Source organism: Pectobacterium parmentieri, assembly GCF_001742145.1.
GTDB lineage: Bacteria > Pseudomonadota > Gammaproteobacteria > Enterobacterales > Enterobacteriaceae > Pectobacterium > Pectobacterium parmentieri.
This window is the reverse complement of sequence record NZ_CP015749.1, coordinates 1,557,127-1,614,797: the sequence shown is the minus strand read 5'-3', so window position 1 is coordinate 1,614,797 and position 57,671 is coordinate 1,557,127. Positions and strand designations below refer to the sequence as shown.

The 57,671-nt window shown below is 50.8% G+C and carries 48 protein-coding genes, 1 pseudogene and 1 other annotated feature (2 of these 50 only partly in view); of the genes and pseudogenes, 20 read left to right on the top strand and 29 right to left on the bottom strand.

Translation table 11 applies throughout. From position 1 onward, the window contains the following. The 5 genes and pseudogenes from trpB to A8F97_RS07100 form a co-directional block, all read right to left on the bottom strand. Positions 1-1,161: the 5' portion of a tryptophan synthase subunit beta gene (trpB, locus tag A8F97_RS07125; RefSeq protein WP_183042277.1), read on the bottom strand. The gene continues 33 nt to the left of window position 1, outside the view; only the first 1,161 of its 1,194 coding nucleotides appear in the window; it begins with the start codon at positions 1,159-1,161; the stop codon falls past the left edge of the window. Between the two features lie 13 nt (positions 1,162-1,174). Beyond that, the gene (trpCF, locus tag A8F97_RS07120; protein WP_033071494.1) at positions 1,175-2,542 is read right to left on the bottom strand and encodes a bifunctional indole-3-glycerol-phosphate synthase TrpC/phosphoribosylanthranilate isomerase TrpF; all 1,368 of its coding nucleotides are present in this window, start codon (positions 2,540-2,542) and stop codon (positions 1,175-1,177) included. Positions 2,543-2,549: 7 nt separating this feature from the next. Next, positions 2,550-4,195 (bottom strand): annotated as a pseudogene (gene trpD / locus A8F97_RS24575) (bifunctional anthranilate synthase glutamate amidotransferase component TrpG/anthranilate phosphoribosyltransferase TrpD). Further along, positions 4,195-5,757, bottom strand: a complete 1,563-nt coding sequence (locus tag A8F97_RS07105; protein WP_015730466.1) for an anthranilate synthase component 1 — start codon at positions 5,755-5,757, stop codon at positions 4,195-4,197. The pseudogene trpD and the gene A8F97_RS07105 overlap by 1 nt, the downstream one beginning before the upstream one ends. 31 nt (positions 5,758-5,788) lie before the next feature. Continuing rightward, positions 5,789-5,893, bottom strand: a sequence feature (Trp leader region). Between the two features lie 165 nt (positions 5,894-6,058). Then, on the bottom strand, positions 6,059-7,096 hold the full coding sequence (locus A8F97_RS07100; RefSeq protein WP_015730467.1) for an AraC family transcriptional regulator: 1,038 nt from the start codon (positions 7,094-7,096) through the stop codon (positions 6,059-6,061). Between the two features lie 426 nt (positions 7,097-7,522). Here A8F97_RS07100 and A8F97_RS07095 point away from each other — a divergent pair, with 426 nt between their 5' ends. The 4 genes from A8F97_RS07095 (at position 7,523) to rluB (ending at position 12,153) form a co-directional block, all read left to right on the top strand. Beyond that, entirely contained in the window at positions 7,523-9,355 is a 1,833-nt protein-coding gene (locus tag A8F97_RS07095; RefSeq protein ID WP_033071495.1) for a glycosyltransferase, read from the top strand. A 105-nt stretch (positions 9,356-9,460) separates the two neighbouring features. Further along, a complete protein-coding gene (rnm, locus tag A8F97_RS07090) occupies positions 9,461-10,345 on the top strand; it encodes an RNase RNM (RefSeq protein WP_162939885.1) in 885 nt (294 codons plus the stop codon). Positions 10,346-10,486: 141 nt separating this feature from the next. Beyond that, the gene (locus tag A8F97_RS07085) at positions 10,487-11,107 is read left to right on the top strand and encodes an L-threonylcarbamoyladenylate synthase (protein ID WP_033071497.1); all 621 of its coding nucleotides are present in this window, start codon (positions 10,487-10,489) and stop codon (positions 11,105-11,107) included. Positions 11,108-11,268: 161 nt separating this feature from the next. After that, positions 11,269-12,153 (top strand): 23S rRNA pseudouridine(2605) synthase RluB, encoded by an 885-nt coding sequence (gene rluB / locus A8F97_RS07080; protein WP_014699931.1) that lies wholly within the window; start codon positions 11,269-11,271, stop codon positions 12,151-12,153. 82 nt (positions 12,154-12,235) lie between these two features. Here the strand turns inward: rluB and cobO are convergent, their stop codons facing one another. Beyond that, positions 12,236-12,826, bottom strand: coding sequence for a cob(I)yrinic acid a,c-diamide adenosyltransferase (gene cobO, locus A8F97_RS07075; RefSeq protein WP_014699932.1), 591 nt, complete (start codon positions 12,824-12,826; stop codon positions 12,236-12,238). A gap of 17 nt (positions 12,827-12,843) precedes the next feature. Beyond that, positions 12,844-13,605: a YciK family oxidoreductase gene (locus A8F97_RS07070; protein WP_014699933.1), complete on the bottom strand. Its 762-nt coding sequence runs from the start codon at positions 13,603-13,605 to the stop codon at positions 12,844-12,846. Positions 13,606-13,963: 358 nt separating this feature from the next. On the opposite strand from A8F97_RS07070, the gene sohB reads away from it, so the two are divergent. Then, entirely contained in the window at positions 13,964-15,010 is a 1,047-nt protein-coding gene (gene sohB, locus A8F97_RS07065) for a protease SohB (protein ID WP_014699934.1), read from the top strand. Positions 15,011-15,065: 55 nt separating this feature from the next. On the opposite strand, the gene A8F97_RS07060 is transcribed toward sohB, so the two are convergent. Continuing rightward, a complete protein-coding gene (locus A8F97_RS07060) occupies positions 15,066-15,335 on the bottom strand; it encodes a YciN family protein (protein ID WP_033071498.1) in 270 nt (89 codons plus the stop codon). Positions 15,336-15,660: 325 nt separating this feature from the next. Here A8F97_RS07060 and topA point away from each other — a divergent pair, with 325 nt between their 5' ends. Both topA and cysB read left to right on the top strand, forming a co-directional pair. Then, positions 15,661-18,261: a type I DNA topoisomerase gene (topA, locus tag A8F97_RS07055; protein ID WP_033071499.1), complete on the top strand. Its 2,601-nt coding sequence runs from the start codon at positions 15,661-15,663 to the stop codon at positions 18,259-18,261. Between the two features lie 440 nt (positions 18,262-18,701). Then, positions 18,702-19,676 carry an HTH-type transcriptional regulator CysB gene (cysB, locus tag A8F97_RS07050; RefSeq protein ID WP_014699937.1) on the top strand — a complete coding sequence of 325 codons (975 nt, stop codon included), beginning with the start codon at positions 18,702-18,704 and terminating at the stop codon, positions 19,674-19,676. A 114-nt stretch (positions 19,677-19,790) separates the two neighbouring features. Here the strand turns inward: cysB and dtpA are convergent, their stop codons facing one another. The 11 genes from dtpA to A8F97_RS06995 form a co-directional block, all read right to left on the bottom strand. Then, a complete protein-coding gene (dtpA, locus tag A8F97_RS07045) occupies positions 19,791-21,311 on the bottom strand; it encodes a dipeptide/tripeptide permease DtpA (protein WP_025919081.1) in 1,521 nt (506 codons plus the stop codon). A 660-nt stretch (positions 21,312-21,971) separates the two neighbouring features. Next, the gene (gene nth, locus A8F97_RS07040) at positions 21,972-22,607 is read right to left on the bottom strand and encodes an endonuclease III (protein ID WP_014699939.1); all 636 of its coding nucleotides are present in this window, start codon (positions 22,605-22,607) and stop codon (positions 21,972-21,974) included. Further along, complete coding sequence (locus tag A8F97_RS07035; protein WP_014699940.1) at positions 22,604-23,311, bottom strand: electron transport complex subunit E; 708 nt, start codon at positions 23,309-23,311, stop codon at positions 22,604-22,606. Before A8F97_RS07035 ends, nth begins: the two co-directional genes overlap by 4 nt. Next, entirely contained in the window at positions 23,308-23,937 is a 630-nt protein-coding gene (gene rsxG, locus A8F97_RS07030) for an electron transport complex subunit RsxG (protein WP_033071500.1), read from the bottom strand. Before rsxG ends, A8F97_RS07035 begins: the two co-directional genes overlap by 4 nt. Positions 23,938-23,947: 10 nt before the next feature. Continuing rightward, positions 23,948-25,003, bottom strand: coding sequence for an electron transport complex subunit RsxD (gene rsxD / locus A8F97_RS07025; RefSeq protein WP_014699942.1), 1,056 nt, complete (start codon positions 25,001-25,003; stop codon positions 23,948-23,950). Next, positions 25,004-27,217 (bottom strand): electron transport complex subunit RsxC, encoded by a 2,214-nt coding sequence (gene rsxC / locus A8F97_RS07020; protein WP_033071501.1) that lies wholly within the window; start codon positions 27,215-27,217, stop codon positions 25,004-25,006. Continuing rightward, positions 27,210-27,788: an electron transport complex subunit RsxB gene (gene rsxB, locus A8F97_RS07015; protein WP_014699944.1), complete on the bottom strand. Its 579-nt coding sequence runs from the start codon at positions 27,786-27,788 to the stop codon at positions 27,210-27,212. Before rsxB ends, rsxC begins: the two co-directional genes overlap by 8 nt. Next, the gene (gene rsxA / locus A8F97_RS07010; RefSeq protein ID WP_010296121.1) at positions 27,788-28,369 is read right to left on the bottom strand and encodes an electron transport complex subunit RsxA; all 582 of its coding nucleotides are present in this window, start codon (positions 28,367-28,369) and stop codon (positions 27,788-27,790) included. Before rsxA ends, rsxB begins: the two co-directional genes overlap by 1 nt. 227 nt (positions 28,370-28,596) lie before the next feature. Further along, the gene (gene ydgT / locus A8F97_RS07005) at positions 28,597-28,812 is read right to left on the bottom strand and encodes a transcription modulator YdgT (protein ID WP_014699945.1); all 216 of its coding nucleotides are present in this window, start codon (positions 28,810-28,812) and stop codon (positions 28,597-28,599) included. Positions 28,813-29,075: 263 nt separating this feature from the next. Beyond that, positions 29,076-30,581 (bottom strand): L-arabinose isomerase, encoded by a 1,506-nt coding sequence (gene araA, locus A8F97_RS07000; protein WP_033071502.1) that lies wholly within the window; start codon positions 30,579-30,581, stop codon positions 29,076-29,078. A gap of 37 nt (positions 30,582-30,618) precedes the next feature. Beyond that, a complete protein-coding gene (locus tag A8F97_RS06995) occupies positions 30,619-32,304 on the bottom strand; it encodes a ribulokinase (RefSeq protein ID WP_025919085.1) in 1,686 nt (561 codons plus the stop codon). Positions 32,305-32,678: 374 nt separating this feature from the next. Here A8F97_RS06995 and A8F97_RS06990 point away from each other — a divergent pair, with 374 nt between their 5' ends. The 8 genes from A8F97_RS06990 (at position 32,679) to A8F97_RS06955 (ending at position 41,782) form a co-directional block, all read left to right on the top strand. After that, the gene (locus tag A8F97_RS06990) at positions 32,679-33,662 is read left to right on the top strand and encodes an arabinose ABC transporter substrate-binding protein (RefSeq protein ID WP_005968631.1); all 984 of its coding nucleotides are present in this window, start codon (positions 32,679-32,681) and stop codon (positions 33,660-33,662) included. Positions 33,663-33,758: 96 nt separating this feature from the next. Next, the gene (gene araG, locus A8F97_RS06985; RefSeq protein WP_014699947.1) at positions 33,759-35,282 is read left to right on the top strand and encodes an L-arabinose ABC transporter ATP-binding protein AraG; all 1,524 of its coding nucleotides are present in this window, start codon (positions 33,759-33,761) and stop codon (positions 35,280-35,282) included. A gap of 18 nt (positions 35,283-35,300) precedes the next feature. Then, on the top strand, positions 35,301-36,287 hold the full coding sequence (gene araH / locus A8F97_RS06980; protein WP_005968627.1) for an L-arabinose ABC transporter permease AraH: 987 nt from the start codon (positions 35,301-35,303) through the stop codon (positions 36,285-36,287). A 212-nt stretch (positions 36,288-36,499) separates the two neighbouring features. Further along, positions 36,500-37,432 (top strand): arabinose operon transcriptional regulator AraC, encoded by a 933-nt coding sequence (gene araC / locus A8F97_RS06975; protein WP_014699948.1) that lies wholly within the window; start codon positions 36,500-36,502, stop codon positions 37,430-37,432. Positions 37,433-37,548: 116 nt separating this feature from the next. Beyond that, complete coding sequence (locus A8F97_RS06970; protein WP_014699949.1) at positions 37,549-38,595, top strand: oxidoreductase; 1,047 nt, start codon at positions 37,549-37,551, stop codon at positions 38,593-38,595. Between the two features lie 117 nt (positions 38,596-38,712). After that, positions 38,713-39,702 (top strand): bile acid:sodium symporter family protein, encoded by a 990-nt coding sequence (locus tag A8F97_RS06965; protein ID WP_015730477.1) that lies wholly within the window; start codon positions 38,713-38,715, stop codon positions 39,700-39,702. A 277-nt stretch (positions 39,703-39,979) separates the two neighbouring features. Continuing rightward, entirely contained in the window at positions 39,980-41,041 is a 1,062-nt protein-coding gene (locus A8F97_RS06960) for a DUF1176 domain-containing protein (RefSeq protein WP_082218623.1), read from the top strand. A 282-nt stretch (positions 41,042-41,323) separates the two neighbouring features. Next, positions 41,324-41,782 (top strand): SgcJ/EcaC family oxidoreductase, encoded by a 459-nt coding sequence (locus A8F97_RS06955; RefSeq protein WP_014699952.1) that lies wholly within the window; start codon positions 41,324-41,326, stop codon positions 41,780-41,782. A gap of 96 nt (positions 41,783-41,878) precedes the next feature. Here A8F97_RS06955 and add read toward each other — a convergent pair whose 3' ends face one another. The 4 genes from add to manA all read right to left on the bottom strand — a co-directional run bounded on the left by add (position 41,879) and on the right by manA (position 46,935). Then, the gene (gene add, locus A8F97_RS06950) at positions 41,879-42,892 is read right to left on the bottom strand and encodes an adenosine deaminase (RefSeq protein ID WP_014699953.1); all 1,014 of its coding nucleotides are present in this window, start codon (positions 42,890-42,892) and stop codon (positions 41,879-41,881) included. A gap of 121 nt (positions 42,893-43,013) precedes the next feature. After that, a complete protein-coding gene (locus A8F97_RS06945; protein ID WP_015730480.1) occupies positions 43,014-43,991 on the bottom strand; it encodes an arsenic resistance protein in 978 nt (325 codons plus the stop codon). Positions 43,992-44,092: 101 nt separating this feature from the next. Further along, entirely contained in the window at positions 44,093-45,643 is a 1,551-nt protein-coding gene (locus A8F97_RS06940) for a YdgA family protein (protein WP_033071504.1), read from the bottom strand. A 119-nt stretch (positions 45,644-45,762) separates the two neighbouring features. Then, positions 45,763-46,935: a mannose-6-phosphate isomerase gene (gene manA, locus A8F97_RS06935; RefSeq protein ID WP_033071505.1), complete on the bottom strand. Its 1,173-nt coding sequence runs from the start codon at positions 46,933-46,935 to the stop codon at positions 45,763-45,765. Positions 46,936-47,174: 239 nt separating this feature from the next. Here manA and fumC point away from each other — a divergent pair, with 239 nt between their 5' ends. Continuing rightward, entirely contained in the window at positions 47,175-48,572 is a 1,398-nt protein-coding gene (gene fumC, locus A8F97_RS06930; protein WP_033071506.1) for a class II fumarate hydratase, read from the top strand. Positions 48,573-48,635: 63 nt separating this feature from the next. Here the strand turns inward: fumC and tus are convergent, their stop codons facing one another. Both tus and A8F97_RS06920 read right to left on the bottom strand, forming a co-directional pair. Further along, the gene (tus, locus tag A8F97_RS06925) at positions 48,636-49,571 is read right to left on the bottom strand and encodes a DNA replication terminus site-binding protein (protein WP_025919092.1); all 936 of its coding nucleotides are present in this window, start codon (positions 49,569-49,571) and stop codon (positions 48,636-48,638) included. A 169-nt stretch (positions 49,572-49,740) separates the two neighbouring features. Continuing rightward, on the bottom strand, positions 49,741-51,009 hold the full coding sequence (locus tag A8F97_RS06920; protein ID WP_015730485.1) for an MFS transporter: 1,269 nt from the start codon (positions 51,007-51,009) through the stop codon (positions 49,741-49,743). A gap of 113 nt (positions 51,010-51,122) precedes the next feature. Here A8F97_RS06920 and A8F97_RS06915 point away from each other — a divergent pair, with 113 nt between their 5' ends. From A8F97_RS06915 to A8F97_RS06900, 4 genes are all read left to right on the top strand, one after another. Beyond that, on the top strand, positions 51,123-52,019 hold the full coding sequence (locus tag A8F97_RS06915; RefSeq protein WP_014699960.1) for a LysR family transcriptional regulator: 897 nt from the start codon (positions 51,123-51,125) through the stop codon (positions 52,017-52,019). 181 nt (positions 52,020-52,200) lie between these two features. After that, on the top strand, positions 52,201-53,418 hold the full coding sequence (gene mlc, locus A8F97_RS06910; RefSeq protein ID WP_015730486.1) for a sugar metabolism global transcriptional regulator Mlc: 1,218 nt from the start codon (positions 52,201-52,203) through the stop codon (positions 53,416-53,418). A gap of 132 nt (positions 53,419-53,550) precedes the next feature. Then, positions 53,551-54,216, top strand: a complete 666-nt coding sequence (bioD, locus tag A8F97_RS06905) for a dethiobiotin synthase (RefSeq protein WP_014699962.1) — start codon at positions 53,551-53,553, stop codon at positions 54,214-54,216. 101 nt (positions 54,217-54,317) lie between these two features. Next, positions 54,318-55,805, top strand: a complete 1,488-nt coding sequence (locus A8F97_RS06900; protein WP_025919094.1) for an MDR family MFS transporter — start codon at positions 54,318-54,320, stop codon at positions 55,803-55,805. Positions 55,806-55,854: 49 nt separating this feature from the next. Here the strand turns inward: A8F97_RS06900 and A8F97_RS06895 are convergent, their stop codons facing one another. The 4 genes from A8F97_RS06895 to ydfG all read right to left on the bottom strand — a co-directional run. Beyond that, a complete protein-coding gene (locus A8F97_RS06895; RefSeq protein WP_014699964.1) occupies positions 55,855-56,154 on the bottom strand; it encodes a DUF1161 domain-containing protein in 300 nt (99 codons plus the stop codon). 93 nt (positions 56,155-56,247) lie between these two features. Next, complete coding sequence (locus A8F97_RS06890; protein ID WP_227001593.1) at positions 56,248-56,859, bottom strand: hypothetical protein; 612 nt, start codon at positions 56,857-56,859, stop codon at positions 56,248-56,250. Positions 56,860-57,017: 158 nt separating this feature from the next. After that, on the bottom strand, positions 57,018-57,368 hold the full coding sequence (locus A8F97_RS06885) for a DUF1283 family protein (RefSeq protein WP_005968590.1): 351 nt from the start codon (positions 57,366-57,368) through the stop codon (positions 57,018-57,020). Positions 57,369-57,633: 265 nt separating this feature from the next. Next, positions 57,634-57,671 carry the end of a bifunctional NADP-dependent 3-hydroxy acid dehydrogenase/3-hydroxypropionate dehydrogenase YdfG gene (gene ydfG, locus A8F97_RS06880; protein ID WP_015730489.1) on the bottom strand. The gene runs 712 nt beyond the window's last position, so the window shows 38 of its 750 coding nt (coding positions 713-750); the start codon falls outside the window, past its right edge — the gene reads right to left on this strand; the stop codon is at positions 57,634-57,636.

Here is a 57,671-nt window from a genome sequence, read left to right as displayed (position 1 = left end):
CACGGTAAAGATGTCTTTATCACCACGGCCTGACAGATTGACCACCAGCAGTTGCTCTTTCTCCGGCTCTGCTTTGATCATCTTCAAGGCGTGTGCCAGCGCGTGGGAGGACTCCAGCGCAGGAATAATGCCTTCACCGCGACAGAGCACTTTGAAGGCATCCAGCGCTTCATCATCGGTAATCGAGACATAGTCGGCACGACCGATGCTGTTCAGGTAGGCGTGCTGCGGGCCGACGGACGGGAAATCCAGCCCGGCGGAAATAGAGTAGGACTCTTCAATTTGTCCGTCAGACGTTTGCATCATCGGGGACTTCATGCCGAAATAGATACCAACGCGGCCATGTTTTAACGGTGCACCGTGCTGCCCGGATTCAATGCCTAAGCCGCCAGGTTCAATGCCGATCAGACGGACGTCAGTATCGTCGATGAAATCAGCGAACATCCCAATCGCGTTAGAGCCGCCGCCGACGCAGGCCAGTACCGCATCCGGCAGGCGACCTTCTTTTTCCAGGATTTGCGCTTTCGTTTCTTCGCCAATCATGCGTTGGAATTCGCGCACGATCGTTGGATAAGGGTGCGGGCCTGCCGCCGTTCCCAGCAGATAGTGTGCTGTTTCATAGCTGCCGGACCAGTCACGCAGCGCTTCGTTACAGGCATCTTTCAGCGTGGAAGAACCGCTATGAACCGGAATCACTTCGGCCCCCATCAGACGCATACGGAAAACGTTCGGCGACTGGCGCTCGACGTCTTTTGCACCCATATAAACGCGGCATTTCAGGCCAAGCAGGGCGCAAGCCAGCGCTGTCGCGACACCGTGTTGTCCCGCGCCGGTTTCCGCGATGATTTCGCTTTTACCCATGCGTTTAGCCAGCAAGGCTTGCCCAAGTACTTGATTCGTTTTGTGCGCGCCGCCGTGCAGCAAATCTTCGCGCTTCAGGTACAGCTTGGTTTTCGTTCCGGCTGTCAGGTTTTGACACAGGGTTAGCGCCGTTGGACGACCCGCATAGTTTTTCAGCAGATCGGTAAACTCGGCCTGAAATTCAGGATCTTTTTGTGCGCTGACGAAAGCCTCTTCTAACTGGCGTAATGCCGGGATGAGGATCTGCGGAACAAACTGTCCACCGAATTCACCGAAGTAAGGGTTGAGTAATGTCATGATTTTCCCGTCTGTTTTAGTGCTGCGGCTGACGTAATGTCGCAAAAACCGCAGCAATTTTATGTGAGTCTTTTTTTCCCGGTTCGCTTTCTACCCCGGAATTGAAATCCAGCCCTGCGCAACCTTGCTGTGCCGCGAGGGCGCAGTTATCGCTGTTTAGGCCACCGGCTAACAGCACGTTATCCAGTGACTGATTGTCCAACAGCGACCAGTTGAAGGATTGACCGCTGCCACCCTGACCGTTGTCAAACACGTAACGATCGATGTGGGTGAGATTACGCTCTGGCAGCACGTCTGCGATGCTCAGCGCTTTCCAAATCTGGCATGCCGCAGGTAATTGCTGGCGTAGCTGGTCGATAGTCTGTTGATCTTCATCGCCGTGTAGCTGAACGGCCGCTAATCCCAACTGTGTCGTGATAGCAACGATGTGTTCCACGGGCGCGTTGCGGAAAACACCGACATAGCGCAGTGGTGCTCCGGTGATGATGTCGGCGGCTTGTTTGGCGGCAACATAGCGTGGAGAGCTGGCGACGAAGATTAACCCGCCGTAGAGCGCACCAGCCTGATAGGCGGCCTGTGCATCTTCTGTGCGCGTCAGACCACAAACTTTGTTCTCGCCCAGAATAACGCGGCGTACCGCACCGTTCAGATCTGGCTCGGACATCAGCGAGCTGCCGATCAAGAATCCCTGAGCAAAGGCGCTGAGTTCACGAATCTGCGCATGGCGGTTGATACCAGATTCACTGATCACGGTTACGCCAGCCGGCAGACGTGGTGCAAGCGTCCGGGTACGGTTGAGGTCAATGGAGAGATCGCGCAGGTCGCGGTTGTTGATCCCGACAACGCGAGCTTCAAGCTGAATGGCTCGCTGTAGCTCCTCTTCATTACTGACTTCCGTCAACACGCCTAGCTTCAGACTGTGTGCTACCTCGGCCAGTTGCTGATATTGCTCGTCGTCCAGCACCGACAACATCAGCAGAATGGCATCGGCTTGATAGTAGCGCGCCAGATAAATCTGGTAGGGTGAAATAATGAAGTCTTTGCACAACACCGGCTGGTGTACTGCCGCACTGACCTGCGGCAGAAAGGCGAAGTCGCCCTGAAAATACTTCTCGTCGGTCAAAACGGAAATGGCAGACGCATAATCTTTATAGACCTGAGCAATGGCCACTGGGTCAAAATCGTCGCGGATCAACCCTTTTGACGGCGACGCCTTTTTGCATTCCAGAATAAAAGCGGGCTTATCCTGTTTCAGTGCCTGATAAAAGTCACGTTGGCTGGGGACGATTTCATGCTGAAAAGAGGCCAGCGGCTGTGCTTTCTCACGTTCAGCAACCCAGAGTGCTTTATCACGCACAATTTTATGTAATACGGTTTCCTGCATGGTTCCATTATCCTCTGGCGGACAGGGCGATAACACGCTGATAAGCCTGCCCGCTATGAATGACTTCAAGTGCCTGTTGCGCATTCTGGCGCAGATCTTCTTGTCCGAATAATCTCAGGAGCAAAGCAACGTTGGCGGCAACTGCAGCGGCGTGTGCGCGTTCACCTTTGCCTTGTAGCAGCGACGCGAGAATGTCACGATTTTCTTCCGGTGTACCGCCTTGTAATGCCGACAGTGGATGCGTATCCAGACCGAAATCGCGGTGCGTCAGTTCGTAGGTTTCGATCTCGCCGTTATTTAACTCGGCAACCTGCGTGGGGGCATGAATCGCGACTTCATCCATCCCGCCGCCGTGTACAACGGCGGCACGTTGATAGCCCAGTACTTTCAGCGTTTCGGCGATAGGACGAACCAATTCGGGGCTATATACGCCAATCAGCGCCAGTGGCGGGCGTGCCGGGTTAACCAGCGGCCCCAGTACGTTGAAAACGGTGCGGGTTTTGAGCTGCTGGCGCACCGGCATGGCATGGCGGAAACCCAAATGATATTGCGGAGCAAACAGGAAACACACGCCCAGATCGTCCAGCGCCTGACGTGAATCCTGTGCGCTCATATCCAACTTAATGCCAAAAGCGGAGAGCAAATCGGATGAGCCAGAACGGCTGGACACACTGCGGTTGCCGTGCTTGGCAATTTTCAGGCCACAACTGGCGGCAACGAAGGCACTGGCGGTTGAGATGTTGATGCTGTTCGTGCCGTCACCGCCGGTGCCGACGATATCGGCAAATAAATAGTCGGGGCGAGGAAACGGCTGTGCATCTGCCAGTAATGCCGTAGCGGCACCAGCAATTTCATCGGGATGCTCACCGCGCACTTTCATGCTAATCAACGCTGCTGCTAGTTGGCTGGCATCCAGTTCACCGCGGATAATGGCGCCAAACAGCGCATGACTTTCCTGACGGCTGATATTTTCCGCGCGGTATAATTTTTCCAGTATGTTTTGCATGATAAATACACCCTGAGCAGTAGACGGTTCTAAAGTCGCAGAAGACAGTTGCATAATCGTATCCCTCGTTAAGCTAGCGCCCAGTCCAGCGTTTGTTCCAGCAGTCGAGCGCCGTGTGTGGTCAGGATCGACTCAGGATGGAATTGAAAACCGCAGACGCGATCCGCGTCGTTACGCACCGCCATCACCATCGTGTTGAAGTGTGCGTTGACGGTTAGCGTAGAAGGAATGCTGCTGCCAACCAGCGAATGGTAGCGGGCAACGGGTAACGGGTGCGGTAAACCGCTAAACATGCCGCTGGCATCGTGGTCAATGGCAGACGCTTTGCCATGCAGGATCTCTCCCGCTTGACCGACATGACCGCCGTAGGCTTCCACGATAGCCTGATGGCCGAGGCAAATGCCGATAATCGGTAACTGACCGCGTAAGCGTTGTAGCAACTCCGGCATACAACCTGCTTCGGCCGGTGTGCCGGGGCCGGGGGAGAGCATCAGAATCGGTTTTTCCATCTGCTGTAACCGTGCAATGATGACGTCGGCAGGCAGATGGTTACGGTAAATCACGACCTGATGGCCGCTGGCACGTAGTTGATCCACCAGGTTGTAGGTGAATGAGTCGATATTATCGAGCAGCAGGATGTCAGCCATCAGAAGATCTCCTTTGCATGGTGCGCACTGGCAATGGCTCGCAGTACGGCGCGTGCTTTATTGCGTGTTTCATCGGCTTCGGCCTGCGGATCAGAATCCAGAACCACGCCAGCCCCCGCCTGAACGGTGGCAATACCGTCTTCAACATAGGCGGAGCGAATGACGATGCAGGTATCCAGATCGCCGTGAGCGGTGAAGTAGCCCACCGCACCGCCGTAGCTACCGCGTCGGGTTTTCTCGCTTTCGGCAATGAGCTGCATCGCCCGGACTTTTGGTGCGCCGCTCAGCGTGCCCATGTTCATGCAAGCGCGATAGGCGTGCAGCACATCCAAATCTTCACGCAGTGTGCCAACCACGCGCGACACCAGATGCATCACAAAGGAATAGCGGTCAACTTTGGTCAAATCAGCAACATAACGGCTACCCGGCTGACAGATGCGTGCCAGATCGTTACGGGCTAAATCCACCAACATGAGATGTTCAGCCAGTTCTTTATGGTCTGTACGCATTTCCAGCTCAATGCGGCTATCGAGATCGCGATCCAGCGAACCATCGGCACGGCGGCCGCGCGGACGGGTGCCTGCAATCGGATAGATTTCGATTTGGCGGCTGTCGGCATCGTACTTCAGTGAGCTTTCCGGCGAGGCACCGAACAGCGTGAAATCCTGATCTTGCATGTAAAACATGTAAGGGCTGGGATTGTTATCTTTCAGTGTTTGGTAAGCGGCCAGCGGTGAAGGGCAGGGTAAAGAGAAACGGCGTGATGGCACGACCTGAAAGATTTCACCGATGCGGATAGCTTCCTGCATCTGGCTGACAACTTCACCAAAGGCCTCATCGCTCTGGTTGCAACTCAGCGACATGTCTTCGATAGACTGACGCGGCAGGGCGGGAGCAGGCTGGGTGAGCTGAGATTGTAATTGCTCCAGACGCTGTTGCAGACGCTGCTTTTCGCTGTGGCTTGGTGTAAACAGGCTGGCTTGCAGGGCGGTTACGCGTTTTTGGTGGTCAAGCACCAGTAAGGTTTCTGCCAGATAGAAGCAAAAATCTGGGCAACGCTGCTGCTGGCTCAGCGCAGGCAATGCTTCAAACCCCGCGACCAGATCGTAAGCGAACAGGCCGCCAAGGAACATGGCTTCACGCTCGTCTGCCGGGCTGGTAACCAGCGTCAGAATCTGGCGTAAGGCATCAAATACAGAGAGCGAACGCAGGCGTGCATCTTCATCCTGCATGGCGTCTGCCAGTGGAAAGGTGAGTTCACGACCGTTCGGACGCGGCTGATTGAGAATTTCTGCAGGCAGTGCGGCATCCAGAAGCGGTAGCAGGCTGGCGCCGTTTGCGGTTAATGCCTGGATAGAAACCTGCTGGCCGAGTGCGGTGATGCGCAGTGCGCTATCAATGATTAACAGGCTTTTCAGATTTTCCTTGCTATCGATTTCAGCAGACTCTAACAGCAACGTGGCAGGCCTGGCACCGCAGAGCTGATGGAAGATGGCGCTGGGGTCGTTACGGTAAACGGCCTCGATACGCAGCAGTTCCAGTTTAGGTTGTGTTGTTTGCATTCTTGCTACCCGTTTAATGTTGTGCCCATCAAATAAAAAACCCGCTTAGTTAAGCGGGTCTGGGAATATCTGCATGTGTGATAACAGCGATGCGTGATTAGTCCACCCGCGATAGGGAAGAACGCCACCAACCATGTTTCATCGTTTTCTGCATTGCCATGATCATCATCTCGCTGTTTGTGTACCGATTAATATCTGCGCGCTGAGCTTGTGTACTAGTTAACTGGTTCGTCGATAAAATGTCAACACCTTCAATAGGATTATTTTATCCATGCTTTAAACGATAGAGGGCATCGGTATGTCATTTCATGGGCAGATCTACGTTCTTGCCACCGGTGTCACGAAAGAGCCGAGGGGATGACCTGAACCAGCGAAGGCATGCGCGATGGAAGCTACTGGGTTCTTTATACCCAACCAACTCAGCAATGTGAGACAAAGAATATTGACTGTAGATGAGATAATATTCTGCAAGATTCATTTTGACTTCCTCAAGAATATCCTTGAAATAGGTGCCTTCCTCATCCAGACGCCTCTGCAACGTCCGTGGTGTCATAAAAAGGTCAGAGGCTACAGAATGAATATTGCATGAACCGGCTTCCAGTTTTTTACTTATACTGTCTCTTACTCGGCTCTTTATTGTTTTATTAAACAGCATATCTATTAAGTAGGTTGCATGTTTTTCATGCAACTTAAAAAGTGACGAATTTGAAGTGGCCAATGGTATTAACAATGTCTCTGCATTCAGATAAACACAATTTTTATGTGTACCAAAGGTCATTGGACAAGCGAATAGTGTTTCATATTTGTTTATTCTACAGGGTTCCGGATAACTAAACTCCATGGAAGAAAAGTGAGTGAAATTATCACTCGCGAGCCATTGTAAATAAGCCAGTAAACTGGCAGTCGATAACTCGTGAAATTGACGTACAAGTTCCGTGTTTTTATCTTTTGGATATAGATAATTAAACTCTATACAGTATGTGTTTGTATTTTTCTTATCTAATTTTAACTGACAACCGCTGTACAATAGTCGAGAAAAACGGCAAAGGCACTCAAGTGCATGCAATAGATTTTTACTACTCATCATTATATAATTAACGACATCATAATCACTTGGGTGAAAGTATTCATAAAGAAGTAAGCCAAAACTTTCTCTTTCTCGTTCGGTATAGGCAATGTTAAGCAATTTTTGAATGTGATAAACACTGGTGAATTCGTTGTTACTTTCTTCGTTTTTGCTATGTGTTGTTGTGCTTCTTGATAGTGAATCTAGGTTTACCCCTTCTTTCTTTAACATGCCTTCTAATTTTTCTATATGTTTTACTCTTATTAAATACATATCACCACACTCCTTGTTTTATTGTCTTATATACTTTTTACGCTTCAATGCGCATGTTTGTTAGATCTAAGTTGATAATGCTTCGAGTTGTTAAAAATGCTAACGGTTTGTGCTGAAACTCGAATTGCTTGCGGCGTGTCTCATGTGCCAAATGAAGTCATGATATGAAGTTTAATGTAGCAAAAATGTCATTTAATGACAAAATGATGTCACCATTAAACATGGCTATCTGTGGAAGGTTTTTTTGACATAGATAGTCAAATTAATGTCACTGTTTGCTATTTATAATAAATTTAATAATAAGATACTAATTTTTCATTAACCATGGTGGTTATCCGTATTCAGGTGGCGCAGTGATATCATCACATTATGGTGTAAATCATCTCCTTCCTGGATATTGCAACGGTTTTTTAATGGATTTTATTTATGATTGAATTTATCTCTATTGATAGAAACGAGATTTTGTATGTTTCTTCTTTTTTAGTGATTCTGAGGTCTGTATTACTTTATGTTTTTTCAAAAAGAAGTAGTAATGTAAAAATCAGCGTGTTGATGTTAACCTTTTTTCTATTATTTATGACGGCATCAATCCTGTCATCGTGGTCGATTATTTATTTTGTAGGGCTATTTTTTATTGGAGGTGTTATCTCTTTCGCGTGGTCGATATACTCAGGTCTGCTAACGTCGCTTGGTACAGGGCTTGCCGCGATTAATGTCACGTTATTTCTATGTATGCTTAGCTATGCTCTTTCTTTTTATGAGATATTTGTAGGACATGGTTTTCAAAATATTTTTATTGCTCTGGTTTTATTTTCAACAGTAACTTCTGTTTATTCATTTTATTACTCTCCATTTTCTCAAAACGCGTTATTTTACCTTGATTTTAAAATAAACAAAAAACTGACACATGTCCAGACTGTTAGTCGTGTCTGCTCACCCAAAGTCACCATTCATCTACCTTGCTATTCAGAACCGCCTGAAATAGTGATTACTACACTGAATAGTATCCTAGAATTAGATTACGATAACTATGAGGTTATCGTCATAGATAATAATACTCAGGATGAAGCGTTGTGGAGGCCAGTGGAAAAACACTGTGACATGTTGGGAGGTAAATTTAAATTTCATCATGTTCCTGTGCTGAGCGGAGCAAAGGCTGGAGCGCTGAATTATGCATTAAATATTACATCATCCGATACTGAATTGATCGCTGTGATTGATGCGGATTATATCATTGAACCGGATTTCATTCGGCGATATGTCGAAATTTTTAAAGATGAAAATGTCGGTTTTGTTCAGACGAGCCACGATTACTACAATTATCAATCAAGTCACGTTATGGAGGGGGCCTATTACTTTTGGGTGCTGTTCCATAAAATAGAATTGCCATCATATACAGAAATAAACTCTGCATTTACCGTCGGGACAATGTGTATCTTGAGAAAGAATATATTGGAGAAGGTCGGGGGATGGGATGAAACTGCTCTGACAGAAGATTCCGAACTTGCCGTAAGAATGCATGCTCAGGGACATGTTGGGTATGTATTTGCTGATACAGTAGGGAGAGGGCTGATCCCTACAACGTTTTCTGATATGAAAAAACAACAAATGAGATGGACGGCTGGCCCCGTTCAACAATTACTTAAACATTGGCGTCTGTACCTCGGATTTTCCAGTGAAAATAAAATGACGCTCAATCAAAAGATAATGGAAATCAGGCATAGCACATCGAGAATGAAACCCGTTTTTTCACTAATTTCACTCCACGTCATGGTAATGGTGAGCATCTTTTTGTTGAGTGGGGATGTTAACTTATCGATACCGTATGAAATGGTGATATTCTCTTTGTGTATGTTGATGGGGAGCTTTGTTGAGAAAATGGCCTATTTTAGATTATTTAATTGCACCAGAATTCTTCCTGTTCTTTATCATGGTATTATGGCTAGGGCGTTAGAGTGGACTTTTATTTGTGGGGTCATATCGCCACTATTCGGCATTTCAATAAAATGGGATAGAACGAATAAATTTGAAAATTCAAAGAGTATTAAACGTGCGTTTTTGGCATCAAAAACAGAAGTGATAATGAGTGGGGTTTTCTTCTTTTACTCATTTTACTTATTATCGGGAAATCATTCTGGCTATAATGATTTTGTTTTTCTTACAGGGATCGTATGTTTTGTTCAAGGGCTAAATTTCTTATGTGCGCTGTTTGTGTCTTCCCTATTGGAGAATAATTTACGTACTGCGGGAGCATCTTAAAATTTCACTGGGAAAAGCAGATAAAAAGGCCTGTATCGGCATGGATGATAATTACCTTTTTCTTCTCATTAATGGCATCATGCGGCCTTCGTATGATTCTTGTTAATGGATAGGCTTGTGCCAGAAGATTCTCAACCGATATCGTCATTCCCACTTTATGACTTGCATAGCCATACCACGGCGTCTGATGGCCTTTTAACGCCGACGGCGTTGGTCAGTCGGGCGGTAGACATGCGGGTGAGCGTGCTGGCTATTACCGACCACGACACGACCGCCGGGCTCGGAGAAGCACGGAATGCGATTGCACAACATGGGTTGCCGCTGAGACTAATTCCCGGCGTGGAGATCTCCACGTTGTGGGAAAATCATGAGATCCATATTGTCGGATTGGGGATGGATATTGCCCATCCTGCGTTAAGTGGATTGCTCCAACAGCAGGCGGATAACCGGCAGAGTCGTGCGGAACAGATCGCGACTCGGCTGGAAAAATCCCGTATTCCCGATGCGTTGGCTGGTGCACAGCGTCTGGCAACGGGAGGTCAAATTACACGGGCGCATTTTGCGCGTTATATGATCGAACTGGGCATCGCGACGAACATGAATCAAGTGTTCAAAAAATATCTGGCGAAAGGCAAAATCGGCTACGTGCCACCGCAGTGGTGCACCATTCCACAAGCGATTGAGGCGATCCATCAATCTGGTGGTGTGTCAGTGTTAGCGCATCCGGGGCGCTACGATCTGACGGCCAAATGGCTAAAGCGCCTGTTAGCCATGTTTGCAGAAAGTGGCGGGATCGCAATGGAGGTCGCGCAGTGCCAGCAGGCGCCGGATGAACGGACACAGCTTGCTCGCTATGCGCGTGATTTCAACCTGATGGCGTCGCAAGGATCGGATTTCCATCTGCCTTGTGCCTGGATTGAGCTGGGGCGTAAGCTATGGCTGCCTGCCGACGTCGAGCCGGTTTGGTATCATCCATTATTGGCAAATTAGCTGAACATTACCGCGTAATGGCATCGCTATCTCATGAAATAACAATCTTTTACCACCGACACGTTCTATAATAACCCTATTGCACTATGACGCGGTGTGGGATGAGCAACGCCGCGCAATGTCAGACGCACGAGGTAGGTCATGAGTCAGTTCTTCTATATTCATCCGCAGAATCCGCAACCACGATTAATCAGCCAATCGGTGGAATTTTTGCATAAAGGTGGGGTGATTGTTTACCCAACGGATTCCGGCTATGCGTTGGGCTGCATGCTGGGCGAAAAGAATGCGTTGGAACGTATTTGTCGCATTCGCGATCTGGGTAGCGATCATAACTTCACGCTGATGTGCCGCGATCTATCCGAACTATCGACGTACGCCCATGTTGATAACTCGGCTTTCCGGTTGATTAAAAATAATACGCCAGGTAATTACACCTTTATCCTAAAAGCGACAAAAGAAGTACCCCGTCGTTTAATGAATGAAAAACGTAAAACCATCGGCCTACGTGTGCCGTCTAATCCTATTGCACTGGATCTGCTGGCCGCGCTGAATGAACCGTTGATGTCGACAACGCTGATGCTGCCGGGAAATGATTTTGCTGAATCCGATCCAGAAGAAATTCAGGAAGAATTGGGAAAATTGGTGGATTTGATTATCCACGGCGGCTCCCTGGGTCAACAGCCAACGACGGTTATCGACTTGACCGAATCCGTACCGCGCGTCGCCCGTGAAGGCACTGGCGATGTTACGCCGTTCCTATAAGCACTGCGACGGGCGGTAACAATGAGAATACAAATGGCGCGAAGATCGGTATAATCGCGCCAGCGTTGAATATTAGGCATGATTTTTACGTAACTTGCTGAATTTTATAAGCAGTTATGACTCCCCCCGACGCCTGGGAAGGCGACACTAGAGGCTGCTCAATGAGCGAAAAGTTACAAAAAGTTCTGGCGCGCGCCGGACATGGCTCACGCCGCGAAATTGAAGGTATCATTCAGGCTGGACGCGTCAGCGTTGACGGTAAGGTTGCCACATTGGGCGATCGCGTTGAAGTGACGAAAGCCACCAAAATCCGTATTGATGGTCATGTGGTTACCGTTAAGGAAACCGAAGAAACCGTGTGTCGCGTTCTGGTGTATTACAAACCAGAAGGCGAGTTGTGTACCCGCAACGATCCTGATGGGCGTCCAACGGTGTTTGACCGTTTGCCGAAAATTCAGGGCTCCCGTTGGGTTGCAGTAGGGCGTCTGGATGTGAATACCTCCGGTCTGCTGCTGTTCACGACCGACGGTGAATTGGCCAATCGCCTGATGCACCCCAGCCGTGAGGTTGAGCGCGAATATGCCGTGCGGGTCTTCGGTGAGGTTGATGACGAAAAGATCAAGCAACTGAGTAAAGGCGTACAGTTGGAAGACGGTCCTGCCGCGTTCCGCACTATCCGCTATCAGGGCGGTGAAGGTCTGAACCAGTGGTATAACGTGACGCTGACAGAGGGGCGTAACCGTGAAGTTCGCCGCCTGTGGGAAGCCGTTGGCGTGCAGGTTAGCCGCCTGATCCGCGTGCGCTACGGCGATATTACGTTGCCGAAAGGTATTCCGCGCGGTGGCTGGGCAGAAATGCCGCTGGAACAACTGAACTATCTGCGTGAGTTAGTGCAACTTCCGGCCGAAACCGTATCGAAGCTGCCGGTTGAGCGTGAACGCCGTCGGGTGAAAGCGAACCAGATCCGCCGTGCGGTAAAACGTCACAGCCAGATCAGCAGTGCTCCTGCGCGCCGCACATCTCCAAAGCCGAAACGTAACGGCTAATCTTTTTCTCCATACGCTTCACGGGCAGTCTCGCTGCCCGTTTTCATTTGGTTCTATTGCTTTTAGTAATTAGGACTAAAGACTACCAGTCAATTCCTTGCTGGGCCTGAATCCCGTTATCAAACGCATGCTTTACCGGGCGCATTTCTGTCACGGTATCGGCCATTTCCAGTAAATCACGGTGGCAACCCCGCCCAGTAATAATGACGGTCTGCCCAGCAGGGCGCTGTTTTAAGGTGGTGACAACGTCACTTAAATTTAAATAATCGTAGCTAATCATATACGTCAGTTCATCTAATACCACGAGGTCAAGCTGTGGATCGGTCAACATCCGTTTACCTGCCTGCCAGACCTTCTGTGCTGCTGTGGTATCCGTCTGGCGATTCTGCGTATCCCAGGTAAAACCGGTCGCCATCACCTGAAATTCCACACCGTGTTGTTGTAGCAGATTTTTTTCACCGTTTGGCCATTCACCTTTAATAAACTGAATCACGCCAGCTCGCAATCCGTGGCCTATCGCCCGTGTGACGGTACCAAATGCTGCCGTCGTTTTCCCTTTCCCGTTACCGGTGAAGACGATCAGAATGCCACGCGTTTCATTCGCGGCAGCGATGCGGGCATCGACCTTTTCTTTCAGGCGTTGTTGGCGTTGCTGGTGACGTTCATCGCTCATATTCGTGCTCTTCTCTATTATTCGGCTGGACCGGCTTTTCTACCCGGCTGTGCATCAAAACTCATCCCCGTCTTGCGGCGGCTGTCGTCACCCATCAGGTAAAGATACAGCGGCATGATATCTGTCGGCGTTTTCAGCTTCATTGGATCTTCGTTGGGGAAAGCGGCTGCGCGCATTCCCGTCCGCGTACCACCGGGATTAATACAGTTCACTCGTAGATTTTGTGAGCGATATTCTTCTGCCAGTACCTGCATCAAACCTTCTGTGGCGAACTTGGATACGGAATAGGCTCCCCAGTTGGCGCGACCTTCGCGACCGACGCTGGAACTGGTGAAAACCAGAGAAGAGCAGGGTGATTTCAATAGCAGGGGTAGCAGCGCTTGCGTCAACATAAAGGTCGCGTTGATGTTAACCTGCATAACCTGATGCCAGATCTCAGGCGTTTGCTGTACAACAGGGGCAACTTCTCCAAGCAATCCGGCGTTGTGGAGTACGCCATCCAGATGCGGTACAACCTGTGCCAGTTCATCCGCCAACTGAAAGCACTGTGCAGAGGATAAGGCCAACATATCGCAGACAATAACGTGTGCTGTCGCACGATGTTCCTGTTCGATCTGCTGCTTAACCGCCTGTAGTTTACTTTCCGTCCGCCCTAATAAGATGACGTGAGCGCCGTAACGGGCGTAGGTCATCGCCGCTTCCCGGCCAATGCCATCTCCGGCACCAGTGACCAGAATGATGCGGTTTTGCAGTAAATCGATTTTAGGCTGGTAATGCACAATGAATTCCTCATGCCGCGGCGCGAAATAACCACGCTTCTAGATAGTAGACCTGCCATAGCATATCGGCGCGACGTGAGCTGTCGGGGCGTGCGGTTCGGAACGTCAGGTGAAGGCGTATCCGGGCAGGGTGAATGGGGGTGTTATGCCTCAAATGTTGCATGTTTTCAATGAGACTACCGCTATTTGCCTCTGTACTGTTGTAAAAAACGGCAATAGATAGAGAAACCGCAGGAATAACATCGCCATATTGTGTGCCATCAGTTAGGTTATAGGAAGGGAATGGCGCGTGACGTCAACGCTATAGTTGGCTGGTAGGCCAATATTAATTAATGCTCAGTCAATGAGGACGGTGTTTGTGGAATTACTTTCTCTGTACGGTTTATTCCTGGCTAAGGTGCTCACCATCGTGGTGGCTATTGGTGCGTTAGTCGTTCTGGCATTCGGGATGACACAACGTAAACGCCAGCATAAAGGTGAGTTACAGGTCACGAATTTGGGCGAGCAATATCAGGAAATTCAGCGTGAAATGCAGACAGCCTGTATGAGCGACACTGAACGCAAGTTGTTATCTAAACAAGAAAAAAAGAAAGAAAAAGAAACCGCGAAGCAAGATAAACAGCGTGCCAAGCGTGGCGAAGAGAAAAGTGTAAAACCGTGCCTGTACGTTCTCGATTTCAATGGCAGTATGGATGCAGGCGAAGTCAGTTCGCTGCGTGAAGAGATCTCTGCCGTGCTCGCCGTGGCGAAACCGAAAGATGAAGTATTGCTGCGTCTGGAAAGCCCTGGCGGTGTGGTACACGGCTATGGACTGGCAGCGTCGCAGTTACAGCGCCTGCGCCAAGGCGGTGTGCGGTTGACTGTCTCCGTAGATAAAGTTGCCGCCAGTGGTGGATACATGATGGCCTGCGTGGCCGATCGTATTGTAGCGGCTCCCTTTGCTATTGTTGGATCTATTGGTGTCGTGGCGCAAATTCCCAACTTCCACCGTTTGCTGAAAAACAAAGATATTGATGTTGAACTGCATACCGCGGGTGAATTTAAACGCACGTTGACGCTGTTTGGTGAGAATACCGAGCAAGGCCGTGAAAAATTCCGCGAAGATCTGAACGTGACGCACACGCTGTTTAAAGACTTTGTGCAACAGATGCGCCCATCGCTGGATATTGATTCAGTTGCGACAGGAGAGCACTGGTTTGGCACGCAGGCGAAAGATTTGGGATTGATCGATGCTATCGGCACCAGTGACGACCTGCTCATTGCCGAAATGGCGAACCATGAGGTATTAAGTGTGCGCTATACGCGCCGTAAACGCCTGCTGGATCGCCTAACGGGCAGCGCAGGCGATACCGCAGAACGCCTGATGCTACGTTGGTGGCAGCGTGGTTCGAAGCCCCTGCTATAACCGATTATTGTTAAGCCGTATAACATCAAGTGCCCGCCGTTCGCGGGCATTTGTATTAATCGACCAAATAATATTTTTCGGATAAAACATGCGCAAGGTGTTTGAACATGTTAAATACTGCGGTGCTTTTTAAGGTTGGAATTCCGTTTGCATCGAGAAAAAACTCACCGCGGAAAACCAATACGTCGTTTTTTTGTTCTACGCTATCAGCGACCATGCCATGCAAATAATCATCGTGATGTTTAATGATGTCATTAGCCTCAACTAATAAACTCTGGCGGCTAATCGGACGTTTTTCTTCGTTAACCTGATATTCAGGTGACATGATTGTTACTCCTGTACGTCCCTTGAAAAAGGGGGAATTACACTATATCAACAATGTTTGTTCCAAAACTGCATCAAGAGAAAGGGTACTGCGATACGGTTTCAGCGTAAAGAGCAGATTATGAGGCAAATGGGCTACATTTTAGGGGCTTACCTGCCGATATTCAGTTTGGCAGGAAGCGGATAAAACAGTGTCCCCATGCTAATTAGGTTGCGTGGCAGCATTTATCAGGTAGAGTGTGGGATTTTGCGCAGTCAGTAGAATCCGCTCTGAATGCCCCGAAAAATATCTGATTTTCAGAAGAATTCAGCAGGTAATAGTACATATGGGTAAAGCTCTCGTTATCGTCGAGTCCCCGGCAAAAGCCAAAACGATCAATAAGTATTTAGGCAATGACTACGTGGTGAAATCCAGCGTCGGTCATGTACGCGATTTGCCGACAAGTGGCTCAGCCAGTAAAAAGAGCGCGGACTCAACGACTAAAGATAAAACGAAAAAGAAAGTCAAAAAGGATGAAAAATCCGCGCTAGTTAATCGTATGGGCGTCGATCCTTATCATGGCTGGAAAGCTAACTACGAAATCCTGCCGGGTAAGGAGAAGGTTGTTTCCGAACTAAAAACGCTGGCGGAAAATGCTGACCACATCTATCTCGCAACCGACCTTGACCGCGAAGGGGAAGCCATTGCCTGGCACCTGCGGGAAATTATTGGTGGTGACGATCGGCGTTTCAGTCGCGTAGTGTTTAACGAAATCACGAAAAATGCCATTACACAGGCGTTTGAAAAACCAGACACGTTGAATATTGACCGCGTTAATGCACAGCAGGCGCGTCGGTTTATGGATCGCGTGGTGGGTTACATGGTTTCCCCGCTGTTGTGGAAAAAGATTGCGCGTGGCCTGTCTGCCGGGCGTGTGCAGTCGGTTGCAGTGCGCCTGATTGTCGATCGTGAGCGCGAAATTAAAGCGTTCGTGCCGGAAGAATATTGGGAATTGCACGCCGACTTATTGGCGGGCAGTGATATTCAACTGCAAATGCAGGTAACGCATCACAACGGCAAACCGTTTAAGCCCGTTAACAAAGATCAAACGCATGCGGCGGTCAGCCTGCTTGAGAATGCACGCTATATCGTTGCTGACCGCGAAGATAAGCCGACTAGCAGCAAACCCGGTGCGCCGTTCATTACGTCAACGCTGCAACAGGCTGCCAGTACACGTCTTGGTTTTGGTGTGAAAAAGACCATGATGATGGCGCAGCGTCTGTACGAAGCGGGCTACATTACCTATATGCGTACCGACTCCACGAACCTCAGTCAGGATGCGTTGACGATGGTGCGTGGCTATATCGGCGAAGAATTCGGCAAGCGCTATCTGCCGGAGGCGGCAATCGCCTACAGCAGCAAAGAAAATTCACAGGAAGCGCACGAAGCCATTCGACCTTCCGATGTAGGTGTGCTGGCTGACAGCCTGAAGGATATGGAAGCCGATGCGCAGAAGCTGTATCAGTTGATCTGGCGTCAGTTCGTCGCCTGTCAAATGACGCCAGCGCAATACGACTCCACCACGCTAATCGTGGAAGCCGCAGATTATCAACTGCGTGCAAAAGGCCGAACGCTGCGTTTTGATGGCTGGACGAAAGTCATGCCAGCGCTGCGTAAGAATGATGAAGATCGCACGTTGCCGACCGTGGCCGTAGGTGAAGCATTATCACTACAGAAACTGCTGCCAGGGCAACACTTCACCAAACCACCGGCACGTTACAGCGATGCATCGCTGGTTAAAGAGCTGGAAAAACGCGGTATTGGTCGTCCTTCTACCTACGCCTCGATTATTTCAACCATCCAGGATCGTGGCTATGTCCGGGTGGAAAACCGCCGTTTCTACGCCGAGAAGATGGGTGAAATTGTTACCGATCGGCTGGAAGAAAACTTCCGCGAATTGATGAATTACGATTTCACCGCGCGGATGGAAAGCCGTCTCGATCAGGTCGCCAATAATCAGGCTGAATGGAAAGCCGTACTGGATGAGTTCTTCAATGAATTTAGCCAGCAGTTGGAAAAGGCAGAACAGGACCCTGAAGAAGGCGGCATGCGGCCCAATGCGATGGTGTTGACCAGCATTGACTGCCCGACCTGCTCTCGTCAAATGGGTATTCGTACTGCCAGTACTGGGGTGTTTCTGGGTTGTTCCGGCTATGCACTGTCGCCGAAAGAGCGCTGTAAAACCACGATCAATCTGATACCAGAAACTGAAGTGCTGAATGTGTTAGAAGGCGATGAAGCCGAAACTAACGCACTGCGTGCTCGTCGTCGCTGTGAAAAATGTGGTACGGCGATGGACAGCTACCTGATTGATAACCAGCGTAAACTGCACGTTTGCGGGAATAACCCAGCCTGTGATGGGTATGAGATCGAAACGGGCGAGTTCCGTATCAAGGGCTATGATGGGCCGATCGTTGAGTGTGAGAAATGTGGTTCCGAAATGCATCTCAAAATGGGACGCTTCGGTAAATACATGTCATGCACCGGCGAAACGTGCAGTAACACGCGTAAGATCTTGCGTAATGGCGATGTTGCGCCACCGAAAGAAGATCCGGTGCCGTTGCCTGAGCTGCCTTGCGAGAAGTCTGATGCCTATTTCGTATTGCGCGACGGCGCTGCGGGAGTATTCCTCGCGGCCAATACGTTCCCGAAATCTCGTGAAACGCGGGCACCACTGGTAGAGGAACTGGTGCGATTTAAAGATCGCTTGCCGGAGAAACTGCGCTATTTGGCCGATGCCCCGGAGGTCGATAAAGACGGCAATAAAACGCAGGTGCGTTTCAGCCGTAAGACCAAACAGCAATATGTCTCGTCAGAGAAAGACGGCAAGGCAACGGGCTGGTCGGCGTTTTATATTGACGGAAAATGGGTTGAAGGGAAGAAGTAACCTCTTTCTGTCACCTTACGCACTGCTGTGTTTGTGCGTTAAAAATAGCTAAATCGAGCCAGCCGTGAGGCTGGTTTTTTTTATCGTAAAAATATCCTGATAAAACAATCGTATGAGGATAGTCTTGCGGTAGCATAAGGATTGTTGATCCGTGATAGAGAATCATGCGGTTTACCTCGGTGATAATCGCACGCACTGCGTTCTTTATCGCTGCAGTTATGCAAAAATGGTTATATAAAAATAATTTTTATGATTAAATGACATTAATTGATGGGAATATACGCCAGATGGTGAAGGCGCATACCCTAAATAATTCGAGTTGCGCGGCCAACGCACAGCAGCTTGAAGTATGACGAGTATAATCAAGGTCAATAAAACGGAACGTCGTCAGAACGTCGTGAGATGCTACACGCACACTTCAATTGGGAATGGGATAAATTATGAAACTACAACAGCTTCGTTATATTGTTGAAGTTGTTAATCACAACCTGAATGTGTCTTCTACCGCAGAAGGGTTGTACACCTCTCAGCCGGGGATCAGTAAACAGGTCCGCATGCTGGAGGATGAGTTGGGTATTCAGATTTTTGCCCGTAGTGGGAAACACCTGACACAGGTGACACCCGCTGGACAGGAAGTCATCCGTATCGCACGTGAAGTGTTGTCGAAAGTCGATGCCATCAAAGCAGTTGCCGGAGAGCATACCTATCCCGATAAAGGGTCGCTGTACGTCGCAACTACCCATACACAGGCCCGCTACGCGCTGCCTAGCGTCATCAAAGGTTTCATCGATCGCTATCCTCGCGTATCGCTGCACATGCATCAGGGCTCGCCGACGCAGATTGCCGAGGCCGTTGCGAAAGGGTCTGCAGACTTTGCTATTGCAACTGAAGCCCTGCATTTGTACGACGATCTGATCATGCTGCCGTGTTATCACTGGAATCGCGCGGTGGTGGTAACACCCGATCACCCGCTGGCATCCAAAACAGATATCTCTATTGAAGAACTGGCAGCTTATCCCATTGTCACCTATACCTTTGGCTTTACGGGGCGCTCCGAACTGGATACCGCGTTTAACCGGGCTGGCCTCACGCCGCGTATCGTCTTTACCGCAACGGATGCCGATGTGATTAAGACCTACGTGCGTTTGGGGTTGGGTGTTGGGGTGATTGCCAATATGGCAGTCGATCCGCAAACGGAAACCGATCTGGTGACCATCAACGCGAACAGTATCTTCAGCTACAGCACGACGAAAATTGGCTTCCGGCGCAGCACGTTCCTGCGGAGTTACATGTACGATTTCATTCAGCGTTTTGCCCCGCATTTGACGCGCGATGTTGTCGATTCTGCTGTGGCGCTGCGTTCAAATGATGAAATTGAAGCGATGTTTAAAGACGTTACGCTGCCAGTGAAGTAAGCGTTGTCAGACGTACTAACGTAAAAAAGCCAGACACTGTCTGGCTTTTTATCATCTGACGCATGACTAATAACACCATACTCAATTATTTGAGTGTGGTGTTTCGATAGCCTATCAGACCGATTCTGCGCTAGTAGCGGCGGTATTCACAGGAGCGTCGATGACATCCTGAGTCATGCGCGTCAGTTTCGGTGCGGTCAACAGCATCAGAACGGCGATGATGCCCGTTACTATGCCAATCTGCATGAATACATTGCTATAAATCTCAAGAGAGGTGTGCGGATCTACGACGTTCTCAGGCACGGCCATCATGTTGGCGACGTAGCCTGCAATAATTGCGGCACCGGCTGACGTCAGGAACCAGGCACCCATGATGAAGCCCATCAGACGCTGTGGCACCAATTGAGCGACCATCGCCAGACCTAGCCCGGAAATCATTAACTCCCCGATACTTTGCAGGCCATAGCAGAGGATCAGCCAGTTGACGGACACGATACCCTGCTCGTTTGCCATGCTAGCGCCCCACGGCAGCACCAGAAACGCGCCGGAGCACAGCACCATACCTATCGCAAATTTGTGTGCCATCGGCAGTTGGTCGCCCATTTTGTTGTAAACCGCAGCCAGAATCGGGCTGGCAACCATGATCCAGAATGGGTTGAGCGCTTGATACTGCTCTGGCTCAAAGGCAAAGCCTAAAATTGAGTGCTCAACGTTGCGGATAGCAAAGAAGTTCAGCGATGTTGGCATCTGGTTGTACAGCACAAAGAAGACCACGGCTTCCAGCATCAGCAGAAGTGCTACGATCATCTTCCTGCGTTCTGCACCTTTCACCGCCAGCATCTCCTTGATGAAAATGGCGACAACGGCGATTGAAATAAGCGTCAGTATCCAACGAGCTACGCTCTGATTGTGCAATAGCCAAGTGGAGAGCGCGACCAGTGCAACGATACCCACGAGGGTGATGGCGAGCTTCTGCAAATTGATCGGCTGGAAATCTGGCTGAGAACCTTGTGTGCTAACCCACTTACGGCAGAACATGAAGTTAACCAGCGTTAGAATCATCCCGACTACGCTTAGGGAGAACGCAACGCTCCAGCCATAGTTTGCGGCGAGCACCGGTGTAGCCAACATAGAAAAGAAAGAGCCGATGTTCACCGCCATGTAGTACATGGTGAAGGCACCATCCAGACGCGGATCGTCTTTCGCGTAGCAGGTAGACAGCAGAGCTGACGGATTAGCCTTAAACAACCCGTTACCGACGGCAATGGTTGCCATACCGATATAGACCCATGTCACGCTATGACCCGAGTAGGAAATCATGGCGTAGCCGAATGCCAACACGATGGCTCCTAACACGATGACACGTTTGGTGCCGAGGACTTTGTCGCCCAACCAGCCGCCAATGGCGACGAAACCGTATACCAACGCGCTGAACGAGGAAAACAGGGTGATGGAGTCGGTTTCGGACATGCCCAGCATTTTGACCAGATAAACCGCCATAATGCCCTGCAGACCGTAGTAACCAAAACGCTCCCACAGCTCGATGCTAAAGATGAGATAAAACGCTTTTGGTTGTTTGAAAGCGTTCATGCTGATGCTTTCGGTTGATTCGCTGTTGTTGTTTGCTGTTGACACAAAGACCTCTGATTTTACATATCTCGTTTTTTTTAACGAGAAAATAACAAGAGTGAAACAGTGAAACTGCAACCTCTTTTGATTAATTATGGGGAGGAAAAGCGGCGTTATATTGACGTTATTTTACGGACAGGCAAGTCATTTTACATATTTTGTTACAAGTGGTTTTTGTGGTGGGATAAAACCAGAAAATAAATGTTATGCAGAGTTTAATTTCATAACTTTCTTTTTCTTCAAATGATTATCTCTCTTTGTTGCGTTTGTTTTTTATAAAAGGGATATAATCTGCCTTTTTCTTAAAACTAAGACAATATCATTAACTATGAATGAATATGCGGTTTAATGTTTTGCATATTACTAAATATGCAGTGGGTGTAAAAATGCATCAACGGCATGTAATAAGATAAATGTCGGTATAATAACCATGCGTTACTGTCAATCACTAAATTTTCTATTAAAAATAACTTATTAGCCTTAAATAGTGGTTACTTGTGTTTTTATACAGGTTTTTGGGGCGGCAGGAACTGACAGAAAGGGCGCGATTCCTTGAGTGATGGGAAGCAGAGCACACGTGGCTTACGCTGATAGTGGGAGAGTTAAAGGTGGGGGGATAATCAAAAGGAAGGCCTGATGATTGCGGCTCCATCAGACCACAACCGATTAGGCGTCGACCTTTTCGCCAAATTCACATAAATCTTCAATCAGGCAGGAGCCGCAGCGTGGTTTGCGGGCGATGCAGGTGTAACGGCCATGCAGGATTAACCAGTGGTGGCAGTCGACTTTAAATTCTGCCGGAACGACTTTCAGCAGTTTTTCCTCTACCTGTTCGACATTTTTACCCGGTGCGAATCCTGTACGGTTACTCACGCGAAAGATGTGAGTATCAACAGCAATGGTCGGCCAGCCAAACGCAGTATTCAAAACAACGTTTGCCGTTTTTCGTCCTACGCCGGGTAGGGCTTCCAATGCCGCGCGATCTTCAGGGACCTGTCCCTGATGCTTTTCCAGCAATAGGCGACAGGTCTTGATGACGTTTTCCGCTTTGCTGTTAAACAGGCCGATCGTCTTGATATAGCTCTTAACGCCGTCTACGCCGAGTTCTAGCAGGGCTTCGGGCGTGTTGGCGACGGGATAGAGCTTTGCCGTTGCCTTGTTCACGCTAACGTCGGTTGCCTGTGCCGAAAGCAGTACGGCGATGAGCAGTTCAAATGGCGTGCTGAAATTTAACTCAGTCGTTGGATGGGGATTGTTGTCGCGTAAACGCGTTAAGATCTCAACCCGTTTGACCTTGTTCATAGAGATTCCCCTACGGCACTGGCTGCTGGTGCAATTTTACCTGCGGCAGCAGCGACACGCGCTCGGCGTTGTTTCATTTTCTCATCGATCAGGTATTTCACGGCCAGTAGCAGCCCCAGCCCGATAAAAGCGCCCGGCGGCAGCATTGCCAGTAGGAAAGGGGAATCGAGGTGTACAACCTCGATGCGGAGAACTTTGGCCCAGCTACCTAGCAGCAAATCTGCGCCGTCGAATAGCGTGCCGTTACCCAGAATTTCACGTAAAGAACCGAGAACTACCAGTGCACTGGTCGCTCCCAAGCCCATCGCCAAACCGTCAATAGCAGAAGGGAGGACAGCATTCTTGGAAGCGAAGGCTTCTGCACGCCCGATTACGATACAGTTTGTTACGATCAGCGGAATAAAAATTCCTAGTGATTGATATAAACCGTAGGCATAGGCGTTAATCAGCATTTGCACGGTACTGACCACTGAGGCAATGATCATGACGTAAATTGGAATACGAATTTCCGCCGGCACCCAGCGACGCAGCGCTGAGACAGCCATGTTGGTACAGGTGAGAACCAGCGTGGTGGCTAGCCCCAGCCCCAGCGCGTTAGTCGCAGTCGATGACACCGCTAACAGGGGGCACAGGCCCAGCAATTGAACCAGTGCCGAGTTGTTCTTCCATAACCCGTCAATGAAAAGTGCTTTAGTTTGACTCATTGATTCTCTCCACAGGCGGATAGCGTGTTGATTTGTGACGGCAACGTTTGCAGGTAAAGCGCACTGCGTTTTACGCTGTTAATGACGGCACGCGGTGTGATGGTGGCGCCAGTAAATTGATCAAACATTCCGCCTTCTTTCTTCACCGCCCAGCGTGCGTCATGCTCACCTTGTACCATTAACCCATTAAAGCGGGTGATCCAGTCAGAAATTCGTACATCAATTTTATCACCCAGCCCCGGCGTTTCATGGTGCTCCGTCACGCGGACACCGAGCACCTTGCCATGAAAATTGGCACCAACCAGCAGTTGAATGGCACCAGAATAGCCATCCGGCGCGGTACTTTCCAGCGCGGCGGCGACTGGTTCACCATTCTGGCGGGCGATGAACACGCGGTGTGGCGCTGACGAGCCGAGCGCTGCATTAGTGACAACGTAACACTCTTTCTGCATGTCGCTGTTGTATAATTCGGCGGGAACCACCTGATCTAACAGCATCTTTTGCTGCAACATCGCCTGATGGGAGATTGTCGGTTCCGTTAACATATTCACCACAGCAGTGACGGCGGTGGTGGAAGCGGCAAACAGAGCCAGTGTTGTCGCGTGGCGGCGCATTGTTGTCATCATGGGCGTCTCCTCAGCGATGGTGGCCGTAAGCGCGTGGCTTAGTGTAATAGTCGATCAGCGGTACGGTAATGTTCGCCAGTAGAACGGCAAAGGCGATGCCGTCCGGGTAGCCGCCGTAGGTGCGAATTAGCCATACCAATAATCCAATCAACGCTCCGAAAATCAGACGGCCACGGTTCGTCGTTGAGGCCGTAACGGGATCGGTGGCGATGAAAAACGCGCCGAGCATGGTAGCGCCGGATAACAGATGTAACATCGGCGGTGCAAATTTCTCCGGCGCAATAAACCAGCTTAGTGAGGCGCAAAACATCAGCGACAGAAGAAAACTGACCGGAATATGCCAGCGAATGGTACCGCGCATCAGCAAGAACAGCCCGCCGATGAGAAAACCGATATTCACCCACTGCCAGCCAATGCCGGACAGTGATTGAGCAAACATTGGCTGTTGCAGAATGTTCTGCGGCGTTTGACCGGAGCGCAGGCTGGTTTTAAACGTATCCAGCGGGGTGGCCTGGCTCACGCCATCAACGTTGTGCATCAACTGCTGCATGGTGTGCCCGTCAGGTGTATGCCCGGTAAAGATGATGATGAACGCATCATGGAAACTGAGCGGGATGGTTTGCAGCGGTGCAGGAGGCAGCCAGCTCGTCATCTGGACCGGGAAAGAGATCAGCAGCACCACATAGCCAATCATCGCGGGATTAAAAGGGTTTTGTCCTAATCCGCCATATAGCTGTTTGGCGATAATGATGGCAAAAACGGTTGCCATCACCACCATCCACCACGGGGCAAGCGGCGGCAGGCTGATCCCGAGCAGCACGGCGGTCAGTAACGCGGAATTATCAGCCAGTGTGGTGCGTACTGCAAATTTCCTCAGTGACAGTGTCACGCCCTCTGCAATAAGCGCGGTGGCCGATGCCAGCCCGACCTGAATCAGGTTGCCGTAGCCAAAGAAATAGACCTGCGCCAGCATGCCCGGCAGGCAGGCTAGAATAACCAACAGCATGATGCGCTGTGTGCGCTGCTGGTTATGTGTGAACGGTGAACTCGCAATTCTAAAAGCCATTTATTCCTCTTGATGTGACGATGCCTGCGCGGCTTTACGGGCTTTAACGCGAGCGATGGCGGCGGCAACGGCAGCCTTACGGGGATCTTCCGGCTCTTGAGCTTCAACGACAGCGATCGGTTCTGCTACTACATTGGAAACGATGGGCGCGGCTGCTTCTGCGTCTGCCGCAGGCTGTTGAGCGGCTTTACGGGCTTTGACGCGAGCGATAGCGGCGGCAACGGCAGCTTTACGGGGATCTTCCGGCTCTTGTACTTCAACGGCGGTAATTGGTTCTGCTGCTGCATCGGGAACGACAGGAGCCGTTTCTGCCGCAGGCTGTTGAGCGGCTTTACGGGCTTTAACACGAGCGATAGCGGCGGCAACGGCAGCTTTACGGGGATCTTCCGGCTCTTGTACTTCAACGGCGGCAATTGGTTCTGCTGCTGCATCGGGAACGACAGGGGTCGTTTCTGTCGCAGGCTGTTGAGCGGCTTTACGGGCTTTAACCCGCGCAAGAGCAGCGGCAACGGCGGCTTTACGTGGATCAAGCTCGTCAGGAGTTGCCTCTACCGCGGGTGCGTCTTGTTGCGCCTGTGTCGCGCGCGCCCGTTCTTCACGTACTACTGCTTTACGTGCGGCACGTGCGGCGATGGCTGCGCTGTTATCCGGCTGTGTATCAGGGGTTACCGTGATAGGGGAACCGATTTCGGCTTCTGCGGTTTGTTTACGGCGTACACGTTCCAGTGCGGCCTGAACGGCATCTTTGTCACTGGTGGAGACACCCGCGGCAGCCTGTTTGTGGCGCAGTTCGCGCGCAGCTTTTTCCCGCTCCAGACGCGCTTGTTTGGCATCAAAACGGACTTTGGCCTGTGCGGCACGCTGTGCGTCTTCGTCGATAGCCCGAATTTCGGCCTTTTCCTGACGATAGTACTGCACCAGCGGGATATTGCTGGGGCAGACGTAAGCGCAAGCGCCACATTCGATACAATCGAACAGATGATGGTTGCGGGCTTTTTCGTGTTCCTGCCCGCGACTGAACCAGTATAGCTGCTGCGGTAAGAGACCTGCCGGACAGGCATCGGCACATTTGCTACAGCGAATACAGGATTGCTCTTCAGCAACGGGCTCCATTTCCGAATGTGATGGCGCGAGCAGGCAATTGCTGATTTTGACGATAGGCACGTCCAGCGACGGTAGCGTAAAACCCATCAGCGGGCCACCCATTACCACCATTGGCTGCTTATTCACATGGAAGCCACCCTGTTTGAGCAGGTGGCGAACCGGTGTCCCCAATCGCGCCCACACGTTACCGGGCTGACGCAAGGCTTCACCAGTCAGCGTTACCACGCGCTCAGTGAGCGGCTCGCCGTCGATCACCGCGCGTTTGATGGCGAACGCCGTGCCGACGTTTTGCATTAACACGCCAATCGTGGCGGAGTGTTTACCGAATGGGACCTCTTTGCCAGTCAGAATTTTGGTGAGCTGCTTGGCACCGCCTGATGGATACTTAGTGGGGATGACGCGCAACTGCATGTCGCTGCGTTTTCCCACGGCCAGTCGCAGGGCGCTGATGGCTTCCGGTTTGTTATCTTCGATTCCGATCAGAATACGTTTCGGCTGCAACAGGAACGACAGAATCTCGACGCCCTGCACAATTTCGTCAGCACATTCCTGCATGAGTCGATCGTCGGCAGTGATGTAGGGTTCACATTCTGCGCCGTTGATAATCAGGGTTTCAATCCCACGCATCCCGCCTTGTAGTTTGGCGGCGGTAGGGAAGCCTGCGCCGCCCAAACCCGCAATGCCTGCCTGATGCAGGTGGGCAAGCAGGGTATCGACGCTCTGGGCATGGTAATCGGTATAGGTTTGGCGTTCGCACCAGCGATCTTCACCGTCCGGTATGATAATGATACTGAGTTCTGACAGGCCAGAGGGATGCGCCGTGGTGTGTTGGCGGATCGCGTTTACCGTTCCTGACGTCGGTGCGTGAACGGGCAGCATCCGGCCTTTTCCCCGCGTCAGCGGCTGGCCGCGCAGCACCTTGTCGCCAACGCTGACGCAGATTTCACCTTCCGGCCCAAGATGTTGCTTAAGCGGAATAATGAACTGTTCTGGCAATGGGATCTGGCGTAACGGCGTCTGGCTGGACTGTGTCTTCATTTCCGGCGGATGAATGCCTCCGTCGAAATCCCAGATCCTGTCTTTTTTAAAGGCGGAAAACAGCTTAAGCATGTCGTTCTACTTGAATAACGCGTACTGGAATCGTATCGAGATCCCATTTCCAGTTAGCAGGAGTCGGCGCGATGGGCCGTAATTCGATACAGTCCGTCGGGCAAGGGGAGACGCAGAGATCGCAACCCGTGCATAAATCGCTGACGACGGTGTGCACCGCTTTAGTGCTGCCGATGATGGCATCAACCGGGCACGCCTGAATACATTTGGTACAGCCGATGCAGTTGCTCTCATCGATCCAGGCAACATGACGCGCAGGCGCTTGAACGTCAGCATCGCCTTCCAGCGGCTGCGGGTCGACATTGAGCTTTTCAGCCAGTTTCAGCATCATCGCTTCGCCGCCGGGGCCACATTTATTAATGCTTTCACCATTTAGCGCGACCGCTTCGGCGTAAGGACGACAGCCGGGATACCCGCACTGGCCACACTGACTTTGTGGCAGCATGGCTTCGACCTCTTCCACGATCGGATCGTTTTCGACTTCAAAACGACGTGAGGCGTAGCCAAGCACCAGACCGAATGCCAGCGCGAGTGCGCTTAATGCCGCAATGGCGATCCAGATAGCGCTCATCAGAATTTCACCAATCCGGTAAAGCCCATAAATGCCAGCGACATTAGGCCTGCGGTGATCAGCGCGATAGAAGAGCCTCGGAACGGCGCCGGGATGTCCGACACGGCGAGGCGCTCGCGGATAGCAGCGAAGAGCACCATTACCAGTGAGAAGCCCGCAGCACCGCCGAAACCATAAATTGTCGATTGCAGGAAACCGTGCGACAGGTTGATGTTGAGCAAGACGACGCCGAGCACGGCACAGTTGGTGGTAATCAACGGCAGGAAAATCCCGAGCAGGCGGTATAGCTCAGGGCTGACTTTGCGCACGAACATCTCGGAGAACTGCACCACAACGGCGAGCACCAGAATAAAAGCCATGGTGCGCAAATAGAGAATATCGAGTGGAACAAGAATAAATTCGTTAACCAACCAGGAAAACATGGAGCCGACAGTCATCACAAACGTGGTCGCCATACCCATGCCAATCGCCGTCTCCAGCTTTTTGGACACACCCATGAAGGGGCACAATCCAAGAAACTTCACTAAGACGAAATTATTTACCAGAAGGATGCTAACAAAGAGCAATGCGTATTCGGTCATTACGGTGCCTACAAAACAAAACCGGACTATTATCAGGCATTGTTGGGTTTTCGACAACATACCCAAAGTAGGGTTATCGCCGTCCTCTTCAAGGAGCGGAGGGTCAGGTTATCTGAATAAGAGAAATGCCGGGCTATCAAACCGCAACACGCGGTGCGTTCGGAGCCATAGCCCGGGAAGAGAATTATTGCATAATTATTCTTTTTTTCGCAGATAACAATTTATCACTACAGCACATAACGCCAGACGGATTTTGGCACACAGCCGACATCGAATAAGCGCCCGCCGGAGGCCAATTCAGCCCGGCGATGATCCGCAGCACGATACATGTTGATGATTTCCTGACTATCTGTCAGAGAGTAATTGAGGTGATCAAAGAGTTTTTCCAGACTTTCTGTTGAATTGACTTTCCTGAATTTGAGCAAATAGTCATGAACGGTCATGGTGAAATGGTCTAATAGTTATGTGGTTGAGATGACTAAGTATATTCAAGCGAGAAAGTCTGTCCAGAGGGCGATGTAAAAAGTACGCTTATTTTTCAATAACAAACGAGTAGAAATAAAAAATAACGGATTGACAGAGAAATAATACGGTTTTTAAGGTTAGCGGGGATGACACATCAGAGCATCGGAACGATGAATGCCTATAAAGGAGCAGATTGTGTACGGATGAACGATCCATAGACAATCTGCCCCGACGCGTGTAATTAGCGACTACATAGTTTGTAGTACACCTCGTTCCAGCGCAGTGCGTCTTTGAATTCGTGGAGTCGAGTTTCGTTGTCGATCACCAGCAGTTCGATGTTCTGCATCTCGGCGTAGAGCCGCATGTGGTCGAGATCTAACGCTTGACTAAAGACGGTGTGGTGCGCACCGCCGGCTAGGATCCAGGCTTCGGCCGCCACCTCCAGCGACGGTTGCGCCTTCCAGATGGCGCGAGCAACTGGCAATTTTGGCAATGGACGTGGCTGCTCGATGGTATCGACCAGATTAACCAACATTCTGAAACGGTCGCCCATGTCGATCACGCTGGCGTTGAGAGACGGTCCGGCTGGCGTGGAGAAAATCAGGCGTGCAGGGTCGGCTTTTCCACCAATGCCAAGGTGTTGCGCATCCAGAATTGGTTTCTGCTCTTTCGCAATGGTAGGGCAGACTTCCAGCATATGGGAGCCGACGACCAGATCGTTACCATTCTGGAAGTTATAGGTGTAGTCCTCCATGAAAGAGGTACCGCCCGGCAAACCGCTAGCCATCACTTTCATGATGCGCAGCAGTGCGGCGGTTTTCCAGTCGCCTTCGCCGCCGAAACCGTATCCTTGCTGCATCAGTCGCTGTACCGCCAGACCCGGTAGTTGTTTCAAACCGTATAGGTTTTCAAAATCGGTGGTGAACGCGTGATAGCCGCCTTGTTCCAGAAAGCGTTTCATCCCGAGTTCGATCTGGGCAGCATCCAGTAGGTTTTGGCGGTTAGTCCCGTTAAGTTTCACGGTGTCTGTCAACTGATAGCTGGTTTCGTATTCTTCGACCAGCGCATCAATATCGCCTTTGGAGACGGCATCGACAACGGCGGTTAAATCACCTAGCCCCCAAGCGCTAACGGAGTAGCCGAACTGGATCTGTGCACCGACTTTATCGCCTTCGGTGACGGCGACTTCGCGCATGTTGTCACCAAAGCGCGCGACTTTCAGTTGTTTGCTTTCCTGAAGTGCGGCAGCAACCCGCATCCATTTGCCGATGCGGGCATGGGCGTTCTTATCCTGCCAGTGGCCGACCACGACCTGATGTGCCTGTCGCATCCGGGCACCGATGAAGCCAAATTCGCGTCCGCCGTGTGCGGTCTGGTTCAGGTTCATGAAATCCATGTCCATGGTATCCCACGGCACTTCGGCATTGAACTGGGTATGGAATTGCAGCAGCGGTTTACTGAGTACGCTCAAGCCGCCAATCCACATTTTTGCCGGGGAGAAGGTGTGCAGCCAGGTTAGCAGGCCGATACAGTTATCCTGATAGTTGGCATCGCGGCACAGTGCCAGAATTTCATCTGGTGTTTTCACCAGCGGCTTCAGCACCAGCTTAACGGGCAGATTGGCTTGTTGATTCAAACCGGCGACGACGTTTTCTGCGTTCTCTTTTACCTGACGTAACGTTTCCGGCCCGTAGAGATGCTGGCTACCGATGACGAACCAGACTTCAAGCTGCTTAAAATGATCCATGATGACTCCTGTAACGTGATCCCCAGAGGGATAAAAATTAGTTTTTTGCCGTAGACGTTGGGCTATAGGCAGGTTCCGCGAGGTGGCACCACTGCTGATAGCGTTCATAAAGCTGTTGATAACGGGCAACGCGCTGGCTGTCTGGCATCAACGTGCGTTCTATGCCACTGGCCATATGCTGTTGTGCGGTTGGGATATCGCCGTGAACGCCAGCGGCGACAGCGGCAAAGATCGCTGCACCGAGTGCACAGCACTGATCGGATGCGACGATCTGCAAGGGGCGATTCATTACGTCGGTACACACCTGCATGATGACGGGAGATTTCCGCGCGATGCCGCCCAGTGCCAGCACGTTTTCGACGGGGACGCCCTGATCTTCAAAGCATTCCATAATCGCGCGTGCGCCAAAGGCGGTAGCAGCAATGAAACCGCCAAACAGCGTAGGGGCATCGGTGCCAAGATTGAGATCGGTAATCACGCCTTTTAATCGCTGGTTGGCGAACGGCGTCCTGCGGCCGTTAAACCAGTCCAGCACGATAGGCAGGTGATCCAGCGTGGGGTTTTCCGCCCAGTTGTGGGTGAGTCGTTCCAACAGCTTGGCTTCCACCGCCTGTAGGGACGATTTAAGTTCAGGATGGTCTTTTGTTGCTTCCTGTAACGACCAGCCCAGCACACGCCCAAACCAGGCATACATGTCGCCGAAGGCGGACTGTCCGGCTTCGAGACCGATATAGTTGGGGACGACGCTGCCGTCTACCTGTCCACAGATGCCAGCGATAGTGCGATCGGCAATACGGTCTTCGTCGGCGATCAGAATGTCGCAGGTGGAGGTGCCAATCACTTTAACCAACGTATAGGGCTGTGCGCCCGCGCCGACGGTGCCGACGTGACAGTCAAACGCGCCGCCTGCAAGGATGACAGTGTCGGGAATGCCGAGCCGCTGTGCCCACTCGGCGGTGATGGTGCCGACGGGTTGTTCAGCAGTCCAGGTATCGGTAAACAGCGGGTACTGTAATGTCTCGGTCAGGCAGGGATCGAGCGCATGTAAGAAATCTTTCGGCGGTAGTCCGCCCCAGCTCGGGTGCCAGAGTGATTTATGTCCAGCACTGCACCGACCACGACGAATATCAGCAGGCGCTTGTGTACCGGAAAGCAGGGCGGGCACCCAGTCACAGAGTTCGATCCAGGAAACCGCTGTCTGGCGCACGGCCGCATCTTCACGTGAGACATGGAGGATTTTGGCCCAGAACCATTCGGATGAGTAAACGCCGCCGATATAGCGGGTGTAATCCGGGAACTGGCCGCTATGACAGAGTGCATTAATGGCATCTGCTTCTTCTATTGCCGTGTGGTCTTTCCACAGGACGAACATCGCATTGGGGTTGTTGGTAAACTCGGGACGTAGCGCCAGTATCTGGCCTTGTTCATCAATCGGCGCGGGCGTTGACCCGGTGGAATCCACGCCAATACCGATGATGCTCTGCCGTTGTTCGTTCGTCAGACGGGAAACCACCACCTTAATCGCCTGCTCTAGCGATTCGATATAGTCCAGCGGGTGGTGTCGGAACTGGTTGTTGGCAGGCTGACAATATTTACCCTCACGCCAGCGGGGATAGTAGACCACTTCTGTTTCCAGCTCTTTCCCGCTTTGGCAGTCAACGGCTAAGGCGCGTACCGAATCACTGCCGAAGTCGAGACCAATCGTAATAGCGCCCGCGCTCATGCTTTGCTCCTCATTAATCCCAGATCGTTGACGTTTACGATAGGCAGGGATAGGAAGAGGCGGTTAGGAGCGGTTAGCTGGAAGTATGTATTTTTCTGTCGCCCGCAGCCATTTTGTGAAGCTCGTCAAAGGTTAATGATTGGTTAAAATTGCTAAATGTATGCACAAACCTGTCATTGTTCCGGGATGTGATAAAGCTCTATATTCGAACCGAAAATAACGACTAAAACATAAAGCGTCTGAATGCTACTGAGTGAAGGATTTACGCTAAGTCTGTGTTTTTCCTTTATCCAGACCGGAAATACCCTTACCAGGAACTCGAATTCGCTTCAGCGTCACTGGCGAATGAAAAGATAATGACACCGGAGAACATCATGCATAAATTCACTAAGGCGCTGGCTGCAATCGGGTTAGCTGCTGTTATGTCACAATCAGCTATGGCAGAGAACTTAAAGCTGGGGTTTCTGGTTAAGCAGCCGGAAGAACCCTGGTTCCAGACCGAATGGAAATTCGCCGATAAGGCAGGAAAAGATCTTGGTTTTGATGTGATAAAAATTGCGGTGCCTGATGGGGAAAAAACCCTGAACGCGATTGATAGTCTGGCGGCTAGCGGAGCGAAAGGGTTTGTTATTTGTACCCCAGATCCGAAATTGGGGCCGGCCATTATTGCCAAGGCGCGTAGCTACAATCTTAAGGTGATTGCGGTTGACGACCAGTTCGTGAATGCCAAAGGCCAACCGATGGACACGGTGCCGTTGGTGATGATGGCAGCCACCAAAATTGGCGAGCGTCAGGGGCAGGAACTGTATAAAGAGATGAACAACCGTGGCTGGAAAGTGGATGAAACGGCGGTGATGGCGATTACGGCTGATGAATTGGACACCGCTCGTCGCCGTACTTCTGGCTCTATGGATGCGCTGAAAGTGGCTGGCTTCCCAGAAAAACAGATCTATCGGGTGCCTACCAAATCCAACGATATCCCCGGCGCGTTTGACGCTGCTAACTCTATGCTGGTTCAGCATCCTGGCGTGAAAAACTGGCTGATTATCGGTATGAACGACAACACCGTGCTGGGTGGCGTTCGTGCGACGGAAGGACAGGGCTTTAAAGCGGCTAACGTCATTGGTATCGGTATCAACGGCGTGGATGCGGTGAGCGAACTGTCCAAAGGTCAGGCAACGGGCTTCTTTGGCTCACTGCTGCCAAGTCCGGATATTCACGGCTATAAGAGTATTCAGATGCTGAATGACTGGGTCACCAAAGGTGTCGAGCCGGAGAAATTCACCGAAGTGACCGACGTGGTGCTGATCACTCGTGACAACTTTAAGGTCGAACTGGAGAAAAAAGGCCTGATGTAATCACGCCTGATTTCGTAAAGACGCGGATAACGCCGGTCAGCATGACGCTGGTCGAGGTTATCCGCGCTCTACCTGCATCGTTATGAGGAAACAGACATGACAGCACAGTCACCCTATTTGTCGTTTCATGGGATCGGTAAAGAATTTCCCGGTGTTAAGGCGCTTTCGGATATCAGTTTTTCCTGCCATGCCGGCCAGATCCATGCATTGATGGGGGAAAACGGGGCGGGCAAGTCGACGCTGTTAAAAATCCTGAGCGGCAACTATGCACCGTCAGCGGGCGAAATCCACATTCAGGGCAAACCTGTACAGTTTAGTAATACGATGGATGCCCTGAATGCGGGCGTTGCCATCATCTATCAGGAACTGCATTTGGTGCCGGAAATGACGGTCGCCGAGAACATCTATCTGGGCCAACTGCCGCATAAATACGGCATGGTGAATTATTCGTTGCTGCGCTATGAAGCCAAACTGCAATTACAGCATCTGGGGTTGGATATTGATCCTGATACTCCGCTGAAATACCTGTCTATCGGGCAGTGGCAGATGGTGGAAATCGCCAAAGCGCTGGCGCGTAACGCCAAGATTATTGCTTTTGATGAACCGACCAGTTCGCTGTCTGCCCGTGAGATCGAGCAACTTTTCCGGGTGATTACGGAATTGCGCAGTGAAGGCCGGATCATTTTGTACGTTTCACACCGAATGGAAGAAATTTTTGCACTGAGCGATGCCATTACCGTGTTTAAAGATGGCCGCTATGTGCGCACGTTTGACGATATGCAGCAAGTGAACCATGAGTCGCTGGTACAGGCGATGGTAGGGCGTAACTTGGGGGATATCTATGGCTACGCGCCGCGTCCGCACGGCGAAGAGCGCTTGACGCTGAAAGACGTAAAAGCGCCGGGCGTGAAATCCACGATTTCCCTGAACGTGAAACAGGGGGAGATTGTCGGGCTATTTGGTCTGGTGGGTGCGGGGCGCAGCGAACTTATGAAAGGGCTGTTTGGTGCGACCAAAATCACCAGCGGTCAGGTTTTGCTGGATGGTAAACCGCTGGTGGTGAATTCTCCCATTGATGCGATTCGCCAAGGTGTGATGCTTTGCCCCGAGGATCGCAAAGCGGACGGTATCATTCCGGTGCACTCGGTGCGTGACAACATCAATATCAGCGCAAGACGTAAGAGCCTGAAAGCCGGTTTTATTATTAATAACCAGTGGGAAGTGGATAACGCCTTGCAGCGCATTGATGCGTTGAATATCAAAACGCCATCCGCTGAACAACTGATTATGAATCTTTCCGGCGGAAACCAGCAGAAAGCCATTCTTGGTCGCTGGCTGTCCGAAGAGATGAAGGTCATTTTGCTCGATGAACCCACGCGCGGCATCGATGTCGGTGCGAAGCACGAAATTTATCATGTCATCTATGAACTAGCGAATCAGGGGATCGCGGTGCTATTTGCCTCCAGCGATTTACCAGAAGTGCTTGGACTGGCCGATCGGATTATCGTCATGCGCGAAGGTGCCATCTCCGGTGAACTGCGGCATGGCGATGCCACTGAGCAGAAAGTGCTCAGTCTGGCTATGTTACGAACCCCCGATATCGAATCTGCGGTTGCCTGACCGCGAAGGAGCAAAATAATGTCAACGGTTACGTCTGCAACCTCAGAAAAGAAGAAAAATGGCATGGGAATGTCCCGCATTTGGGATAACTACGGCATGCTGGTGGTTTTTGCCGTGCTGTTTCTTGGTTGTGCGATTTTTGTCCCCAACTTTGCCTCATTTATCAATATGAAAGGGTTGGGGCTGGCAATTTCTATGTCCGGTATGGTGGCCTGCGGGATGCTGTTTTGTCTGGCTTCTGGTGATTTCGATCTGTCGGTAGCCTCGATTATTGCCTGCGCCGGGGTTGCGACGGCGGTGGTGATTAACATCAGTGAAAGCCTGTGGATCGGCGTCGGTGCCGGGCTGCTGCTCGGTGTGGCGTTCGGCTTGCTTAACGGCTTCGTGATTGCCCGTTTGAAGATCAACGCACTGATTACGACGCTGGCGACGATGCAGATTGCGCGTGGCCTGGCGTACATCATTTCCGATGGTAAAGCGGTAGGGATTGAAGATGAGCGCTTCTTTGAACTGGGCTATGCCAACTGGCTGGGCTTGCCTGCGCCAATTTGGATCACTATCGGTTGTATGATTCTGTTTGGCCTGCTGCTGAACAAAACCACGTTTGGCCGCAATACGCTGGCGATTGGGGGCAATGAAGAAGCCGCGCGTTTGGCCGGGGTGCCGGTCGTGCGCACCAAGATTATCATCTTCGCCTTGTCCGGTCTGGTATCCGCCGCAGCAGGGATCATTCTGGCCTCGCGCATGACCAGCGGCCAGCCGATGACGTCCATCGGGTATGAGCTGATCGTTATTTCTGCCTGTGTGCTGGGTGGGGTATCGCTAAAAGGCGGGATCGGTAAAATTTCCTACGTGGTGGCTGGCGTACTGATTTTAGGTACGGTCGAGAACGCGATGAACCTGCTAAATATCTCGCCGTTCTCTCAGTATGTGGTACGTGGCCTGATTCTGCTGGCGGCGGTTATCTTCGACCGCTACAAACAACTGGCGAAGAAAACGGTATAAATGCCTGTGCGGCAGGTAAGAGCTTATCCCAGTAGGCGTTATTGGTGCCGCCAGTTTGGACACGGACAGCGCGCAGAAACCGGAGCGTACACGTAGTACGTGAGGATTTTGAGCACTGCCCAGGTTCAAAATGGCAAATAAAATAGTCCTAATGGGATGGCTCTAAGTCATTCTGCCGCGTCTTATCATTACTAGCGTGTACCGGAGGCCTGATGTATCACCGTATGGCGCATGAATCTCAGCCTAATCCACTGTTGCCGGGATATTCGTTCAACGCTTACCTCGTTGCAGGTTTGACGCCGATTCTGGCAGAAGGGCCACTCGATTTCTTTATCGATCGCCCTGACGGCATGAAAGGCTACATCATCAATCTCACCATGAAAGGACAGGGCCAGATTTTTGATGGTGATGAAACTTTTTTCTGTAATCCCGGCGATCTACTGTTGTTTCCGCCGAAATCGACGCATTTTTATGGGCGTTCACCGAGCAGCGACTGTTGGTATCATCGCTGGGTCTATTTTCGACCACGCGCCTACTGGGCAGATTGGCTGGAGTGGCACACCAAAAGCAGCGGGATTGGGCGCATGAGTTTGCCGAATAACCAGTTGTTACTGGAATTCGACAGGCTGTTTGCCAATATCGAGCAGACGCAGCGTTCCGGGCGGCGCTTCTCGGAAGAGCTGGGTATGAACCTGCTGGAACGACTGTTGCTCAGAGCGATGGAAGAAGATCCACAGAGCCCACAGAAAATTATGGACCCACGCGTGATTGAAGCCTGCCAGTTTATTACCAGTAATCTGGCTGGAGAGTTGCGTATTGACGAAGTGGCGCGGCACGTTTGCCTGTCGCCGTCGCGGCTGGCGCATCTGTTCCGCGAACAGGTGGGTATTAATATTTTGCGCTGGCGTGAAGATCAGCGCGTGATTCGCGCCAAATTGTTATTGCAGACGACGCAGGAATCCATCGCCAATATTGGTCGCGTGGTGGGGTATGACGATCAGCTCTATTTCTCACGCGTATTCCGTAAGCGTGTCGGTGTCAGCCCTAGCGATTTTCGTCGCCGCAGCAGCGAAATCAACTATCCGGCAGCCAAAACGCTGCCCGTCGCGTGGGGAGAGCAGATACCCCATGCTGTGAGCAGTTAACGAACACAAAAACGCGCTAGATTCCCCTGGCGGCGATCCCCCTCTGCAATCTGGCGGATGACGGGTATATACTGAGTGAGAAATCACAAAGTCAAAATACGCTAAGGGGAATCGTCATGAGTGAGACCGTTCGTGTTGGACTGCTGGGCTACGGCTATGCCAGTAAGACGTTCCACGCGCCGTTAATTGCAGGCACGGCTGGGATGGAACTGGTGGCCGTGTCCAGCAGCAATGCTGAAAAAGTGCATGCGGATTGGGCTAATTTGCGGGTTGAGAAAGACCCGCAGGCGTTGTTTAACGATCCCGATATTGACCTCATTGTTATCCCTACCCCCAATGACACGCACTTCCCGCTGGCGAAACTGGCGCTGGAAGCGGGTAAGCATGTTGTCGTCGATAAACCTTTTACAGTGACGTTGTCACAAGCATGCGAGCTGGGTGCGATTGCTGAGCGTGTCGGGAAAATGCTTTCTGTTTTCCATAACCGCCGTTGGGACAGCGATTTTCTGACGTTGAAACAGCTACTGTCAGCGGGAACGCTGGGAAATGTGGTGTATATGGAATCGCATTTCGATCGTTTTCGCCCCGAGGTTCGTCAACGCTGGCGTGAAGACGGCAGTGAAGGTAGTGGGATCTGGTACGATCTTGGGCCGCACTTGTTGGATCAAGCGCTGGAATTGTTTGGTTTGCCGGTGGCAATTCAGGTAGATATGGCACGGTTGAGGCCTGGGAGTAAGGCAATAGATTACTTCCACGCGACGCTGATTTATCCGCAGCGCCGGGTGGTGTTGCATGCCAGCATGCTGGTGGCGGCAGCCTCCGCACGTTATACCGTGCATGGCACGCGCGGTAGCTTTGTAAAATATGGTCTCGACCCACAGGAAGATCGTCTGAAAGCAGGTGAACGTCCGCCGCTAGCTGATTGGGGGCAGGATAAGCGTGATGGCGTGCTGACGCTGTCCCGCGATGGCATCACGGCAGAGCAAACTATTGCAACGATCCCGGGTAACTATCCGGCGTATTACGCGGCAGTACGCGATGCGCTGTTGGGCAAAGGTGAAAACCCTGTCAGCGTGCATCAGGCCATTCAGGTGATGGAACTGATCGAGCTGGGATTGCTCTCCTATGAGCAGAAAAAAGCCGTTACGCTGAAAAATAGCTAGATTTACTGCGTTTTATTCCAGATAGTTAACACTTTGTTTAAACGGGCGATCTTAGGATCGCCCGTATTGTTAGGGTGTCAATTGGGCTGATAACAGGCTAGGGGAAAGGTGTCAGGCATGGGGTGGTTACAACGGTTACGCATTGATAAGTTTTTATTGGTTCTGATTCTGGTTGTGGTGACGGCGTCGATTCTTCCTGCTGAAGGCTCCGTGAAGGTTTTCTTTGAGTACCTGACAACGGCGGCAATTGCTCTGCTGTTCTTTATGCATGGTGCGAAGCTCTCACGTGAAGCGATTACTACCGGGATGGGGCACTGGCGTTTGCATTTGGTGGTGTTTGCCAGCACGTTTATTTTATTTCCGCTGCTGGGAATGGGCATGAGTCTGCTGTCACCGATTGTGCTGACGCCGACGTTGTACCTTGGTTTCCTCTATCTGTGCGCGCTACCGGCGACGGTGCAGTCGGCGATAGCGTATACCTCTATGGCCGGTGGTAACGTGGCAGCGGCAATCTGTAGTGCGTCTGCGTCCAGCATTTTGGGCGTGTTTCTCTCGCCGATCCTGGTCGGTTTGCTGATGCAAACGCAGGGGGGCGAAACGGATACGCTGCACGCTATCGGTTCCATCATCATGCAATTGATGGTGCCTTTCGTCATCGGTCATCTGTCACGTCCGTTGATTGCCAAGTGGGTCGAACGTCACCGTAAGCTGATTAATATTACTGACCGGTCATCGATTCTTTTGGTGGTGTATGTCGCCTTTAGTGAGGCAGTGGTTGAGGGAATTTGGGGGCAGATCAACGGTTGGTCGCTGCTGGCGGTGGTTGGTTGTTCGATGGTGCTGTTAACGATTGTGCTGGTGGTGAATACGCTGGCTGCGCGCAAGCTGGGCTTTAATACCGCCGATGAAATCACCATTGTCTTCTGTGGTTCGAAAAAGAGCCTGGCAAATGGGATTCCGATGGCAAACGTGCTGTTTCCTGCGGCCGCTGTCGGCGCGATGGTGCTGCCGTTAATGATTTTCCATCAAATTCAATTGATGGTGTGCGCCGCGCTGGCACAGCGTTATGCCAAACGGATAACGAAAGAACAAGATACGTCTCATTAGTAAGATATTATCGATCCCTCGCGATATAACGCGAGGGGCGCAAAAATCAGCCGTGGAAGTAATTGCACGTGGATAACGCCTGATGCCTAGCGCTGTTTTCGCTCTGTACGGACAATCCCTTGACCAGCAGACGCCGGATCACGCTGACTTCAACGCGCTGACACCAAAAAGGGATGCAGCATAATCGAGGCAGAAATCCGCTTAACAAAACGCCCGAAACTGTTCAGATAAACTGAACCGGTTCTAAGATTTTTGCTGGTACTACAGGAGTCCGTTTGTGATTCGATACACCCTCATATTCCTTATGGTCGTAGGCATTAGCAGTGTCAACGCCGCCGAAGACGTCCCCTTGGATCTTGACATCAAGGACTGGATTATTGGCTGTGATAACACACGTGAATGCACTGCCATCGGTGCCGTCCCAATACGCGACGACATCGGTATCATGACTTTCAGCCTGCGTGTAACGCGTAAAGCCGGCCCGCAGGGCACCTTACGGGTGGGGGTGTTTAGCTACAACGCCCCTCGTGGCCAACCAACGCTCGATGGTAAGCCGATAAAAAATCGATTTGGGCCTGGCGAACTGAAAGAAGGCGATGTCCCCGAGGTTTTCGCATTGACCGGAACGGACGCCAAGTCCTTGATCGAAGAATTACGTAACGGGCAGGAATTGATATTGCCCATCGAGGGCGGTACCTCCGTTGCCTCGCTGAACGGGATGAGCGCGTCTCTTTTGCTGATGGATTCGGTTCAGGGGCGGGTTGGTACACAGGACGCACTGATCGCCAAGGGACAAGTGCCAGGTAGCAGTGTACCGCAACCGCCTGCCGCACCGCCGTTGCCGAGTTGGTATACACCCGCGGCCCTGACCCAGGGAAGGGCAAAAGAGATAGCAGATGCGGTGATTGCTGCAACTCGTAAGGATTGGCAGGGGGATTTGGTTGAAGGCACTCCGCCAAAAGCAGAAACATTCGCCTTGAGTGAAGATCAAGCACTGGTAATCATCGAAACGAGCTGTGGGGCATACAACTGTGCCTACAGTATTTATCAGACCCCCTTAAACCACCCTGAACAAGCGCGCACGGCGCAGATTGCCGAGGTGCCACGTTTTCCGTATATGCTGCCCCATGGTTACGTCGAATTTAACCCCACCACTGGTGAGCTGAGCAGTTATACGCTTGCGATGGGCATGGGAGGCTGTGGTACCTCGCTGCGCTGGCGCTATAACGGCAATAGTTTCACGTTGCTGCGTGCAGCCCAAATGAACACGTGTATGGGACTGGATCAGGCCTATTGGCCAGTCCTGTGGCGTACTAAGTCGAGCCTCGAAGAGCAATGAAAAACCTGAGCAAGGTAGCTTAAGTACGCCTGGCTAGCCGAATGAGCGCGAGTAGGCCATTCAGCCTTCCGTTTCCGTAAGATTGGTCTTCTGCCCCTCGCACGACGAGGGGCATTATCATCTGTAACCATTTAGAAATAAATTAAATAGTCTATTACAGTGATAGTTTCAAAACTGTATCACTTCCCCGATCCAGTACGTTATAACAATGCTGGCTCATCGACATTCGTTGTCGAGAGCAGGGCACAGTTGGTGATAATGAGTCTTTGAGATCGAGGGAATATGTTAAAAAAAGCGGTGTTAACTTTAGCGATGCTAGGGACGTTGGCTTCTGCATCCGTGCAGGCAGCTCAGCATGTGGACTGTGTGAAAACCGATCAAAAACAGATTGCATCGTTATTTGACCGCTGGAATGCCTCGTTGCAAACCGGTGATGCGAAGAAAGTTAACAAAAATTATGCGTCAGATGCTGTGTTGTTACCGACATTATCGGGTAAACCGCGCACGAATGACGCGGAGCGTATTGATTACTTCGAGCATTTTCTAGCGAAAAAACCAGTTGGGAAAATTGACACCCGCACGATCCGTATCGACTGTAATGACGCAGTTGACACGGGAACCTACACTTTCACATTTGGTGATGGAAGTGAGGCCAAAGCGCGCTTTACTTACACCTACATTTGGGACGGGAAGCAGTGGTTGATCAGCTCACACCATTCGTCGGCAACGCCGAAGGATTGAGTGATCAACTGTAATAAATTCGTACTAAACGGCTAACGATAGTTAGCCGTTTTTCATGTGAAGGTAGGCAGAAGTGACGACATGACGTCACTGTAATCAGGCAGAACCGCGTTTGCGCAGAACCTTTTCGCGCAGTTGCTGCTTTTCCTGCTCGCTGATAAACGCAATGTTCAGGCCATTTTCCTGCGCTTTACGGGTTTCGACCGCCGTCAGGCCAGCAAGGGGGGCTGCAACTTCATATTCATGTCGGATTTCAATGCCTTGAACCGCAGGGTCGTCAGTGTTGATGGTGGCTGGAATGCCGTAACGCAGGAAGTGGATCAACGGATGCTTATCCAGTGATTCCACTGTACTGGTTTGGATGTTGGAGGTCAGACAGGATTCAATACCAATTCCATTCTCTGCCATGTGCGTCATCAAATGAGGATCGATAATCGCAGTAACGCCATGCCCGATGCGCTCAGCGCCCAGATGATTAATCGCCTGCCAAATACTTTCCGGCCCGGCAGCTTCCCCTGCGTGAACGGTGATGTGCCAGCCAGCATCGCGGGCTTGTTGGAAGTGAGAAGTAAACAGCGCACCTGGGTGCCCCAGTTCATCACCTGCCAGATCGAGCGCTACGATGCGATCGCGTTGGGATAACAGCGCATCCAGTTCTTGCTGGCAGGCCTCTGTGCCGAATGTCCGGCTCATAATACCAATCAGGCGAATGTCGGTATCGAAATCACGACTACCTGCGGTAATACCGTCGATCACCGCTTCAACAACGCCGGCAATCGGCAGCTTATGATTCATCGCCATATAGTAGGGAGAGAAGCGCAGCTCGGCGTAGTCCAGCCCGGCCTTCATGGCATCTTCAACATTCTCGTAAGCGACACGGCGACAGGCGTCTAGCGAACCGAGCACGGCCACACCCCAGTCGAGCTTTTGTAAAAAACTCAGTAAGTCTGGCTCATTTTTAGTGATCTGAACATGAGGGCGAAGGGCCTCAAGATCGTTGGCTGGTAACGCAATATTGAACTGGCGTCCGAGTTCCAGAATACTCTGGGCACGGATATTGCCATCCAAATGGCGGTGGATGTCCGTCAATGGCAGGAATGAATCAATCATAATGTTATTATCTGATTACTGTTTTTCGTGCGACAAAGTATAAAAAGAAATCGTGGTAAATAGCTAATTGTTACCGCTAAAACTCAAGTGTTTTGGACGATCGTTGCACAATATCCCTCTGTTATTGTCTTTTTTGTCCTGTTATAGGGGCGTTCAACATCGGGATAACCCGGATATAGATGAGTTCGCTGAGTAACTCCACCAACGTTTGGCTGACGATCACGGCCGGAAGTAGCGGTAACGCCCCCGGTATTGCCAATGCCAACGGTAGAATAACCAACGAATTACGCGTGCTGGCGCTAAACGCCACCGCCCGCCCGCCGGCAGAATCCAGTCGGAACATGCGACCAGTGAACCAACCGAGCAACGGTGCCAACAGTGCAAAAAGCAGATAAAACGGCACGACGAATAAAACCGAGGCCCAAGTGGCGCGTAACGGTGGAATGACCGCAGCCACCACGATAAACAGCACCAATGCGGTAGCCGGAACAGGCAGGTAGCCCAATACCTCCGTCAATGTCGCTATCGTAAGCTGACGTGGCGCAAGCCATTGCAGAAGAGCTGCTAGCGCTAAAGGCAGGGCAATCAGCCAGATAAATGCATCGATAAAGGGGGCGAAGACGATGAGCCCTGCGGCATCATGGCCGAGAAATAGCGTCAGGTAGAAGGGCAACGCCAGCATTTGCAGCATCAATAGTATGGGCGTAGCGGCCAACAGGCGGGTGGCAGCGGCGCGGCCCAGATGCGCGAATGTCACTACGTAGTCAATACAAGGTGCGAGTAACACCAATAGAATACCCAGTTTCAACAACGGTTCAGCAGGGAGAAAGGGCAACAGCACTGCGACCAGCAAGGGGATCACGATGAAGTTGGCAACGATCAGTGCGCCGATGAATCTAACCTGGGTGAGGCTTTTTCCGATCGTGGTCAGCGGAACTTGCAGGAACGTGACAAACAGCATTAGCGCCAGCGCGGGATTAATCACGACATCCAACTGCTCCGTTTCTGGCAACACCAGGGCGGTTGTCACCGCCGCGATCACGGCAAAAAAATAGATCGCGACCTGATGGGCTTCCATGAAGGATTTCAACGCGGGCATGATGTTATCTCGATATCAAGCAGAAGAGGTAGGACAGAAAAAACGGTGGCTGCAAGGGCGACCACCGTGTGTTTTAGCGCGTCAGACTACCGAGAACTGGCTTATTGTACCGGTGGCGTAACGGGTTCTTCTTGTGCACCGGGCAGAGACTCTTCACCTTCTTCCGTGGGAACGGCGAAATAAGGGGCGATGAAGTCGGCTAGCGGTATTTTATTGCCGTTGAAGTCAATTTGACCATCAGCGTAGTGCAGTGAGCTGGTAATTGCGTTGTCTTTTGTGACGCTCAACTGGTTCATTTGGCCGATATCCGCCATCATCTTTGCCTGCTGCTGCGCCATTTCTGTCGCCTGCTTTTGCTCTTCATCGTTCGCGGGTTTCGGCCCTGCTTGTATCATTAACTCTGCCAGCATATCCAACGGGACATTGAGCTTCGCATCGAGCTTTTTGACCGACTGACGAATGATTTTTTCTTCATCCGATACCGCCGCGTCAGCGGCTTTATCGGTGCTCTGCAACGGATCGGTTAAATCCAGCGCCAGCGTGAATGTCCCTTCGCCTTTACTGTTTTTCCAACTGATTGGAGAGATTTCAACGCTCGGATTGCCTTTCAGCAACTGTGGCAGATATTGCAGAACAGACATGGCAACGTCGTGCTGATAAGTATCGGGGTCCATCGTGCTCGGGTCTTGCAACAGTTTCTGTACTCTTGCCTGATAGGCGGCGAGGAATTGCTTCGTGCCTTCGCCATCAAGCTGCGAAATAGACATGTTCACGTTACCTGAGCCCAGATTGCGGTCTCCGATAATTAAGGAATCCAGCGTAATGGCTATTTTGGCTGCCAAATTTTTGTCATCTTCTGTCGCGCTGCTTTGCAGAGAGAAGTTGTTGAGTTTAACGGGCTCGCCACCTTCTACGGTAAACGTCATGGATTTAAGGGACAGGGCGCCATCACCTAAATCAAGGTCGAATTTGCCTTTTTGATTGGTTCCCTTGATGGAAAAATCGGTGACATCGACATTTTCTGTCTGGCCCCAGGCATTCTTCCTTTCCATCTTCACGCTGCTGATTGTGGTATCTATCTTGCTGCTGCGCAGGTCATGCCCGATGTCCAACAAGATATCCGCACCGCTGAAGGAAAATTTCTGTTCTGGCGTTTGATGGTCGATCGGCACCAGCGTAATGAGTGACTGCGTATCACCGCTGTAGGCGACGCGGGTTTCGGCCGTAAAGAACGGCTTATCTTTAGTCAGTTCAAACCAGGCTTTGACGGCTGGCGTATTAGCCAACTCGGTATGGACAGAGCCCATCGCTGGTGCGAGGTTGAATTTCTTGAGCTGTGCCAACGGGAACGGCCCATGAGAGACGGTTTCGTTGAAGACAAGTTCTTCACCGGGCGCAAGGAATTGTGTGCCTTTTGCTGTGCCATCGCTCTGTAACACATAGGCTAGCGTGCTGCTGAATACGCCACCCTGATAGTCGCGATAAACGACTTTCAACCCTGCATTCGGGTAGGCTTGCTTAATTTGTGTATTCAACGTATCGGTAAAACCATCAATCTGCTGAGCTAACTGCTTACCGGTGTACCAGGATGCGCCGGTCCAGATGGCGCCCAGAGCAACAATAACGCCTACGGCGACTAACGACTTCTTCATTTTTATTCATCCTTTAGTAAAAAAATGCGCGTTTTCAACGCAGAACGTAGATAACTTTTAATGCAATACACGGGTAAATTTCAACGCTATACACGTGTAACAACCGTGTAAGGAGCGCGTTATCGGTTAAATACGCGAGCGAGACGCCCTTGTCCCTCAACCGTTATCGGTGATTCACTGGCGGAAATAAAGCAGGATTCTCCTGGATGTAGCGAGAGTCGCTGCTCACTTTTTTGTAGGACGGCATGACCGTCAACGCAAAATACAATAGCAGCACTGTTTTGGCTGAGCGTTTGTGGATTCTGGCTCAGTTCATGCAGTGAAAAAGCAAAATCGCCAACAGGGATAGGGAAACTCAGTTCATTACCCTGTCGGTGTGGCGTCGTCAGTAATTGGTTTGCGGGTTTGGCTTCAAATACCACATTTTCCAGTAGCTCTGGAATATCAATGTATTTCGGCGTTAGCCCCGCACGCAGCACGTTATCCGAGTTAGCCATGACTTCTAATGCCACGCCTTTCAGATAGGCATGTGGCGTTTGAGCAAACAGGAACATGGCTTCGCCGGGTTGAAGTGTAATAACGTTCAGCAACAGCGGGGAAAACAACCCATTGTCATCGGAATAATAGTGGGTAATTGCGCGGATGGTGGCCCAGGGTTCGCCATTTTGGCTGTTTAGCGCGGCTTTCAATACGCCGAGCGCGCGAGATTTTTGCTCACCTTCCATACTCAGCAGATTGGTGAACAGCATGGCGAGGTTTTTCGCGTCAGGCTGTTGTAAAAATGCGGCGATTGACGGATGCGCGCTGGCAACTGGCTCCAGTAGGTGCACAATTTCAGATAATTCTCGAAACCCGTTCATCGCCTGAAAAGGCGTTAGCGCGTAGACCAATTCTGGTTTGTGATTGGCATCCTTATAGTTTCTTTCGGCCGCGTCCAGCGCGATACCTGCTGCATTCTCTTTCGCAAAGCCTTGTTCTGCCGCTGATTTACTCGGGTGAACCTGAATAGAAAGTGGTTGTTCTGCGCACAGTACTTTAAATAAAAAGGGTAATTCGCCAAAACGTTGCGCGATCGTTGCGCCAAGGTGGGCAGCCGCGTCTTCGGCAATCATCTCACGTAGGCTGTAGGTGTTGCCTTTTTCATCAATAACCGCCGAACTACTTTTGGGATGCGCACCCATCCACAGTTCTGCCATCGGTAAATCATTTTTATTATCAATGCCATATAGCTCAGTTAAGGCATATTTGCTGCCCCAGCCATAGTGCTGGACACAATTGAGCATTCTTTGCATGTTGGCTCTCTGCTATTACATTAATTGTTAATTTTTGTGATATTGGCTGCTAACTACTTGAATGATTATGAATACACTGCATCTTCTTTGCTTCATGGTAATGTTTTATGTAGCGCGATGCCAGACCGTGTTAGTAGACGCAATAAGTGTTATAGGCCAGTCAGTGTTATCAGAATAGGCCCAGCGATGTGATTCGATGTCTTCTACTATTTGAATCTGTGTTTTAAGGAGGAAAGGTAATGAGCACGACGCGTAGTGAAAAAGACTCAATGGGGCCAATCGATGTTCCTGCGGAACGTTTATGGGGAGCACAAACGCAACGGTCACTGGAACATTTCCGTATTTCTGAAGAAAAAATGCCGCGTGCGCTGATTTATGCGCTGGCGCAAACCAAGCGTGCAGCGGCCCGCGTCAACATGGATCTCACGCTTCTGCCAGCCGATCGAGGAAATGCGATTATTCAGGCAGCGGACGAAGTGTTGGCAGGAAAACATGCAGGAGAATTCCCGTTAGCGATTTGGCAGACGGGGTCTGGCACGCAAAGTAATATGAATATGAACGAGGTGTTGGCTAACCGTGCCAGTGAACTACTGGGAGGCGAGCGTGGCAACAAACGGCTGGTTCATCCAAACGATGATGTCAACAAAAGTCAGAGTTCTAACGATGTGTTCCCGACGGCGATGCATGTGGCGGCTGTGGTTGCGATCAACGAACATCTGATTCCTGAATTGAAAGCATTGCACGCGACGCTAGCATCGAAGGCTGAGCAATTTAAGGATATCGTCAAAATCGGTCGTACACATTTACAGGACGCCACGCCGCTGACGCTAGGGCAGGAAATCTCCGGCTGGGCGGCGATGTTGCAGCATAACCTGAAGCATATCGAAAACAGCGTGCCGCATATTTGCGAGTTGGCACTGGGCGGTACTGCTGTTGGTACGGGGTTGAACACGCATCCTGAATATGCGGTGCGTGTGGCGGAGGAACTGGCGCAATTAACCGGTCAACCGTTCGTAACCTCGCCGAATAAATTCGAAGCACTGGCGACCTGTGATGCACTGGTTCATGGACATGGTGCCTTAAAGGGGCTGGCGGCATCGTTAATGAAGATTGCCAACGATGTGCGCTGGCTGGCTTCTGGCCCGCGCTGCGGCATTGGTGAACTGAATATTCCTGAAAACGAACCAGGCAGTTCCATCATGCCAGGTAAGGTCAATCCGACTCAGTGTGAAGCGCTGACAATGCTGTGTTGCCAGGTGATGGGTAATGACGTTGCTGTGAATATTGGCGGGGCTTCCGGTAACTTTGAGCTAAACGTGTACCGCCCAATGGTCATTCATAACTTTCTGCAATCGATTCGCCTGCTGGCTGATGGTATGAAGAGTTTTGATGAGCACTGTGCGGTAGGGATTGAGCCGAATCGCGATCGTATTAATCAACTACTGAACGAATCGTTGATGCTAGTGACTGCGCTGAACACGCATATCGGCTATGACAAGGCAGCAGAAATTGCTAAAAAAGCGCATAAAGAAGGACTGACCCTGAAGGTGGCTGCGCTCAAACTAAGTTATCTGACCGAAGCTCAGTTTGATGAGTGGGTCCGACCGCAAGAGATGGTTGGTAGCTTGAAGAACTAATGATGCTGTAGTTAGCGTTTTATCACGTAGCCTGCCGATATCTATCCGCAGGCTTTTTCTTTTTCATTCCGGCGCATCGGTATAGAGATGCAAACGAGGAATAAGCAGGCGGAGTTCGGCCGCTTTCGGTTTGTGTTTGTGTTTGATGTTGTTGGCATCGTAAGGATTCAATTCGCCGATAACCGGCACATCGCCTCCAGACTCTTGCTGACAAAGCACGAGTAGGGGAGACGGGCAGGGGTGCTGAACCTGTTTCTGCTGCTCGGGATACCACACACGTGCGATAGGCTGCACTTTTACCGGACGTTTTATCTTCAGGACGGCATCTTCCGGCAATTGCAATACGGCATCCATTTCCTGTTCTACATGCTCAAGCCATTGCGCTTTGGTATACGGTGTCGCATGTTTTGCTGCGTTCAGGCTTCTGGTCAGTTTCTCCAGCAGCTCCCCTCGCGCCATATTCTTGATAATGTGCTTATTCGCCCAGCCAAAGCGGACTGATGCCGGATTTGTTATTAGCGTCAACGAGCGGTAAGCGCTAAGCGTGATCAACCCTTTCAGATGTGTGTGGACGAACTCAAAGCGCTGCTCCGGTTCTAGCCCTGATTCAACGGTAATAATCTGTTCCAATTCCTTTTTAAGTGCATTAATTTCCGCGATGAGCGACTGTGCTTGCTGATATTGTGCTGCGTTTACGGAAAAGCAGAGTGCTCCCGGTAAACGAATGGCACTTTTGCTGCTGAGCGTTTCCGGATAATGATGAATGAACAAACGCTGAAAATGCGCTAGCCCTTTATCTCTAGCCTTCAGTCCAACATCCTGCGTGACGGCTATGTGTTCGATAGGGTCATGCTCAGTTCCTTTTTCCACATTGGGAAGGGAGTAAACGCGGCCCGCCAGCAGTTGATACGTAGAAAACTGTTGCTGCATCAAGGCCAACTTAGTCTCCAACGTTCGAAAACTGTGGTTCATGCGTTCGATTAGCGCGTAGCGATTCATCATTAAATCTATTTTAGTTACAACATACCTATATTTATACTCATAAACACACACTTCAGCAATCACGATTGTCATTATTTTCAGTCAAGGCTGGTGGGGGAATCGAGAGGGATGAGGTGGGCAACGTGGAGTTTACCCTGATTCAGATAAACTCCGATAATAAAGAGGTTTAAAGGCGGTGTTTCAGTATCAGGCTGACTATCAATGCAAAAAATAAGAGCGTTGCGAGGAACACAGTAATGCCCATCCAGCCGAATGAGTGCCAGAAGAGTCCCCCCAGCGTGCCAGCGAGGCTCGACCCCAAATAGTAAGAAAAGAGATACATTGATGAAGCCTGCCCCTTGGCGCGCCGTGCCCGTTGGCCAATCCAACTGCTGGCAACCGAGTGGGCGGCGAAGAAGCCCGCAGTAAAGAGCATCATCCCACCCAAAATAGCGAATAACGGACTCAGTGCCGTCATTCCTAATCCCATTAGCATCAGAAGGATCGCAATACTCAGCACCGGGCCGCGTCCATAGCGGGACGTCAACGCGCCGGCTTTTGGTGAACTGTAGCTTCCGGTGAGATAGACCACAGAAAGTAAACCAACCACCGCCTGACTGAGTAAATACGGCGGAGCTAAAAGCCGATATCCGATGTAGTTAAACAGCGTAACAAACGCGCCCATCAGCAAAAATCCCTCAAGGAACAACAGCGGCAAACCCGTATCGCGCCAATGTAGTTTACTATTTAGCAGCAGCGTTTTCGGGCGCAGTGAACCGGGGCGAAAATGGCGTGATTCCGGCAGAATTCGCCAGAATGTTATCGCCGCAATGAGCGCGAGTACGCCGATTGCACCGATTGCAACCCGCCACGGGAAATAGTCCGTTAATACGCCGCTGACCAAACGCCCGCTCATCCCGCCGATCGAGTTGCCGCTGATATATAACCCCATCGAAAATGCCAATACACTGGGGTGAATTTCCTCACTCAGGTAACTCATGGCGACGGCCGCGACGCCGCTTAGCGACAGGCCGATCATTGCCCGCATGATCAATACGCCGTTCCAACTAGTCATAAATGCGCAAATCACGGTACAGATCGCAGCCAGCATCAAGGATACCACCATCACATTCTTACGACCGATCGCGTCGGAGAGTGGCCCGGTGAACAGCAGCCCAAAAGCCAGCATCACCGTTGAGACGGAAAGTGACAAACTGCTGGTTGCTGGCGAAATACCAAAATCCTGAGATAACACCGGTAATAGCGGTTGTACGCAATAGAGCAGGGCGAATGTTGCTAGTCCAGCAGAAAACAGCGCCAACGTGACACGCATAAATTGTGGTGTGCCACGTGTGATATAGGGATTTTTACCAGAAGATTTCGGGACGATAGCATCCGTATCGTCGGCTGTAGAAATAGGCCAATCGCTTGGTGCCGAAGATGGCAGATTACTCACAATAATTCCTTACCGGAGAAGGTAAATCAGGCGTAAACAACAATGAAGCGATCATAGAAGAGTGATATTATTTTGTATAATATATTAATAATCATGATTGATACGTTTAAAGTATGAATATCGAACTACGCCACCTTCGCTATTTTATTGCCGTCGCCGAAGAGTTGCATTTCGGGCGTGCCGCAGAAAGATTACGCATTTCACAGCCACCGCTGAGCCAACAGATTCAAATTTTGGAGGAGCAGGTGGGCGCGAAACTTTTAGCGCGTAACAACCGGAATGTTCAGCTCACCCCAGCGGGTTCGATGTTTCTGAAAGAAGCCTGGTCGATCATCAGCCAGGTGGATCAGGCGGCGGAGCGGGCATCCCGTATTCAACGCGGCGAGATTGGAGAATTAACGATCGGCTTTACGTCGTCTGCGCCGTTTATCAAAAAGATTTCCAGCAGCTTGCTGCGTTTTCGCCAAACATACCCGGAAGTGCATATTCAGATGATAGAGCTCAACACCAAACAGCAAATTGAACCACTGCTGAACGGTAAACTCGATATTGGCATCATGCGCAATAACCCGCTGCCGGATGCGTTGAATCATCAGTTGCTGTTGCGTGAACCGCTAATCGCCGTGGTGCAGGAATCCCATCCGTTAGCGCAACAGGCCGCAGGGTGTGCAATTAACATCACACAGTTGGCGAATGAACCGTTCGTTTTCTTCTCCCGTGCGGTCGGAACTGCACTGTATGACGATACGCTGACGTTGCTGAAACGCTATGGCATCAGCCCCTACATCACGCAAGAAGTCGGCGAGGCGATGACTATCGTCGGATTGGTATCAGCGGGGTTGGGCGTGTCCATTTTGCCTGCGTCATTCTTGCGTATTCGGGTCGATGGGGTGAAATATTTACTGCTGGAAGAGGACGATGCTACGACTGAAGTCTGGTTGGTTACGGCGCGACATCATCCGCAAAGTGCAGCGGCTAACATGCTGATGTCGCTAATGCTGGGCGGATAATAGTTAAAATATGCGCACTAAATCACATAACGAATCAAATATTTGACGAGTTTAGTGAAAAGCCCCACCATACCCGCAGTTTTTTTATTTTGCAGCGTGAAAAATAGTTATGCCGCGATAATAAAGATAAATTTTTCAACAGCAGTACCCGTTATAATGCGAATGAGTAGGAGCCAGGTTTGTGATTGCCGACGGTCAACCAGGACACATCGATCAAATCAAACAAATTAATGCTGGTGCAGTCTATCGGCTGATCGATAAGTACGGCCCGATATCACGTATCGAACTGTCCAAACGCGCTCAGCTCGCGCCCGCCAGTATTACCAAAATCGTCCGTGAACTGCTGGAAGCTCATCTGGTACAGGAAACTGAATATCAGGATGTCGGCAGCAGAGGGCGTCCCGCTATCGGCCTGATTCTGGATACCCAAGCCTGGCACTATCTTTCTGCGCGTATCAGCCACAATACCCTGTTATTGGCACTGCGTGATCTCAGCAGTAAGCTGGTTGTGGAGGAAGAGATTCCACTTCCCGCAGAAGCCGTGCAGCCACTGCTCGACCGCATTTTGAATGAAATCGATCAGTTTTTTATTCGACACCAAAAACGGTTGGAGCGATTAACCGCAATTGCGATTACCGCACCAGGCATGATTGATTCTAGCAAGGGTGTTATTCACCGGATGCCGTTTTATGACGTTGAGGAGATGGCGATTGGTCCGGCCCTGGAACAGCGCACGGGGCTGCCGGTGTATTTGCAGCACGATATCTGCGCCTGGACAATGGCTGAAGCGCTATACGGCGCATCACGTGATTGCCAAAACGTCGTTCAGGTGGTGATCGATCATAACGTCGGCGCGGGGATCATTACCGGTGGGCGTATCCTGCATGCGGGAAGCAGAAATCTGGTCGAAATAGGGCACACACAGGTCGATCCCTATGGCAAGCGTTGTTATTGCGGGAATCACGGTTGTCTGGAAACGGTCGCTAGCACGGAAAATATGCTGGAACTGGCGCAGCAACGCATGAATACTTCCATGAGTTCGCTTCTGCACGGTTCACCGCTCAGCGTTGAAAACCTGTGTGATGCCGCGCTCAAAGGCGATCAGCTAGCCAAAGATATCATTAACGATGTGGGTAATAACGTGGGCCGCATTGTTGCCATCATGGTGAATCTCTTCAATCCCGATAAAATCCTGGTTGGTTCCCCCCTGAATAAAGCAGCCAGCATTTTGCATCCCGCCATTTTAGGCTGTATTCAACAACAGTCATTCCCGCCCTATAGCCACAACATCAAGGTGGAAGCGACCCAGTTCTACAATCAGGGTACGATGCCCGGCGCTGCACTGGTGAAAGATGCACTCTACAATGGATCGCTGTTAGTTAAATTGTTGCAGGGATAACCATAAAGGTGTAGAGCAACAAAACATTGCGCTAACGCAAACCGCCAGAATGAGGCATAGCCTAGACTTTCACGCTTGGAAAGCATTTAGCTGTGCTTGTTTTGTTGTATTTAGGTGGTCTGGAGTTATCCCATGTTGAAACGTATTTTTGTCACTGGTACTGATACCGCTGTTGGCAAAACGGTGGTATCCAAGGCGCTACTGCAAAAACTGGCGCTGGCAGGTAAGTCGGTTGCGGGCTACAAACCGATAGCAAAAGGGTGCGAAGAGACGGAAGCGGGTTTGCGTAATAAAGATGCACTGTTGCTACAAGCGGCCTCTACGCTGGAATTGCCCTATAACATGGTTAACCCCATTGCACTGCGAGAAGATGAAATCAGCGCCAGTGATGAAGCGATTGATTACTGTACGATGACGCAAGGTCTACGCCACATGAGCGAGATCGCGGATATCGTGGTGGTTGAAGGCACCGGTGGGTGGCGAACCGTTATGAACGATCTACGGCCATATTCCGAATGGGTGGTACAGGAACAACTGCCTGTTGTGCTGGTCGTCGGCATTAAGCTGGGCTGCATCAGCCATGCGCTGCTAACGGCACAGGCGATTATCAATGATGGTTTACCGTTGGTTGGCTGGGTCGCTAACCGTATTAACCCCGGTCTGGCGAATTATGCAGAAATTATTCATGTGCTGCGCAAAAAAATTCCGGCACCGCAACTGGGCGAATTACCTTACTTACCCCGCGCTGAGCAACGAGATCTCTCGTCTTATATCGATCTTTCTGCCGTCAGCAATTAGTTTCTCTCATTTTCTATTCCCGCATCCTGCGGGAATAAATTTTCTCCGCCATGCCACCTGTTATACTCACAGGCAGTTTTTCTTCTTATCCTGAAAATATAATGAAAACAGAGAATAACCAGAAACCAACACCTGTCCCACATCGCCATTGGATTTTAATTGCCTGTATGCTGGCCATGTTCACGGCGGCGATTGAGGTGACTATTGTCGCCACGGCATTGCCCACGATCATTGCGGATTTAGGTGGGTTTTCCCTATTAGGTTGGGTCTTTGCGGGTTATTTGCTAACACAGTCGATCAGTATTCCAATTTATGGTCGATTGGCCGATTTGTATGGTCGTAAAAAGGTTTTCTTTTTTGGCATGATTGTGTTTTTGCTGGGATCGATTCTGTGTGGGTTCTCTACGCAGATGGGCTGGCTAATAGTCTTCCGAACCTTGCAAGGGTTGGGCGCAGGCGCGATTACGCCGATTGCGTTCACTATTGTTGCCGATGTTTACAGCTCAACCGAACGCCCGAAAATCCAGGGGTATCTGTCTAGCGTGTGGGGTGTTTCCGCCATCATCGGCCCTCTGCTCGGAGCGTTTATTGTTCAACATTTTAACTGGGCACTGGTCTTTTGGGTCAACGTGCCGATTGGGCTATTTTCGATCTTCTTGCTGGCTCGCTATCTACCGACGATCAATTCGGTACGTCAACATAAGTTGGACTGGGTTGGGGCATTTTATCTGGTGGTGTCCGTCGCCAGTCTGCTGATGGCGTTGCTACAGGCGGAGGTGTTTGGTTACTGGGTGATCCCGCTGCTCGCCATTTCCGTTGTGGGTAGCATCTTGCTGGTTCGACAGGAAAAACACACGCCAGAGCCGTTGTTTCCACTGGCGTTGTGGCGCAATCGGATCATTATCGCCGGTAATCTCGGGGGATTAGTCGTCGGTGCTGCCATGATGGGCGTGAGCGCTTTTTTACCGACATTCATTCAGGGGGTAATGGGCAAAACTCCGCTAGAGGCAGGTAGTATATTGGCGATGATGTCGATTGGCTGGCCGCTGGCCAGCACGTTGAGCGGGCGCTTAATGCTGTGGACATCGTACCGATTTACGGCGATGTGCGGTGGTATTGTGCTGCTTATTGGTAGCCTGACGCTGCTAACCGTTCAACCAGACAGCAATCTTATGTGGGCACGGCTCGCGGCATTTTTGATCGGTTCGGGAATGGGGCTAAGCAGCACCACATTTCTGGTTTCGATACAAAACTCGGTGGACTACTCTATTCGCGGTATTGCGACAGCTTCCGCCATGTTTACCCGCATGCTGGGATCGGCATTGGGGACGGCAATTCTTGGTGCTACGTTGAACATCAATCTGCACTGGCGATTACCGGAAGTGAGCGATCCGCTCCAAATACTCATGGACCCAGCCAAACGCATTTTGCTGAGCGTAAACCAGCTCGATACGCTGGCATCGCAAGTCGCCTCGTCAATTCACGGCGTATTCATCGTTTCCGCCCTCATCGCCGCTATTACGCTGCTTTCCGCCAGAATGATCCCTACGAATCAGCGGCCAGGACATATCGAAAGCGGAAAAAAATAACGACAAAAGAAAAGGCGCGAAAGCGCCTTTTGAATATCCAGAGGAAGGGTTATGGTGTGGTTGTCGGCTGGCCTTCTGCTGGCACAGGCATACTTTCCGTATTAATGTCCCCCTCGGCGTGCCGGGTGTAAACAATCTTGTGCGAATCATTCTCGCAGTGACCAACCACCTGACCACCGGTTTGATTCACCTGATCGTTCGGTACGATATCCAGCGTAAAGCTAGATTCAGGCACGCCATTGGCGATGATTTTCTGGGCAATATCCGCTTTTACGCTCTCGCAAGATGCCTGTGCAGCCAACGGCACTACCAGGAATAACGCGGCACCAAAAATGACGGTTTTTTTCATCTTTTGATCCTTTTCTCTGAAAAAAGTCCCTTTGAGTATATCAAACGATGAAGATAACGCGAAAAAGCGGCGAAATCAGGCCATCAATGATGATTAAACACAGGGCCCCGTAGCACAACCATACATCATAAACAGCGGGAAAAGGATAACGGCTGGAACCATGAGAGGAGCAAGCAGCACCTCTTTGCCCGAGTTATCGCTGCTATTGATAACCACAGGGATCGGTTGCGGCAAGCGTCCCTTGTCTGTCGGGCTGACTAGTGAACCTTCTTTCTTAGCGAATGTGCCGTTCGCGCTAAACGTGACTTCCCCTTTTCCCATCGTCGTGGGAATGTGTGCGGCGAAGAGTTCACGTAAATCAACTTCCTGCTCTTTGGTCAATCGGTGAGTATCAATAACGTTTTTATACCTCGCGTAGACCTGACCATTACGGAGAGAAAAATCGACCCTCACGCCAAGGATAATGTCTTTGTAATCACGATAAAACGCGTAATAGTCCTGATACTCTTTTTGCGCTCTGGCGTCGGAGAATTTATAAACATAAGTATCGGACTCAGCAACAATCGCCCCGTTGTTATTGGTGATGGCCGTGATGTTGTCCGTATCCGGGTACGTGCTGGCGCACGAACTGACCAGTAGGCACATGATGAACACGCCCCACCGTTTTATGTGAAAAGGGCGTAGAAATAACTGTGCTAAATCCATATTCATCCTGATGTGCTCTATTTTGGATAAAAATGCGTGTTGCTACGATATAACGATAATCGTTGAATTTAACGGTGACGTCATCCTCGGATGAGAGTCAATGTGCGGCAATACGAAGACAAAAGGGGAAACCCACGCCAGAAGGCGTGGGTAAAGAATCATGGGGCAACCGGGCGGCCAGTACGACGATCGAGGCAGCGATCGGTCGTGTTTTCCCAGTAAGCATTAACGTTATAGCTGGCGTTACATTTTTCACGCCCATCAATGGCTTTTTCAGTTTTATCGAATTCTTTCTCAACTCGATTGTTCACTTTATTACGCAGGGAGCGGGTTGAATCCCATTGCTCTTTACTTTGACGCGCCGCTTCTTTCGACAACGCGCTGTCGCCAGAATCAACAATGATATGACGCGTATCAGCCAGTGCGGCAGGCTGCCAGGCTGCAGAAACGATAACCAGAGAAAGCGGGATAAAGGCCCGAATCAAAGAGGAAAAAGAGTAGTGGTTCATGTTTCACCTTGACTGAACGAATGATAAAAACCAACGCCAATGCCGCAGAACGATAACACGTGCACGGCAAAGCGATAGACAACAAAGGGCGACTGACGTTCCCTGTAACCTTCGTGCATCGTGCAAAACAAAAGGCTACCTATAACAAGAAGTATACATCCTTCGCTTCAACGGCACTATAACCGCGCCGCATTGCGCTAGGAGGGAAGAGAAAAGGGCATGAAACGTGCGTCCATGCCCTGAGTTGTTCTGCTATTGGTGGCTATCAGCCTTCGCGATGTACGCTTAAACCGGCGAAAGATT

What these genes read in the sequence shown, in the direction of transcription:
- trpCF (WP_033071494.1), bottom strand. Translation starts at nt 2,542, where the DNA reads ATGCAGGAAACCGTATTACATAAAATTGTGCGTGATAAAGCACTCTGG.
- A8F97_RS07105 (WP_015730466.1), bottom strand. Translation starts at nt 5,757, where the DNA reads ATGCAAACAACACAACCTAAACTGGAACTGCTGCGTATCGAGGCCGTT.
- A8F97_RS07100 (WP_015730467.1), bottom strand. Translation starts at nt 7,096, where the DNA reads ATGTATTTAATAAGAGTAAAACATATAGAAAAATTAGAAGGCATGTTA.
- A8F97_RS07095 (WP_033071495.1), top strand. Translation starts at nt 7,523, where the DNA reads ATGATTGAATTTATCTCTATTGATAGAAACGAGATTTTGTATGTTTCT.
- rnm (WP_162939885.1), top strand. Translation starts at nt 9,461, where the DNA reads ATGGATAGGCTTGTGCCAGAAGATTCTCAACCGATATCGTCATTCCCA.
- A8F97_RS07085 (WP_033071497.1), top strand. Translation starts at nt 10,487, where the DNA reads ATGAGTCAGTTCTTCTATATTCATCCGCAGAATCCGCAACCACGATTA.
- rluB (WP_014699931.1), top strand. Translation starts at nt 11,269, where the DNA reads ATGAGCGAAAAGTTACAAAAAGTTCTGGCGCGCGCCGGACATGGCTCA.
- cobO (WP_014699932.1), bottom strand. Translation starts at nt 12,826, where the DNA reads ATGAGCGATGAACGTCACCAGCAACGCCAACAACGCCTGAAAGAAAAG.
- A8F97_RS07060 (WP_033071498.1), bottom strand. Translation starts at nt 15,335, where the DNA reads ATGTCACCTGAATATCAGGTTAACGAAGAAAAACGTCCGATTAGCCGC.
- topA (WP_033071499.1), top strand. Translation starts at nt 15,661, where the DNA reads ATGGGTAAAGCTCTCGTTATCGTCGAGTCCCCGGCAAAAGCCAAAACG.
- cysB (WP_014699937.1), top strand. Translation starts at nt 18,702, where the DNA reads ATGAAACTACAACAGCTTCGTTATATTGTTGAAGTTGTTAATCACAAC.
- nth (WP_014699939.1), bottom strand. Translation starts at nt 22,607, where the DNA reads ATGAACAAGGTCAAACGGGTTGAGATCTTAACGCGTTTACGCGACAAC.
- A8F97_RS07035 (WP_014699940.1), bottom strand. Translation starts at nt 23,311, where the DNA reads ATGAGTCAAACTAAAGCACTTTTCATTGACGGGTTATGGAAGAACAAC.
- rsxG (WP_033071500.1), bottom strand. Translation starts at nt 23,937, where the DNA reads ATGATGACAACAATGCGCCGCCACGCGACAACACTGGCTCTGTTTGCC.
- rsxD (WP_014699942.1), bottom strand. Translation starts at nt 25,003, where the DNA reads ATGGCTTTTAGAATTGCGAGTTCACCGTTCACACATAACCAGCAGCGC.
- rsxC (WP_033071501.1), bottom strand. Translation starts at nt 27,217, where the DNA reads ATGCTTAAGCTGTTTTCCGCCTTTAAAAAAGACAGGATCTGGGATTTC.
- rsxB (WP_014699944.1), bottom strand. Translation starts at nt 27,788, where the DNA reads ATGAGCGCTATCTGGATCGCCATTGCGGCATTAAGCGCACTCGCGCTG.
- rsxA (WP_010296121.1), bottom strand. Translation starts at nt 28,369, where the DNA reads ATGACCGAATACGCATTGCTCTTTGTTAGCATCCTTCTGGTAAATAAT.
- ydgT (WP_014699945.1), bottom strand. Translation starts at nt 28,812, where the DNA reads ATGACCGTTCATGACTATTTGCTCAAATTCAGGAAAGTCAATTCAACA.
- araA (WP_033071502.1), bottom strand. Translation starts at nt 30,581, where the DNA reads ATGGATCATTTTAAGCAGCTTGAAGTCTGGTTCGTCATCGGTAGCCAG.
- A8F97_RS06995 (WP_025919085.1), bottom strand. Translation starts at nt 32,304, where the DNA reads ATGAGCGCGGGCGCTATTACGATTGGTCTCGACTTCGGCAGTGATTCG.
- A8F97_RS06990 (WP_005968631.1), top strand. Translation starts at nt 32,679, where the DNA reads ATGCATAAATTCACTAAGGCGCTGGCTGCAATCGGGTTAGCTGCTGTT.
- araG (WP_014699947.1), top strand. Translation starts at nt 33,759, where the DNA reads ATGACAGCACAGTCACCCTATTTGTCGTTTCATGGGATCGGTAAAGAA.
- araH (WP_005968627.1), top strand. Translation starts at nt 35,301, where the DNA reads ATGTCAACGGTTACGTCTGCAACCTCAGAAAAGAAGAAAAATGGCATG.
- araC (WP_014699948.1), top strand. Translation starts at nt 36,500, where the DNA reads ATGTATCACCGTATGGCGCATGAATCTCAGCCTAATCCACTGTTGCCG.
- A8F97_RS06970 (WP_014699949.1), top strand. Translation starts at nt 37,549, where the DNA reads ATGAGTGAGACCGTTCGTGTTGGACTGCTGGGCTACGGCTATGCCAGT.
- A8F97_RS06965 (WP_015730477.1), top strand. Translation starts at nt 38,713, where the DNA reads ATGGGGTGGTTACAACGGTTACGCATTGATAAGTTTTTATTGGTTCTG.
- A8F97_RS06955 (WP_014699952.1), top strand. Translation starts at nt 41,324, where the DNA reads ATGTTAAAAAAAGCGGTGTTAACTTTAGCGATGCTAGGGACGTTGGCT.
- add (WP_014699953.1), bottom strand. Translation starts at nt 42,892, where the DNA reads ATGATTGATTCATTCCTGCCATTGACGGACATCCACCGCCATTTGGAT.
- A8F97_RS06945 (WP_015730480.1), bottom strand. Translation starts at nt 43,991, where the DNA reads ATGCCCGCGTTGAAATCCTTCATGGAAGCCCATCAGGTCGCGATCTAT.
- A8F97_RS06940 (WP_033071504.1), bottom strand. Translation starts at nt 45,643, where the DNA reads ATGAAGAAGTCGTTAGTCGCCGTAGGCGTTATTGTTGCTCTGGGCGCC.
- manA (WP_033071505.1), bottom strand. Translation starts at nt 46,935, where the DNA reads ATGCAAAGAATGCTCAATTGTGTCCAGCACTATGGCTGGGGCAGCAAA.
- fumC (WP_033071506.1), top strand. Translation starts at nt 47,175, where the DNA reads ATGAGCACGACGCGTAGTGAAAAAGACTCAATGGGGCCAATCGATGTT.
- tus (WP_025919092.1), bottom strand. Translation starts at nt 49,571, where the DNA reads ATGAATCGCTACGCGCTAATCGAACGCATGAACCACAGTTTTCGAACG.
- A8F97_RS06915 (WP_014699960.1), top strand. Translation starts at nt 51,123, where the DNA reads ATGAATATCGAACTACGCCACCTTCGCTATTTTATTGCCGTCGCCGAA.
- bioD (WP_014699962.1), top strand. Translation starts at nt 53,551, where the DNA reads ATGTTGAAACGTATTTTTGTCACTGGTACTGATACCGCTGTTGGCAAA.
- A8F97_RS06900 (WP_025919094.1), top strand. Translation starts at nt 54,318, where the DNA reads ATGAAAACAGAGAATAACCAGAAACCAACACCTGTCCCACATCGCCAT.
- A8F97_RS06895 (WP_014699964.1), bottom strand. Translation starts at nt 56,154, where the DNA reads ATGAAAAAAACCGTCATTTTTGGTGCCGCGTTATTCCTGGTAGTGCCG.
- A8F97_RS06890 (WP_227001593.1), bottom strand. Translation starts at nt 56,859, where the DNA reads ATGGATTTAGCACAGTTATTTCTACGCCCTTTTCACATAAAACGGTGG.
- A8F97_RS06885 (WP_005968590.1), bottom strand. Translation starts at nt 57,368, where the DNA reads ATGAACCACTACTCTTTTTCCTCTTTGATTCGGGCCTTTATCCCGCTT.